Raw genomic sequence first — 56,366 nt, 5'->3', positions numbered from 1 at the left:
TACCACGGAACACATTGCTTGTAAATGCGTTTTTATCGTTTTTCAATATAACGACGGGGCTTGTAACGTTTTGCGGAGCAAAAACGTGTATCCTATAGGAACAGAGAAAGGAGAGTGGGCTATGGATCGGGAGGAAGCCGCCCGGCTGGTGGAGCAGTACAGCCCGGCGGTATACCGGCTGGCCTACGCCCGGACGGGCAGCCGTGAGGATGCGGAGGACATCACCCAGGAGACCTTCCTGCGATTGGTGCGGACGGCCCCGGTTTTTCGGGATGGGGAGCATTGCAAGGCCTGGCTGCTGCGGGTAGCCGCCAACTGCGCGGGGGATCTGCACCGCTCCCTCTGGCGCAGGCGTGCGGTGCCATTGGAGGAGGCGGGGCAGATGGCCGCGCCGGAGCCGCCGGAGGACTACCGGGTGGTGGTCCATCTCTATTACTACGAGGAGCTGAGTACCGCGGAGATCGCCCGGCTGCTGGGCAAGCGGGAGGGGACCATCCGCACCCGCCTGAGCCGGGCACGGGCCATGCTGCGGGAGGACTTACAGAAGGGGGAAACGCCATGCTGAAGCAGGATTATCAGACCTGGATGGACCAGGTAGAGCCGGATCAGGACTTTCAGGCCCGGCTGACGGAGACCATGACATCAGAGCCGGTAAAAACCCCTAGACATACGTTCCGGGTGCTTGTGGCGGCGGCGGTGATGTGCGGTGCGCTTGTGGTGTCGGCGTTGGCGCTGTCCCCCGACCTGCGGCAGACCCTCAGCGGGATACTGGAGGGATACACCCCCCACAGCCAGACAGTGGAGGGGGTATCGGTTACTGACCAAGGGGTGAAGGTGGAAATAGTGGCCGCCCTCACCGACGCCGCCGGTGGCACCGCCTATCTGGAGGTCACCGACCTGGAGGGAGACCGGATCGGACCGGATACCACCCTGGCCGGCGGGGAAGAACCCCTGGCCTACGACAGCGAGAGCAGCACTGCCCTGTATGCCTGGGAACTGGACCGGGGGGGCCTTTGGGAGGACGGCACGGTGGAGGTGTCGCTGTCTGGGTTCTGGCCGGGCCAGGTGCGGCAGGGCGGCATTGAGCTGCCCTGGGAGGAATTTACCTCCTTTGAGACGCTGGCTTCCACCGCTGTGACTGGCGCAGACGGGACCGCCCTTACCGCTCTGGTACCAGAGCAGACCCATATGGCCCTGGAGGGCACCGACGATGTGTGGATCTCCTCAGTGGGCTATGATCGGGGCGGGCACTTCCACATCCAGTTCGGCCTGTCGGAGGCTGTGACCCATCTGGAGGAGGCGGAAATCCTGCCCGCCGACCTAACGGACATCCACTATGTGGTGCTGGAGGGTGGACGGTATATCGATTGGTACTGGAAGGAGAGCGGGGAGCTGGCCCTGGAGGAACTGCCGGAGATGATTTCTGCCTCCTACTGGACCGGGACGGCCATCTAGGATGACTGGACCCTTCGCTTTGAGCCGGAGTTGCTGCCCCAGCGCACGGTGGCCCTGAACCAAAGTCAGGAGGGCCTGCGCCTGGAGCAGGTGGAGCTGACCGCCATGTCCCTCAGCCTGCGGGTGGGCTTTGAGCACCCGGAGCTGGGCGTGGACGGCGGGGCCTGCCTGGGTACCCGTTCCATGCTGCTCCAGCTAAAGAACGGCGAACAGGTGGCCCTGGCCTTTGACCAGCGGTATCAGCTGTTCCAGAGCGAGGATGGCAGCCTGCACACCATTCTGGATCAGACCAGCCCCGGTGGGGAGCGGTATGGCGCCCTCTATGTCTGGATCTTACCGGAGGCTATCGAACCTGATCTGGTGGAGGGCTTGTGGTTGGGCGAGACGTATCTCCCGCTGCGTGAGGCTTGATTGGGACGTAAAAACCATCAGGCCCCGCCGTATTTTACGGCGGGGCCTGATGGTTTTTCTTGCATTGATGTTGTATTTCTAGTATAATATGCTGGATTATGGAGGCGGTGGATGCCGCCAGGATATGATACGAGGAAGTGCAGTCAATGAAGTACGATTTTGCTGCCATCGAGCCCAAGTGGCAGAAAAAATGGGCAGAGGAAAAAACCTTCCACTGTGAAAACCACAGTGATAAACCCAAGTTTTACGGCCTGGTGGAGTTCCCCTATCCCTCCGGACAGGGTCTGCACGTAGGCCACACCCGCCCCTATACCGCCATGGACGTGGTGGCCCGCAAGCGCCGTATGGACGGCTACAATGTGCTGTTCCCCATGGGCTATGACGCCTTCGGCCTGCCCACCGAGAACTACGCCATCAAGAACCACATTCACCCCGCCAAGGTGACCCACGACAACATCGAGAACTTCACCAAGCAGCTGCATATGCTGGGCTACTCCTTCGACTGGGACCGGGTCATCAACACCACTGATCCCAGCTATTACAAGTGGACTCAGTGGATCTTCCTGCAGCTCTGGAAGCACGGTCTGGCCTACAAGACCACCATGCCTGTGAACTGGTGCACCTCCTGCAAGTGCGTGCTGGCCAACGAGGAGGTTGTGGACGGCGTGTGTGAGCGCTGCGGCGCCCCCGTGGTCCGCAAGGAGAAGAGCCAGTGGATGCTCAAGATCACCGAGTACGCCCAGCGCCTCATCGATGACCTGGACGACCTGGACTTCATCGAGCGGGTCAAGACCCAGCAGAAGAACTGGATCGGCCGCTCCACCGGTGCCGAGGTCACCTTTAAGGCCACCACCGGCGAGGACATCGTGGTGTTCACCACCCGACCCGACACTCTGTTCGGCGCCACTTATATGGTCCTCTCTCCCGAGCACGCCCTTGTGAAGGGCTGGCTGGAGAGCGGCAAGCTGGCCAACGCCGACGATGTGCGTGCCTATCAGGCCGCCGCCGCCTCCAAGTCCGATCTGGAGCGCACCGAGCTGAACAAGGAAAAGACCGGCGTGTGTCTGGACGGCGTGAAGGGCATCAACCCGGTCAATGGCAAGGAGATCCCCATCTTTATCTCCGACTATGTGCTCTCCACCTACGGCACCGGCGCCATCATGGCCGTGCCCGCCCACGACGACCGCGACTGGGAGTTTGCCAAGAAGTTCGGCTGCGAGATCATCGAGGTGGTCTCCGGCGGCGAGGACGTGCAGAAGGCTGCCTTCACCGCCAAGGACGAGACCGGTATCCTGGTCAACTCCGAGTTCCTCAACGGTCTGACCGTAAAGGACGCCATCCCTGTCATCACCAAGTGGCTGGAGGAGAAGGGCATCGGCGAGGCCAAGGTCAACTACAAGCTGCGTGACTGGGTGTTCTCCCGTCAGCGTTACTGGGGCGAGCCCATCCCCATGGTGTACTGTGAGAAGTGCGGCTGGCAGCCCATTTCCGAGGATCAGCTGCCCCTGCTGCTTCCCGATGTGGACTCCTACGAGCCCACCGACGACGGCGAGTCCCCCATCTCCAAGATGACCGACTGGGTCAACACCACCTGCCCCCACTGTGGCGGCCCCGCCAAGCGGGAGACCGACACCATGCCCCAGTGGGCAGGCTCCTCCTGGTATTTCCTGCGCTATATGGACCCCCACAACGACAAGGCCCTGGCCTCCAAGGAGGCTCTGGAGTACTGGAGCCCTGTGGACTGGTACAACGGCGGCATGGAGCACACCACCCTGCACCTGCTGTACAGCCGGTTCTGGCACAAGTTCCTCTACGACATCGGCGTGGTGCCCACCAAGGAGCCCTACCAGAAGCGCACCTCCCACGGCATGATCCTGGGGGAGGGCGGCGAGAAGATGTCCAAGAGCCGGGGCAACGTGGTCAACCCCAACGACGTGGTGGCCCAGTACGGCGCCGACACTATGCGCACCTATATCATGTTCATCGGCGACTTTGAGAAGGCCGCCTCCTGGTCCGACAACGCCGTCAAGGGCTGCAAACGGTTCCTGGACCGGGTGTGGAACCTGTCGGAGAACCTGACCGACTCCATGGAGTACTCTGCCGCCAACGAGAGCGCCATCCACAAGGCCATCAAGAAGGTGGCCGACGACATCGAGGCCATGAAGTTCAATACCGCCATTGCCGCCCTGATGGCTCTGGTCAACGACTTCTATGCCAACGGTTGCTCCAAGGGCGAGTACAAGACTCTGCTGCTGCTGCTCTCCCCCTTCGCTCCCCACATGGTGGAGGAGCTGTGGGAGACCCTGGGCTTCAATGCCGACGGTATGGCCTGCCAGCAGGCCTGGCCCTCCTACGACGAGAGCAAGACCGTGGCCGCCGAGGTGCAGATGGCCGTGCAGGTGTGCGGCAAGCTGCGCGCCACCGTCACCGTCCCCATGGACAGCGACGAGGCTACCGTGGTGGCTGCCGCTCTGGCCGATCCCAAGGTACAGAAGTTTACCGAGGGCAAGAACCTGGTTAAGACCATCCTGGTACCCAACAAGCTGGTCAACCTGATTGCCAAATGAGCATCAAAGGGGTCCATCATGTCTCCCTGAAGGCCCAGGGAGCGGAAGAATTCCAGCGGGTTCTGGATTTCTATCAGCAGGTGCTGGACTGCTCCCTGATCCGCCATTGGGGGCAGGGGGACAGCCAGGGCGCCATGCTGGATCTGGGTAATACCATTCTGGAAGTTACCTCCAATGGTACGGAGCGCGGCAAGGGTTTCTTTGCCCACCTGGCTTTTGCCACAGACGATGTGGACGGTATGGTGGAGCGGCTTCAGGCCGCCGGATGCCCGGTGCTGGTCCAGCCGGTGGATAAAAATCTGGGCGGGAACTACCCCATCCGCATCGCTTTTTGTGCCGGTCCCATTGGGGAAGAGCTGGAATTTTTCCAGGAACTGACCCAGGAAAAAAGAAAGAAATAAATCTGCACTTGACATTTGCTTGCGGATAGCATACAATGATTCTGTTAAAGCCATATCTATGTGTGGCCCTTTGGCGGTGGAACCCCGCCGCTTCGGAGGGAGGGGAAGTCAATGTCGGAAGTCCATGTGAAGGACGGCGAGTCCTTGGAGAATGCGCTGAAGCGTTTCAAGCGCAGCTGTGCCAAGTCTGGCGTTCTGGCCGAGGTTCGCAAGCGTGAGCACTACGAGAGCCCGAGCGTTAAGCGGCGCAAGAAGTCTGAGGCCGCCCGCAAGAACCGCAAGAAGTATTACTAATACTACGAATCACAGGACCCCGCGCCGTCGGCGCGGGGTCCTGTTCCGTTTCAGGGAGCCGCCAGAATGTCCTCCATCAGGTCCTCCACCTGGGGGTAGGACAGCACCGCCTGCCGGATGCCCAGCCCCCGGGCCACCTGCAATTTTTTGCGGATGGACCCGGCGTCGTCAAAGAGAACGAAATGAGCGCCGTTCTCCCGGGACATATAAGTAAAGTAGTGGGCGCACAGCTCGGTAGAGAAAAAGATGGAGGGACTGCGTTCGTCCATCAGCCGGCGCAGCTCCTCCTGGCTGAGAGGTTGCCCCTGACCGGAGGGGGAGGGGAGGTAGAAGTCCTCTGCCACCCGCTCTATGGCCAGGGCCACCCGGCCCTGGCCGTACCGCTGCGCCGCCTCCGCCAGCCGCTGGGCCAGAGAGCCGCCGGACAGGGCGGAGGAGATGAGCACTTTGGCGCTGTCGGCATAGCCGCCGTAGGTCTCGGTCACATAGAGAGGCCAGCCCCGCTTTTGGGTGAGACCGGCCAGGGTACGGACGATTTCCGTCAGCAGGGGCATGGGACGGCCCTCAAAGTCGCATAAGATGCCGTCATACCCCCGGGCGGAGCACTCCCGCAGAACCTCTTGACAGAAGGGCCCGGCCTCACCCCGGCCGTCAAAGCCCACGCAGTCCAGCGCCATCAGGCCGCCCCGGACGGATATGGGCATATTGGCCCGGAAGAGATGGGGGCCGCCCCCCACCCGATAGGCCGCATGGGCCACGGGAAGGCCAAACCGCAGAGCCGCCCGGCTGTGGGCGGGGGGTGCGGTGAGAATCAATGTGGAATTCAGCTGCATATCAGCTACCCCCTTGTCCAAGTTGTAAGAAGCGTGTATAATCAGCTTGTCGAAAAGGCTTTCCGACAAGCTGAAGCACGTTTTGAAACTTGAGCCAAGTTTCAAAACGTGTTTGATCGAACGCGAAAGACAACCCTGACGGTTTTCTTTCACACTATCTTTCCCTCCGAATCCTTTGCTCTGGAGGTTCTTTTCGATAGCCTGTACCATCCTATGCTGACCAGACTGCAAATAGACGAGGTGAAACCATGCTGACGGCCCACTGGTCAGGAAAAACCATTTACGACATCGATCCCGCCGCGCTGGCCGGGCGGGGTATCCGCCTGCTGCTGGCCGACCTGGACAACACCCTGGTGCCCTACGGGGTGCCGGAACCTACCCAGGCGGTGCGGGACTGGACGGCGGAACTGCAAAAGCATGGGATCACCCTGTTCGTGCTGTCCAATAACCGGCATCCCCAGCGGCCCGAGCGGTTCTGCAAGGCGCTGGGCGTTCCCTACATCGGCCACGCCGGGAAGCCCAAGCCGGGCTCCTTTATCAAGGCCATGGAGCAGATGGGCCGCACCCCGGCACAGACCGCCATTGTGGGGGATCAGATTTTTACCGATATTCTGGGCGGCAGCCGGGCTGGTGTGACCACGCTGCTGGTGGAGCCTATCCGGCTGGCGGGCAATCCGGGGCGCTACCTGCGGTACGCCGCCGAGTGGCCCTTCCGCGCCCTGACAAAAAGGAGAGCAAAACCATTATGAGCGCTATCTTCGGACCGGCAGGTAATGCCGAGTCCTTTCCCTATAAATCCTCGGTGGACGCTCCCCGCTGGCTGGCGGGGCTGGGACTGGACTGCTACGAGTACCAGTGCGGCAAGGGCGTCAACGTAGGGGAAGCCACGGCCAGAAAGGTGGGGGAGGCGGCCAGGGAGGCGGGCATTGCCCTATCCCTCCACGCTCCCTATTTCATCAATCTGGCCAATCCCGATCCCGACAGCCTGCAAAAGACCATCGGCTATATCACAGCGGCCTGCCAGGCGGCAGACTGGATGGGTGCCACCCGGGTAGTTATTCACTCGGGTGCACTGATGAAGCGCACCCGGCGGGAGGCCCAGGACATCGCCCTGCACTCCCTGAAAGAGGTGGTGACTGCCTGCGACGCCGCCGGATTTGGACACATCACCCTCTGCCCCGAGACCATGGGCAAGATCAACCAGCTGGGGGACCTGGACGAGGTGCTGGAGCTGTGTACTCTGGATGAGCGGCTTACCCCCTGCGTGGATTTCGGCCACCTGTACGCCCGTACTCTGGGAGAGCTGGAGGGCCATGAGGCCTGCGTGAAAATGCTGGACCGCATCAAAGAGGTGCTGGGAGAGGAACGGGCCTCCCGTTTCCACAGCCACTTCTCCAAGATCCAGTTCACCCCCAACGGGGGAGAGAAGATGCACCTGACCTTCGATCAGGCGGACTTCGGGCCCGACCCGGAGCCTCTGATGACCGAGGTGGCCCGCCGGGGCTGGAGCCCTACTTTTATCTGCGAGTCGGCCGGGACACAGGCCGAGGACGCTCTAACCATGAAAAAGCTGTACCAAAGCGCCCTTTAGGGCTGCTGCGGCGCGAGATAGAAAGGAAGTCTTTATCATGAATCATCTCAATCAGATCGCGGCCAAGCTGGACGAATACAAGCTGGACGCCATGCTCATCACCAGCGATCCCGGCGAGTACTATGCCATCGGGTTCCACGGCGAGGGCATGGTCATCGTGACCAAGAATGAAAGCCGCTATTTCACCGACTCCCGGTACATTGAGGCCGCCGGCAACCTGGTGACCGGCGCCCACATCACCATGACCGACCGGAACAAGAACTTCATGGTGCTGGCCGAGCAGGCCGTTCAGGAGCTGGGCATTCAGAAGATGGGCTTTGAGGACGGCTATGTGACTGTGGCCTCCTACAACCAGTATTCCAAGCTGCCCTGCGAGCTGGTGCCTGCCCAGAGCCTGGTGAACAACCTGCGGGCGGCCAAGGATGAGGAAGAGATCGCCCTGATGAAGAAGGCCCAGGAGATCACCGACCAGGCCTTTGATGCCATTCTGAAGTTTATCCGGCCCGGCATGACCGAGCAGGAGATCGCTGCCCGCCTTCAGTACGAGATGCTGTGCCGGGGCGCTGAAAAGATGAGCTTTGATCCCATTGTGGTGTCCGGCCCCAACGGCTCCCTGCCCCACGGCATCCCCAGCGAGAAGAAGGTGCAGAAGGGCGAGTTTATCACCATGGATTTCGGCTGCAAATACGGCGGCTACTGCTCCGACATGACCCGCACCATTGCCCTGGGCGAGCCCACCGAGGAGATGCGCAAGGTGTACGACACCGTGCTGAAGGCCCAGCTGGCCGGTATTGCCGCCGCCAAGGCGGGCGTGCCCGGCAAGGAGATCCACAACACCGCTGCCAAGGTGATTGAGGACGCCGGTTACGGGGCATACTTTGGTCATGGCTTCGGCCACAGCGTAGGCATCGAGATCCATGAGTCCCCCAATGCCAACGGCCGTGACGAGACCCCCATGCCTGTGGGTGCCGCTGTTTCTGCTGAGCCCGGTATCTACCTGCCCGGCAAGTTCGGTGTGCGGATTGAGGATGTGCTCATCTACACCGAGGAGGGCACTGTGAACCTCACCAAATCTCCCAAAGAGCTGATTATTCTGTAAAAAGCCTTGCAATGAGGGGAATAATAAGGTAAAATGACTTAGCTGATGATTCAAAAAACCTTTTGGAGGATGAATTTCAATGCCTACGATTTCTGCCAGTGATTTCCGCAACGGCGTGACCTTTGAGATGGACGGCCAGGTCATGCAGGTCGTCGAGTTCCAGCACGTCAAGCCCGGTAAGGGCGCCGCTTTCGTCCGCACCAAGATGAAGAACGTCATCACCGGCGGCGTGACCGAGACCTCTTTCAACCCCACCGCCAAGTTTGAGCAGGCCTATGTGGAGCGCAAGGACATGGAGTACAGCTACAACGACGGCGATCTGTACTACTTCATGGACCCCGAGACCTACGATCTGGTGCCCATCGGCTCCGAGCTGCTGGGTGACAACTTCCGCTTCGTGAAGGAGAACATGGTGTGCAAGATCAACTCCTACAAGGGCAAGATCTTCGCCGTGGAGCCCCCCACCTTCGTGGAGTTGGAGGTCAGCGAGACCGATCCCGGCTTCAAGGGCGACACCGCCACCAACGTGACCAAGCCCGCCACCCTGGAGACCGGCGCCGAGATCAAGGTGCCCCTGTTCATCAACCCCGGCGACAAGATCAAGATCGACACCCGTACCGGCGAGTACCTGGAGCGCTGCAAGGGTTAAAAAATGTCCAGGGGGTATCCAAAGAAGCTAAATGTGGCTTCGCATGGATTTTCATCGGATGCGCCCCCGGCGCTTCCGACCCCCTAGATACAAATGGGCCGCGCCGTATGGCGGCACAGCCCATTTGATACCCCCGGTTTCGCGCCCCGTGGCGCGGGTCGAGGTGTTTTCGGGTGAAGTGAATCCACCCGAAAACAGATTCCTATTCTATTGGCCCTTCGTGGCTGACTGATGAAGAAAAGGAGACGCATTATGACGATTTCTGAGAAGGTCGCGTACCTGAAGGGCCTGGCTGAGGGCCTGAATATCGACACCGAGAAGTCCAAGGAGGGCAAGCTCCTCAACGTGATCATCGGCATCCTGGAGGAGATCGGGATGTCCATTGAGGATTTGGAGGAGAACACCGTGGCTCTGGGCGAGGAGATCGACGCCATCTCCGACGATCTGGCCGACGTGGAGAAGGCCGTCTATGAGGACGAGGACGACGAGGATGACGACGACGATTGCTGCTGCGATGACGACGACTTCTTCGAGACCGAGTGCCCCAACTGCGGCGAGACTCTGGTGATCGACGAGTCCGTTCTGGACGAGGGCGTAATCCAGTGCCCCAGCTGCAAGCAGAAGTTCGCTCTGGACCTGTCTGACGACTGCTGCTGCGGCGATGAGGACGAGGACGACTGCGGCTGTGGCTGCGGCTGTGAGGACCACGACCACGAGGACTAAGTTCCAAGGTATATCGGGAGCGCTGCGGAGATTCCGCGGCGCTCCTTTTTTGCCTTTGTTCGATGTTTTCTCTTATGGCCACAAAACCAGTGGGATTTTGGTGAAAATGGCGGGGGAAGTCTCTTGCGTCTGCCGCTGCCAGCGTAGTATAATGGGCACGGAATTAGATTAGATTAACTCTGAGAACTGCGGATGGGATAAGATGAAACTACAAGAGACACAGACACATAAGACTCTGGAGGAAGTCCAGCCCGGGGAAAAGGGCATCATTCTCCAGGTAGGCAATGACCGGGGGCCGGTGAAGCGCCGCCTGGTTGACATGGGCCTGACCCCCGGTACCCAGGTCATGGTGCGCAAGGTGGCCCCCTTCGGCGACCCGGTGGAGCTCAACCTGCGGGGCTACGAGCTGTCCCTGCGGAAGGCCGACGCCGCCCAGATCCTCATCGCCACCGGCGAGGAGGGGGAGCGGCGGGCCCAGGCCAGAAAAAAGCGCATGGGTATGGTGCAGCACTTGCCCGACGAGGAGACCATCCGGCGGATGGATGCCGACCACGCCCATGAGGCTGCGGCCCACGGTGGTGTGCCGGATTACGCCAGCCACGATACCCGGGAGATGAAGCTGGCTCTGGTTGGCAACCCCAACTGCGGCAAGACCACCCTCTTTAATGCCCTTACCGGCTCCAACCAGTATGTGGGCAACTGGCCCGGCGTGACGGTGGAGAAGAAGGAGGGCAGGGCGGAGGTAGATGGGAAATCCGTCACCGTGGTGGATCTGCCCGGCATTTACTCCCTCTCCCCCTACTCCATGGAGGAGATCGTGGCCCGGGATTTTATCGTGGGAGAGCGGCCCGACGCCATCATCGACATCATTGACGCCACCAACATTGAGCGCAACCTCTATCTGACTGCTCAGCTGTTGGAGCTGGAGAGGCCTATGGTCATTGCCCTCAATTTTATGGACGAGGTGGAAAAGCACGGGGACAAGATCGACGTGGACCGGCTGTCCGAGGAACTGGGCGTACCGGTGATCCCCATCACCGCCCGGTCGGGCAAAAACATCCAGAAGCTGCTGGAGGTGGCCCACCACCAGATGCACGTTGGGGTCACCGTGGAGCCGGACGACCTGTATGACGACTTCACCCACCAGATCCACCACAAGATGGGCGAGCTCATCCACGACAAGGCCTATGCCGCCCACATTCCCGCCCACTGGGCTTCCATCAAGCTCATTGAGGGGGACGATCTGGTGGAGAAGGCCCTGGGCCTGAATGGGGTGGAGAAGGCCGCCCTGGAACGGGTCTGTCAGGAGTATGAGAGCGCCTATGAGCTGGGCGACCGGGAGACCCTCATCGCCGACGCCCGGTATCAGTTTATCCAGAAGGTGGTGGACAGCTGTGTGCACCGGGGCCGTCCCCTGGGTACACCTACCCTGTCCGATCGGATCGACGCCATCGTCACCCACAAGGTGTTTGCCATTCCTGTGTTCCTGCTGATGATGCTGGCTATGTTCGCCCTCACCTTTGGCCCCGGCCAAATGCTGGCTGACGGGGTGGATACCCTCATCGGCGGCTACTTTGCCGACTGGGTGCGGGGTGTGCTGGCTGCCGCCGGTACTGCTCCCTGGGTGGAGGCTTTGCTGGTGGACGGTGTCATTGCCGGTGTAGGCGGCGTGTTGACGTTCCTGCCCCAGATCGCCATTCTGTTCCTCTTCCTGTCCTTCCTGGAGGACTCGGGCTATATGGCCCGGGCCGCCTTCATCATGGACCGGCTGCTGCGGCGCTTCGGCCTCAGCGGCAAAGCCTTTATCCCCATGCTGATGGGCTTTGGCTGTACGGTGCCCGCCGTTATGGGCGCCCGCACCATGGAGAATGAGAAGGACCGCCGCATGACCATCATGCTGGTGCCCTTCATGTCCTGCTCTGCCCGGCTGCCGGTGTACGGCCTGCTCACCGCCGCCTTCTTCCCCCGGTATGGCGGCCTGGTGGTGTTTTCCCTCTACTTCCTGGGCCTGATCTTCGCCATTCTCTCCGGCATCCTGCTGAAGAAGCTGGTGTTCAAGGGGGAGCCTGCCGCCTTTGTGCTGGAGCTGCCCCCCTACCGCCTGCCCACCCTGAAGAACATCGCCCTCCATGTGTGGGAGAAGGTGAAGGGCTTCCTCATCAAGGCGGGCACTCTGATCCTGGCCATGAGCGTGCTGCTGTGGTTCCTCCAGACCTTCGGCTTTGAGGGCGGCGCCTTCGGTATGGTGTCCAACGAGGAATATTCCATCCTGGGCGCCATCGGGTCCTTCCTGGCCCCCCTCTTCGCGCCGCTGGGCTTCGGTACCTGGCAGGCGGCGGTGGCCCTCCTCTCCGGCTTGGTCGCCAAGGAGATGGTGGTGTCCTCCATGAGTATGTTCTACGGCTTCTCCGTCACCGCCAGCGGCACCGCCATTGCCGCGGCCCTGGGCGGCACGTTCCAGAGCCCCCTGGCGGCCTACTCCTTCCTGGTGTTCGTACTGCTCTATGTGCCCTGTGTGGCCGCGGTGTCCACCATCCGCAAGGAGATGAACTCCGCCAAGTGGACTCTGGCCTCCATCTGCTGGCAGCTGGGGGCGGCCTGGCTGGGTTCCTTCCTGGTCTACCAGATCGGCTCTCTGTTTTTGAGGTAACGCTATGTTGAAATACCTGATCTACGCCGGGGTGGCCGTCCTCATTATTTGGGCGGCGGTCTACCTGATCTATCGCTTCCATCAGAATCTGAAGGGCAAGCGGGGGTGCGACTGCGGCGGCTGCTCCAGCTGCCCCCACACCTACTGCCGCCATCGGAAAGCGCCGTAAGGAGGGGCTTGGTATGGATCAAAAACTGGAACAGCTCCAGAAATGGATCGACGAGAGTGAGAATATCGTCTTTTTCGGCGGGGCGGGCGTGTCCACCGAGAGCGGCATCCCTGATTTCCGCAGCGTGGACGGCCTGTACAACCAGCAATACCAGTATCCCCCGGAGACCATTTTGAGCCACACCTTCTTTCAGAAGAATCCGGAGGAGTTTTACCGCTTCTACCACAACAAGATGCTCTTTCCCGAAGCCAAGCCCAACGCCGCCCATTTGAAGCTGGCGGAGCTGGAGCGGGCGGGCAAGCTGAAAGCGGTGGTGACCCAGAACATCGATGGGCTCCACCAGGCTGCGGGCAGCGTCAACGTCTACGAACTCCACGGCTCGGTCCACCGCAACTACTGCATGAAGTGCCGTCAGTTCTACGACTTGGACTTCATGATGGAGCAGGGGGGAGTGCCCCACTGTCCGGTGTGCGGCGGCATGATCAAGCCCGATGTGGTGCTCTATGAGGAGTCCCTGGACCAGGAGACCATCGAGGCCGCTGTGCTGGCCATCTCCCGGGCGGATATGCTCATCATCGGCGGCACCTCTCTGGCGGTGTATCCGGCGGCGGGTCTCATCCGCTACTACCGGGGGAACAAGCTGACCCTCATCAACAAGAGCCCCACCCCCTACGACAAGGAGGCCGACCTGGTGATTGCCGGACCTATCGGGGAGATCCTGGGCGGCGTGCGGGTATAGAGGAGCGAAACCATGTTTGATTTTACCCAGATCAGCCATTACCGGGAAAACAATCGCCTGGAGGCCAAGCTGGCCACCGTCGGCCTGCCCCACAGCATCTGGGAGACCTACTCCGCCTTTGCCAATAGCTACGGCGGGGTGATCCTGCTGGGGGTGGAGGAGCTGCCCGACCACAGCCTGCGGGTACAGGGCCTGCTGGACCCCCAGGGCATGGTGGAGGAGTTCATTGCCGGGCTGGACGACCCGTCGGTGGTGAGCATCAACATCCTGCGGGAGGAGGACATCCAGATCCTCCATGTGGACGGCGGGGACATTGTGGCCATTACCGTGCCTATGGCGGAACAGGATCAGCGGCCGGTGTATATCGGGGGCAACCTCCGCCGGGGGTCCTACCGCCGCAGCGGAGACGGGGATTATCACTGTACCCAGGCGGAGTTGAACGCCATGCTGGGCGGCCGGTCCCACTGAGCATTTTTTGAGGGCAAAAAGCCTGATGCAACCGGAAGTTTACAGGAAAAAACCCAAACGCAACTGCAAATTGGTTTCAGTTGCGCTTGGGTTTTGATATGTTTTAGCCACCTTGAGAGGAGGCAGAGACCATGAGTTTTGGGACGAATCTACAATTTCTCCGGGACCGGGCCGGGATGACCCAGGAGGGACTGGCCGAGGCCCTTCAGGTGTCCCGGCAGTCGGTGAGCAAGTGGGAGTCGGATACCAGTTTTCCAGAAATGGAAAAATTACTGGTGCTGTGTGAGCTGTTCCACACCGACCTGGACACCCTGCTGCGGGGGGATGTGCGGGCCAATTATCAGACCGACGCCGTTGGATACGACCGTTTTATGAACTGGTTCTCCAATTGGATCGCCATGGCGACAGGGCTTATCATCCTGTCGGTGGGGGGCGCGCTGGGGCTCTACGGTGCGGTGGGTATGCCAGAGAATTTGGTGGCTGCGGTTCTCATCTCGGGGATCGCGGTGGCGGTGGCCATCCTGGTGATTGTCGGTATGCGCTATGATCGCTTTGAGAAGGAACACCCGGTCCTTCAGGATTTCTATACCAAAGAGCAGCGGGAGCGGTTCCTGAATCGCTATCCCTTCCTCATCGCTCTGCCTATCGTGGGCTTTTTCCTTGCGGTGGTGTGGCTGATCCTGCTGGGGGACAGTGCGGAGCTGATGGGTGATCGGGCGGAGGCTAAGGTAGCGGCGGTGTTCCTGATCATCATCGCGATTGGCGTGGCGGTGCTGGTATGGGCTGTCCTGCGGAAGGGCAAATATGAGATTGACCAGTGGAACAAGGAGCACGACCCCAGCCCGGAGGCGGTAGCTCAACGGAAGAAGGTGGGCAAGGTGTGCGGGGCCATCATGCTGGCCGCCACCGTGATTTACATGATTCTGGGGTTTGGCTCTATGGCCCTGGAAGGGGACTACGGTGGAAACTGGGGCTGGGCCTGGGGATGGATCGTCTATCCCATTGCCGGTGTGATCTGTGAGCTGGCTTCCCATCTGCTGGGAGAAGAGGAGGAATGACAAAAAGCGTCTGCCGCTGATGGCAGGCGCTTTTTCGTTGGGATAAAAATTGCTGTTGACAGATGACCATCTATGGAGTATGATCTACACATCGAAAAAATTCGATTGATTGGAGGGGAGACCATGGACCGCCATGCTGAGGACGCCAGAATATTTAAAGCCTTTTGCGACCCCAACCGGCTGAAAATTCTGGAGCTGCTCCGTGGAGGAGAGAAGTGCGCCTGTGTGCTGCTGGAGGACCTGGAGATCAGCCAATCGACCCTGTCCTACCACATGAAGATCCTGTGTGATTCCGGTGTGGTGGTAGGGCATCCAGAGGGAAAGTGGATGCACTATGCCATCAGTGAGGAGGGCGCCCAGCGGGCCCGGGAGCGGCTTCAGGCCCTTACCAACGGAGGGGGCGCTGCTGATACGGGTTGTGCTTGCCGAAAATAAAGCCATCGTTCGGACGATGGCTTTTCTTATGAGCATTATATCGATATATTTAGAACTATAAATGTGATGATGGAGAGGGGATAGTTAGATGGATTTTTTAAGCGCTTTTGGCCGGTTTCTCCAGGACCAAGTCCTGGGTATGCAGTGGCTCAGCGGGTGGATCGGCGCCATACTGGAGGCGCTGGGCCTGAAGCTGGACAGCACTCTGGGCGGCAGTCTGCACTTTTTCATTTACGATACCATCAAAATTTTCATTCTGCTGTCGGTGCTGATTTTTGGCATATCTTATCTGCAAAGCTACTTCCCGCCTGAACGGACCAAGCGCATCCTGGGACGGTTTCACGGGCTTGGGGCCAATACGGCGGCCGCCCTTCTGGGCACGGTGACCCCCTTTTGTTCCTGCTCTTCCATTCCGATTTTTATGGGATTTACCAGTGCCGGACTGCCTGTAGGGGTGACCTTTTCCTTCCTCATCTCCTCGCCCATGGTGGATCTGGGCTCCCTGGTGCTGCTGATGAGCATTTTCGGCGCCCGTGTGGCGGTAGTCTATGTGGTGCTGGGCCTGGTGGTGGCGGTCATCGGCGGCACGCTGCTGGAAAAACTGGGCATGGACCGGTATGTGGAGGACTTCATCAAAAATGCGCCCAATATTGATTTGGAGAGGGAGCAGCTGACCTGCCGCGACCGGGCGGCCTACGCCAAAGAACAGCTGCTTAGTACCATCCGAAAGGTGACGCCCTATATTTTGATCGGGGTGGCCATCGGCGCAGTGATCCACAATATGATCCCCCAGACCTGGGTGGAAACGGCATTGGGCAGCCGTAATCCAGCGGCGGTAATTCTGGCTACCCTGGTGGGGGTACCCATGTACGCCGATATATTTGGTACCATCCCGGTGGCGGAAAGCCTGCTGTTCAAAGGCGCCAGCCTGGGGACCATCCTGTCCTTCATGATGGCGGTGACCACCCTGAGCCTGCCCTCGCTCATCATACTGAAGAAGGCGGTGAAGCCCCGGTTGCTGGCGGCTTTTATCGGGATCTGCACGGCAGGCATTATTCTGGTGGGTTATTTCTTCAATTTCTTTCAGTATTTTTTTGTAATCTGAGAACCATATCAAATCATTTATGGAGGTAACTTGTAATGGGACTGTTTGGATTTGGCAAAAAGGAAAAGAACAGCTGCTGCTGTGCCTGCGGCTGCGGCGGCAGCGCCGCGCCTGAGCAGGCGGAGGCATCCATTCTCATCCTGGGTTCCGGCTGCCAGAACTGCCGGACTTTGGAGGCCAACACCCGGGCGGCGCTGGAGCGGATGGGAGACACACAGTCTACCATCGGCCATGTCACCGACTTCACCCAGATCGCTCAGTACGGGATCATGACTACGCCCGGCCTGGTGGTGGATGGAAAAGTGGTGTCCTATGGTAAGGTGCTCAAGCCGGAGGAAATTGAGGCTCTGCTGAAAAAGGTGCGGGGCTGATCGGCACAACAAAAGGGCTGCCGCCAGATTTGGCGGCAGCCCTTTTTGCTGCACGAATGAGATTACAGGTTGGCATCCAGCACGGCGGTGTAGGCCTGGGGAGGCATGACGCCCACCTTGCGGTCAAACTCCTTGCCGTCCTTCAGGAAAATGACGGTGGGGATGCTCATGACACCGAAGCGCATGGCCAGGTCGGGCTCGTCGTCCACGTTGACCTTACCCACCAGGGCTTTGCCCTCGTACTTGCCCGCCAGATCCTCCATCACAGGGGCCAGCATCTTGCAGGGACCGCACCAGGAAGCCCAGAAATCCACCATGGAGATACCGTTGGAAACCGCCTTGTCGAAGGCATCGTTGGTCAGATGAATGATAGACATAGATAACATCCTTTCTCTGTATCAAATCAATTTGAATTGCTCATGTGGTCTACGTATTCCGCAGCCCGCAGGCCGGCCACCAGGCCTTCCCCCACGGCTTTGGATACCTGGAGCGGGAGACCGGTACAGTCGCCGGCGGCAAAGACGCCAGGGACATTGGTAGCCATATCCCGGTCTACCTGGATATATCCGCCCTCCAGTGCCAGGCCGGGGAGCAGATCGGCGGGAGCCACCGAGGGCCGGAGGATGAACACACCCTCACAGGGAATGGTGGTGCTGCCGGCCCGAATGGATTCCACCTTGCCGTTGCCGATGATCTCCACCTTGGGGACCTTCACATAGGGAATGTCGGGCCGCAGGCCGTCGGGGGCCTTGTCGCTGACGTAGGTGACCTTACATCCCAGCTCCTGGAGGTAGTTGGCCTCCTGAGGTGCGTCGGCGGCTTTACCCACCACAACGACTTCCTTGCCCCGGTAGAGCATTCCGTCGCAGGTGGCGCAGTAGCTGACGCCCCGGCCCAGATACTCTGCCTCGCCGGGATACTTGTTGGCCCACACCACGCCGGTAGCCAGAATGATGGCCCGGGCCTGTTCCATCTCAGAACCGATGCTGAGATAGAATGTGTCGCCCATGGGCATGATATTCAGAACACGGCCCTCTTTTCGTTCGGCCCCCATTTCCCGGGCGTGGGCGTGGAACCGATCCAGCAGTTCCTGTCCGCTGGCTTGGGGAAAGCCCAGGTAGTTTTCGATGCGTGGAGTTTTATAGAGGGGATTATCCCGGTCGTCACCGCCCACCACCAGCACCGATTTATTTCGAACCCGTGCCTGGACGGCGGCCGACAGGCCGGCAGGGCCGCTGCCGATTACTGCGATGTCGTACAATGGTATTCCTCCTCACACTCTCCGAACAGAGCGGCAATCACAGCCGCAGTCTGGGGATCGGAGACCTCGTAATAGACCTCGTTGCCTGACCGGGCCGCTTTTACAATACCGGCGGCCTTCAGGCGCATCAGGTGCTGGGAGATGCAGGACTGGGACTGACCGGTGTTGGCTTCCATGCAGCCCACGTTGCGGCAGCCGCAGTGGAGCAGGCCCCGGACGATCCGCAGTCGGACGGGATGGGACAGGGCCTTCAGCAGCTCCGCCTTCTCCAGATAGATGGAATCCGTACCTTCCATGGGATCACCTCCCTGTCTTGATCTGTATATTATTATATTCAAATATTCTAATATGTCAACACCTTTTTTCCTACTTTTTTTCCGGGACTTTTCGACAGGGGAGGTTGACACGACTAACTGATGATGCTATACTACACCCCAGGGGGGTGTCTGATATGATGGCAGACCAGAAAACAGTCCTCCGGCTGCTGCGTACCGCCCGGGGACAGATTGACGGAATTATAAAAATGGTGGAAGAGAATCGATATTGTATCGATATCTCCCAGCAGCTTATGGCTACGGAAGCTATTTTGAACCGTACCAATAAAGAGATCCTGGCGGCCCATCTCAAGCACTGCGTTCAGGAGGCGGAAACGCCGGAGGAGCGCAGCCAGAAGGTGGATGAGTTTATCGGCACGCTGGGCAAGATTTTAAAGTAGAAAGACGATATGGTGAGACCATGAAGCAAAAGTTCGATGTACAAGGCATGACCTGCGCGGCGTGTTCGGCTCATGTGGAAAAGGCTGTGTGCAAAGTGGCCGGCGTGGACGGGGTCAATGTGAATCTGCTGGGCAACTCCATGGTGGTGGACTACGACGAGGGTGTCACCGACGCCGGGCAGATCATCCACGCGGTGGAGGAGGCGGGCTACGGAGCCTCCCTCCCGGCAGTCAAAGGAGTGACGGCCCAGCCTAAGCAGGTCAATAGGATGGAGGAAGAGGCCGCCGGTATGAAGCGGCGGTTTTTGACCTCTCTCATTTTCCTGGTGCCTCTCTTCTATATCGCCATGGGCCACATGATGGGCTGGCCTCTGCCCGCCTTTTTCCACGATCCGGGCAACGTGTTTGTGGTGGCGCTGATCCAGTTCCTGCTTACCCTGCCCATTATGTATATCAACGACAAATACTATAAGGTGGGCTTTAAAACCCTGTGGCACCGCTCGCCTAACATGGATTCCCTGATTGCCCTGGGATCCTCCGCTGCCGTGATCTACGGCGTGGCCGCCCTGTTCCAGATCGCTTGGGGCCTGGGCCACGGAGATCAGGCCCGGGTGGACAAGTGGTCCATGGATCTGTACTTTGAGTCAGCCGGTATGATCCTTACCCTCATTACCCTGGGCAAGTGGCTGGAGACCCGGTCCAAGGGCAAGACCAGTCAGGCCATTACCCGGCTGATGGATCTGGCCCCTAAAACTGCCGCGGTTCTGCGGAATGGGGCAGAGGTGGAGATCCCGGTGGAAGAGGTAACGATGGGCGACCTGGTGGTGGTGCGTCCCGGCGGCCGCATCCCGGTGGACGGGATCGTGGTGGAAGGGAACTCCTCGGTGGACGAGTCCGCCCTCACCGGCGAGTCCCTGCCGGTGGAGAAAGGGGTCGGCGACCAGGTAGCCGCCGCTACCATCAATAAATCCGGTTACTTTGTGTTCCGAGCCACCCGGGTAGGGGAGGACACCACCCTGGCCCAGATGATCAAATTGGTGGAGGAGGCCTCTGCCTCCAAGGCACCCATTGCCAAACTGGCCGACAAGGTGGCCGGGGTCTTTGTGCCGGTGGTGATTGGCATCGCCCTGGTGACGGCGGTGGTGTGGTTTGTCCTCACCCGGTCCATCGAGTCTGCCCTCACCGCCGGAGTGGCGGTGCTGGTGATCTCCTGCCCCTGCGCCCTGGGCCTGGCCACTCCGGTGGCTATCATGGTGGGTACCGGCAAGGGAGCAGAAAACGGCATCCTCATCAAATCCGCCGAGGCCCTGGAAACCCTCCACACGGTCCGTACTGTGGTGGTGGACAAGACGGGTACACTAACCCAAGGAAAACCGGCGGTCACCGACTGTATCCCGGCGGAAGGGGTGACGGAGGAGGAACTTCTATGCGTAGCGGCCTCTTTGGAGAAGCCCTCCGAGCATCCGCTGGCCGATGCCATCCTGACCGAGGCGGAGAAGCGAAACATTCCTCTGGCTCCCATCCAGGACTTTCAGGCCCTGTCCGGCCGGGGGGTCCGGGGTACCCTCCACGGCGCTTCTGTGCTGGCGGGCAACCGGGCCATGCTGGAGGAGGCGGGCATTTCCCTGGAGGGCTTTGGCGACAGGGGAGAGGCCCTGGCCCAAAACGGCAAGACCCCGCTGTACTTTGCCGAACATGGCAAGATGTTGGGTGTGGTGGCGGTGGCCGATCCCCCCAAGCCCACCAGCGCCGCCGCCGTCCGGGGCTTCCGGGAACTGGGCATCGACGTGGTCATGCTCACCGGCGACAACCGGCGTACCGCCGAGGCGGTGGGCCGGGAACTGGGGGTCACCCGGGTCATTGCCGAGGTGCTGCCTCAGGATAAGGAAAAGGTAGTGGCCGAGCTCCAGTCCCAAGGGAAGCGGGTGGCCATGATCGGCGACGGCATCAACGACGCCCCCGCCCTGGCCCGGGCCGACGTGGGTATGGCCATCGGGGCGGGCACCGACGTGGCCATTGAGTCGGCCGACGTGGTGCTGATGAAGAGCGACCTGCTGGACGCGGTCACCGCCGTGCGCCTGTCCAAAAAGGTGATTCGCAACATCAAGGAGAACCTGTTCTGGGCCTTTATTTATAACATCATCGGCATCCCGCTGGCCGCCGGGGTATGGTTCCCCATCACCGGCTGGCAACTCTCTCCCATGTTCGGCGCCGCTGCTATGAGCCTCAGCTCGGTGTGTGTGGTGTCCAACGCCCTGCGTCTGAAGTTTTTCCGGCCCCTCCATCAGGAGGTGCCGGCGGAGCAAATTGAAACACAGAAAGGAACGAGTACCATGACCAAGACTATGACCATCAACGGAATGATGTGCGCCCACTGCCAGGCCCATGTGGAGAAGGCCCTTAACGCCATCGACGGTGTGACCGCCACTGTGGATCTGGCCGCCAAGACCGCCACCGTTATTCTGAGTAAGGATGTGGCAGACGAGGTATTGAAGAACGCTGTTACGGAAGCAGGCTACGAAGTGGTCTCCATTTAGTGACAAATTATGGCAAAGGTGCGGCGGAAGGCCGCTCCTTTGCCGTTTTTACTGGGAGAGGTAGGAAAACAACGTTGAGAATTTGTAAAAATTGAATGGTTTGTGTAAATTGTAGGTTGCCCTTTTTTCGGGAACAGAGTATAATAAGACCAAGCTCAGGGAGGAGAAACAACGCCGTTGCAGACCGACCTGGGCGATTTGTGTGATATGAAAGGAAGGTAGATCACATTGAAGAAGTCTAAGAAGCTCCTTGCGCTGCTGCTCTCTCTTGCGATGATCGTGGGCCTGGCAGCCTGTGGCGGTGGTGGCGGTACCACCGAGACCCCCAGCGGCAACAGTGAGACTCCCGGCAACGTGGAGACTACCCCCGGCAACAGCGAGACCCCCGGCGGCGAGGCTGCCACCGATCCCGACTCCATTTCCGACACCATGACCTCTGAGGACGGCAAGTTCCAGGTGGCCTTCGTCACTGACGTGGGCCAGCTGAAGGACAAGTCCTTCAACCAGGGCACCTTCGACGGCGTGAAGCTGTATGCCGCCGCCAACGGCCTGTCCTACAAGTACTATCAGCCCGCCAACGCCAACGAGGCTACCGACGATGACCGCTACGACGCCATGAAGGCTGCCGTGGACGGCGGCGCCGAAGTGGTCGTGTGCGCCGGCTTCCTGCAGGAGGCCGCCCTGCGCAAGGCCGCCATTGACTTCCCCGAAGTTCCCTTCGTGTTCATCGACGGCTATCCTCTGACCGAGGATCCCGAGAATCCCGACAGCCCCATCCTGACCAACGTGGCCGCTATTGCCTTTAAGGAAGAGCAGGCTGGTTACCTGGCCGGCTACGCCGCTGTGAAGGACGGCTTCACCAAGCTGGGCTTCTCCGGCGGCGGCGGCGGCACCAACCCTGCCTGCTGCCGTTTCGGCTACGGCTATGTCCAGGGCGCCAATGACGCCGCCAAGGAACTGGGCACCACTGTTGAGATGAACTACTCCTGGCAGTACGGCGCTACCTTCTCCGGCTCCACTGAGCTGCAGACCATGATCAGCGGTTGGTATGCCAACGGTACTGAGATCGTCTTTGCCTGCGGCGGTTCTATGTTCCAGTCCATCGCCGCTGCCGCCTCCGCTAATGACAAGTACGTCATCGGCGTGGACGTGGATCAGTCCGGCGAGTCTGATTACGTTGTTACCTCCGCCATGAAGGGCCTGTCCGACGCTGTGCAGTGGGCCGTGGGCCACGTCTATGACGGCACCTTCAGCGAGATCGGCGGCGTTGCCACTTCTCTGGGCGTGGAGAACAACTCTGTGGCTCTGCCCACCGCTGACAGCTCCTGGCGGTTCGAGACCTTCACCGTTGAGGAGTACGAGGCTCTGTATCAGCAGATGCTGGACGGCTCCCTGGTGGTGGATGCCGACTATGAGAAGCTGGAGTCTACCGATTGGAGCAACCTGACTCTGAACGTCATCTGATTATCAGTCCATCCGGAGGGCGCCCTGCGGAATTCCGCAGGGCGCTCTTTCTTTTTCCGCAGAAGGAGACTCAGAAATTGGAGAATAGAACAAATTTCTTGAGTTTCTCCTACCGATATTGTATAATAAAAACAACCAACTCACGGAGGAGGGCGGGATAAGGATTATGGAGACTGAGAACATCATTGAGATGCTCCACATTACCAAGGAATTTCCTGGTATCATCGCCAACGACGACATCACCCTCCAGCTGCGCAGAGGAGAGATCCATGCGCTGCTGGGCGAAAACGGCGCGGGAAAATCGACTCTGATGAGCGTGCTTTTCGGCCTGTATCAGCCGGAGGCAGGCGAGATCCGCAAAAATGGCGAGAAAGTAAAGATCAATAACCCCAACGACGCTACGGCGTTGGGCATCGGCATGGTGCACCAGCACTTCAAGCTGATCGACGTATTTACGGTGCTGGACAATATCATTCTGGGCGCGGAGACCACCAAACTGGGCTTCCTGCAGAAGAAAGAGGCCCGGAAAAAGGTGGAGGAGATCTCCAAGAAATACGGCCTGAGCGTGGATCTGGACGCCAAGGTGGAGGATATCACGGTCGGTATGCAGCAGCGGGTAGAGATTCTGAAAATGCTCTACCGGGACAATGAGATCCTCATTTTTGACGAGCCTACCGCCGTGCTGACTCCCCAGGAGATCGACGAGCTGATGGCCACCATGCGTGAGTTTGCCAAGGAGGGGAAGAGCATCCTCTTCATCTCCCACAAGCTCAACGAGATCATGGCGGTGGCCGATCGGGTCACCGTACTGCGCAAGGGCAAATATGTGGGCACGGTGGATACCAAAGACACCGACAAGCAGTCCCTGTCCAATATGATGGTGGGCCGGCCGGTTCAGCTTCAGGTGGAAAAGACGCCTGCCACGCCCGGCGAGGTGGTGCTTTCTGTCGAGGGGATGACAGTGCCCTCTCATACCCATAAGCGCAATGCGGTCAATGACGTATCTTTCCAGGTCCGCAAGGGTGAAATTGTATGTATTGCGGGCATCGACGGCAACGGCCAGAGCGAACTGGTATACGGCCTTGCCGGTTTGGAGAAGTGCAGCGGCGGTTCCATCCAGCTGTGCGGAAAGGAAATCAGTCACTGCTCCATTCATCAGCGCGGGGAGAACATGAGCCACATTCCTGAGGACCGGCATAAGCACGGCCTGGTTCTGGACTTTACCCTGGAGCAGAACATGGTACTTCAGCGGTTCCGGGAGCCCAGATTCCAGCACCTGGGATTTACCAAGAGAGGCGAGGTACGCAAGTATGCCGAGGCCCTGATCGAGCAATATGACGTGCGTTCCGGCCAGGGACCGGTGACCATTGCACGGTCTATGTCGGGCGGTAACCAGCAGAAGGCCATCATTGCCCGGGAAGTGGATCGGGACAAGCCCCTGCTGATTGCGGTGCAGCCCACCCGCGGCCTGGACGTGGGCGCCATCGAGTATATCCACAAGCAGCTGGTGGCTGAGCGGGACAAGGGCCGTGCTGTGTTGTTGGTCTCCCTGGAGCTGGACGAGGTTATGAGTCTTTCCGACCGCATCCTGGTTATGTACGAGGGTGAGATCGTGGGTGAGCTTGACCCGAAGACCATCACCGTCCAGGAGCTGGGCCTCTATATGGCCGGCGCCAAGCGGACAGAGAAGGAGGGGAAAGGCGCGTGAAAGAAAGAGGTTCCACCTTACTACAAAAAGAGGGTACCAAATCGGTGCTGGCTTCGCTGATCGCCATCCTCATCGGCCTGGCAGTGGGCGCCATCATCATCCTGATCGTCGGTATCTTCAACCCCAGCTTGGGGATTAAGGGTGCGCTGGAGGGCGTTCAGCTGGTATTCGGCGGCCTGTTCAGCACCGGACGCAGCGCGGCTGGTGCCCTTACGTTCGGATTTAACTCCACCAACATGGGCAATATGCTCTTCCGGGCTACGCCTCTGATCCTCACCGGTCTCTCGGTGGCAGTGGCCTTCAAGACCGGCCTGTTCAACATCGGTGCACCCGGTCAGTATCTGATGGGTACGGCGGCCACTTTGATCCTGGCCCTGTCTATCCCCACCAGCGTGGTGCCTGCTCCCTTGGTGTGGGTGATCGCCTTTGTGGGCGGTTGCCTGGCTGGTGCCATCTGGGGTTGTATCCCCGGCTTGGTCAAGGCCTTCCTCAACATCAATGAGGTGCTGGCCTGTATCATGACCAACTGGATCGCCGCCAACCTGGTAACCTGGCTGTTTGACAACGGCAGCCTGTTTGCCAACCTCCAGAACCATGTGGAGAACACCAAGACGGCCTATATCTATAAGACTTCGTTTAACGGTGTGCAGACGGCCAAGTTGGGGCTGGACAAGATCTTCCCCGGCTCCCAGGTCAACGGCGGTATTGTGGTGGCGATCATCATTGCCATCCTGATCTTTATCCTGATGACCAAGACCACCCTGGGCTATCAGCTGAAGGCCTGTGGCGCCAACCGCCATGCCGCCCGGTATGCAGGTATTGCGGACAAGCGCAACATCGTGCTGTCTATGGCTATTGCCGGTGCCCTGTCCGGTGCTGCTGCCTCCCTGTACTACCTGTCCGGCAACACCGAGTTCTACTGGACCTCTGCTTACCAGACGCTGCCCGCCACCGGCTTTAACGGTATCCCCGTGGCCCTGCTGGCGGCCAGCCATCCCATCGGCGTTATTTTTGCCGGCTGCTTCATGTCCATGCTGGATATTGTGGGCCTGCAGCTGACCAACCTGACCGCCTACAACGAGTATATCACCGACGTAATCATTGCCATCATCGTCTACCTCAGCGCTTTCTCTCTGGTGATCCGGATGCTCATCAGCGGCCATAAGAAGCGTAAGAATGCCAAGGTGCAGACGGTGGCCGCAACCACAGAGCCGCTTCCGGCGGATACACCGCCAGATACGCCGCCGGACACGCCCCCGGACAGCGCCGCTGTGGAGGAAGGAGGCGGTGAAGCATGACGTTCCTCATTCAGCAGACTTTGATCTATGCCGTGCCTCTGATGATCGTGGCACTGGCCGGCGTGTTCGCCGAGCGCAGCGGTATCATCAACCTGGCCCTTGAAGGTATTATGATCTTCGGTGCCTTTGCTGGCGTACTGTTTGTGCGGCTGATGCAGCAGGCTGGCTTCTATGTAGATGCCAAGGCTGCCGGTGACTGGGTAGCCCTCCAGGGCTTTATGATCCTGGCTATGGTAGTTGCCGCGGTGCTGGGCGCCATTTTCTCCCTGCTGCTCTCCTTCGCATCTGTGAATCTGAAGGCAGACCAGACCATCGGCGGTACCGCTCTGAACCTGCTGGCTCCCGCCCTGGTGCTCTTCTTCATCCGCATCGTGGCCAACCAGAACACCCTGCAGATGGCGGAGGGCGACGCGGCCAGCTACTTCATGATCAAAAAGAGCTTCTTTGGATACGGACGCAGCGAGGAGATGGGCTTCTTCGGCTCCACCTTCATTGATAAGACCTATCTGGCCACTTATATCTGCATCATCCTGTTTGTCATCCTGTCCATTCTGCTCTACAAGACCCGCTTTGGTCTGCGGCTGCGCTCCTGCGGTGAAAATCCCCAGGCTGCCGACTCTCTGGGCATCAATGTGTACAAGATGCGCTATGCCGGTACCACCATCTCCGGTGCCCTGGCCGGTATGGGCGGCTTTGTGTACGCCCTTACCACCGCCAACTGTGCCTCCACCGGCGAGGTGGCAGGCTTCGGCTTCCTGGCCCTGGCGGTTATGATCTTCGGTAACTGGAAGCCCCTGAACATCGCCGGTGCAGCCCTGCTGTTCGGCTTGTTCAAATGTATCGCCGCCTCTTACACCAGCATCGATATCAACGGTGACGGTGTGTTTATGCTGGCGGAGATCGGTGTCAGCCCCCATTTGTACCGGATGCTGCCCTACCTGATCACCCTGATCGTACTGGCCTTTACTTCCAAGAAGTCCAGAGCGCCCAAGGCAGAGGGTATTCCCTACGACAAGGGACAGCGGTAAATCACACACAGACGAAAGGGGCCATCCGGCCCCTTTCGTTTTGCATATTGGAAAAAGGAGAGATAAAACATGGTTACGATGGCACAACGGATCGAGGCCCTGCGGGACGAGGCGGGCCTGTCCCGCCCCGCCCTAGCGGCAGCCTTGGGTTTTCCCAAAAACGCCATTGAAAAGTTTGAGACTGGCCGTGCTACCCCAACCAAAGACCAGCAGGAGAAGATGGCGGCCTATTTTGGCGTGTCACTGTTCTACCTGCGGGGGGAGAGCGGGGATCGTACTCGCCAGGAGGACTGGATGAGCGGCGGCCTGACCGCCGCGGAGGAGGAGCCGGTATATCGCCCCGCGCCGGTCAAGCGGCCCAAGGCGGAGTCGGCATCCAGCGGCGGGGGAGCCACTATGTTGGATGCCCTCTTCTCCACCAAGCAGGCCAAGGACCAGTTCAAGGCCATGGTGCTGGAGGTTCTTCGGTCTCCGGAGGGACAGGAGGTCATTGCCCAGGCGGTGTGGAAAGAGCTGGCCAAACGCCGCTGACAGGTTTCCACAGGCTGGAGAATGTGATATAATGTCAAAAAGCGCCGCCGCCGGCCGCGCATAGAACAGGGAGGTACTGCAATGAAGCAGGACATGATTCTGATCCTGGACCTTGGCAGCAAGGAGAACGCCAAAATTGCCCGTGAGGTTCGGGCGCTGGGTGTTTACAGTGAGATTCATCCCCATGACATTACCCTGGCAGAGGTTCAAGCTTTGCCCAATGTGAAGGGCATCATTCTCAACGGCGGTCCCAACCGGGTGGTGGACGGCGTGGAGATTGACATTTCCAAGGAGATTTATAACTGTGAGCTGCCGGTATTGATGGTCGACCACAAGGGGGATGCCCCCTGGCCTGAGGATGACGAGGCCCGGAAACAGGCCCTGTCCAACTTCGTCTTTGGCGTGTGCGATGCCGAGGCCAACTGGAATATGGACAACTTTATTGCCGACCAAATCGAGCTGATCCGCCGGCAGGTGGGAGATAAAAAGGTTTTGCTGGCCTTGTCCGGCGGTGTAGACTCCTCGGAGGTGGCCGCCCTGCTTATCAAGGCCATCGGCAAGCAGCTCACTTGCGTTCATGTCAACCACGGCTTGCTCCGCAAGGGCGAGCCGGAGCAGGTGATCCAGGTGTTCCGCCATGAGATGGATGCCAATCTGATCTATGTGGATGCTGTGGACCGGTTCCTGGACAAGCTGGCCGGGGTGGCTGACCCGGAGCAGAAGCGTAAGATCATCGGCGGTGAGTTTATCCGGGTGTTTGAGGAAGAGGCCCGGAAGCTGGAAGGCATCTCCTTCCTGGGCCAGGGCACCATCTATCCCGATATCATTGAGTCGGGTACCAAGACGGTGAAGGCGGTGAAGAGCCACCACAACGTGGGCGGCCTGCCGGAGGACCTGGACTTTGAGCTGGTGGAGCCTTTGAAGATGCTCTTTAAGGACGAGGTGCGTGCCTGCGGCAAGGCTCTGGGCCTGCCCGACAACATGGTCTACCGCCAGCCCTTCCCCGGCCCCGGCCTTGGGGTGCGGTGCCTGGGCGCCATCACCCGGGATCGTCTGGAGGCGGTGCGGGAGTCTGACGCTATCCTGCGGGAGGAGTTCGCCAAAAACGGTCTGGAGGGCAAGGTGTGGCAGTACTTCACTGCCATTCCCGATATCAAGAGCGTTGGTGTCCGGGATGGCAAGCGGGCTGACGAGTGGCCGGTTATCATCCGTGCGGTGAATACGGTGGATGCTATGACCGCCACGGTGGAGGATGTGCCTTTTGCCCTGCTGCAGCACATCACCCACCGGATCACCCATGAGGTGCCGGGCGTCAACCGTGTACTCTATGATCTGACGCCGAAGCCCCCGGCAACCATTGAGTGGGAATGACGCTCGAAACGGCGAAAACCCGCATGAATACAGGCTTTTTTGCCCGTCCATACTGCTCTTGATACTGGATTGATACTATTTGTGTCCGCCCGGTATTCTCAAGAGAAAAATCCCAAAAGGACAAGCAAAACCGCCCTGCTGAACGACAAATTCAGCAGGGCGGTTTTTTTGCTTGTCTTATTTATTTTTCCGCCAAGGGATATAATATTCGCTTTCCAGGCCATCGTCGCAGGTATGGGGCCAGTTGAGTTTCCATTCAAAATACTCTTCCCTGGTGATCTCCCCGGCGTGTAACTCCTGCTGACGAAAAAGCCATTCCCGCATGAACTCGTCCACAAGGCCATACTGGAAGTACATACCCACGGGAGGGTGTGCGGGCCAGTCATCGCTATCATTGTACCGTACAGCGGTATCATCAGCGGCCCCTGCTCTGCCCGGATTGCGGACAAGTTGGAACAGGCGGATAGCGCCAGGGCTGTCCTCGTCCAGCCAGAAGAATGTCCGCATGAAGTCCTCGGCAGAGCCGGGGGCGATGGTGTAGAAGTTCTGGCGGTCTACCCGCAGCGCCTCGGCCATCTTGTCCAGCAGTTCCCGTTTCGGAACACGGTAATTCGTCTCATACTGGGCGATCCGGTTGTCCGCTCCCTTTTCCTCAAAGCCGATAGCAAGCCCCAATTCCTTTTGTGTCATGCCTCGAAAGGTGCGGATTTTCTTTATCTTGTCTCCGACTGTCATAATATCCCACCGCCTTTGCCAATAGTATAGCGCAAAAAAGCGAAAGATGCAAGATAATCTTTAACAAAAATGCGAAATAAATTCTTGACATTAACACTTATGTTAATGTATAATGAAGATGGTGACATTAACATATTTGCGAAACTAAAATAAGGAGGTGCTGACCATGGAAAAGGAGCTGTTTGTGAGAGCAGAGGAGGTCGCCAGGGAGCTGGGCATTTCCAAGCCCTACGCCTACAAGCTGGTGCGGGAGATGAACGAGGAGCTGAAGAAAAAAGGCTTTCTCACCATTCCCGGACGGGTAAGCAGGCGCTACTTCGAGGAAAAATTCTATGGGCTGCGGGACAGACAATAAGGAGGGAACCACAATGCCGGCATACAAAGACAAGGCAAAGGGCACATGGTATGCGTCCTTTTACTACGAGGACTGGACGGGCAAGAAAGTAAAGAAAATGAAACGGGGCTTTCCCACCAAGCGGGAGGCTCTGGAGTGGGAGCGGACATTCCTGCAACAACAGACCGCCGACCTGGAAATGACCTTTGAAAACTTCGTGGCTGTCTATGTGGCGGACATGAAAGGCCGTATCAAGGAAAACACCTGGGGGACGAAAGAGCATATCCTCTACAAGAAGTTGGTGCCGTACTTCGGCAAGCGGAAGATGTGCGACATTCACTCCAAGGAGGTCATCGCCTGGCAGAATGAAATGCTGGGTTACCGGGACAAGAACGGCAAGCCCTACTCTCCGGTGTACTTAAAAACGCTGCACAATCAGTTGAGCGCCGTGTTCAACCATGCGGTACGGCACTACAATCTAAAGGTCAATCCCGCTGCCCAGGCGGGCAATATGGGAAAGCCAAAGGGACGGGAAATGCTGTTCTGGACAAAGGCGGAGTATCTGAAATTCGCCGAGGCCATGATGGACAAGCCCCTTTCCTATTACGCCTTTGAAATGCTCTACTGGTGCGGCGTCCGGGAGGGGGAGCTGCTGGCCCTCACTCCTGGCGACTTCGACTTTGAGAAACAGACCGTCACCATCTCCAAGTCCTACCAGCGGATTAAGGGCAAGGATGTGATTACCGACCCCAAGACCCCTAAGAGCAACCGGGTCATTCAAATGCCCGCTTTCCTCTGTGAAGAAATGCGAGACTATATCAAGAGCCTGTATGGGGTGAAGCCCACCGACCGCATTTTCACGGTGACAAAATCCTACCTCCACCGGGAGATGGACAGGGGTGCGAAAGAGGCCGGGGTAAAGCGGATCAGAATACACGACCTGAGGCACTCCCACATTTCGCTGCTCATTGACATGGGCTTTACGGCCCTGGCAATCGCTGACCGGGTGGGACATGAAAGCATTGATATTACCTACCGCTACGCCCACCTGTTCCCCACCCGGCAGGCGGAGATGGCGGACAAACTGGACATGGAGCGAAAGGGGGCCTAAATCATGTCAGTGAAAAATCTTGACCGACACAACCGCTGGAGAAACAAAACTGTGGCTTTCCGGGTGTCCCCGGATGAGGACAGGGAAATTGAAACCGCTGTGCGGCTCTCCGGCCTTACCAAACAGGACTACATCACCCGACGGCTGCTGTGCCGGGATGTGGTGGTACAGGGCAACCCCAGGGTGTATAAGGCCCTGCGGAACGAGCTGGCCGCCGTTCTGGAAGAACTGGAGCGTATCGAGGCCGGGAATGGCGTGGATGGGGAGTTGCTGGACACCATCCGGCTGATCGCCGCCATCATGGACGGCATGAGGGAGGATTGATAGATGGATAGATTGCAAGAGAAAACGACTGCCCCATATCCGCCTGTTGGCGCAGACGGGGGACAGTCGCTCTCACAAAAACCTAACCAAAGTATAGCAGAGGGCGTGACAGAACACAAGCCCCCGGAAAGAGATTTGGAGGAAATCCTGCGGCAGATAAGCCGGGTCAATGACCCGGCCTATCTGCCTACCGTGTCTATGAATGACCTCTACGAACAGGTGTACCCCGGCAGACCTCCTGTGGTAGACGGTCTGCTCTATGCGGGGACATATCTCTTTGTGGGCGCTCCCAAGGTGGGCAAGTCCTTTCTCATGGCCCAGCTTGCCTATCATGTGAGTATGGGCCTTTCCCTGTGGGGGTATGAGGTGCGCCAGGGGACAGTCCTCTATCTGGCCCTGGAGGACAACCACCGTCGCTTACAGGAGCGGTTGTACCGGATGTTTGGAGTAGAGAGTACCGGAAACCTGTTCTTTGCCATCGGAGCTAAGCAGCTCGGCGGTGGCCTGGAGGAGCAGCTAAAGGGCTTTGTCCGGGAACACACGGACACCCGGCTTATTATCATCGACACCCTGCAAAAAATCCGGGAGGCCGGGGCAGAGAAGTACAGCTATGCCAACGACTATGAGGTAATCACCAAACTGAAACGGTTTGCCGATATAAGCGGGGTTTGCCTCCTGGTTGTACATCACACCCGCAAGCAGCAGGCCGATGATAAGTTTGATATGATCTCCGGCACCAACGGCTTATTGGGTGCGGCAGACGGGGCCTTTCTGCTCCAAAAGGAGCGGCGGGCAGACAACGCCGCCACCCTGGACATTTCTGGGCGGGATCAGCAAGACCAGCGCCTCTACCTCAAGCGGGACGAGGAACGGCTTGTGTGGGAGCTGGAGCGGCGGGAAACGGAGCTGCGGCAGGAGCCGCCTGACCCGGTGTTGGAGGCTGTTGCCGCCCTGGTAACGGCGGAACGGCCAGAGTGGAGAGGGACGGCCACGGAACTTGTCGCCGCCCTGGGGCTGGATATGAAACCCAATGCCCTGGCTATGCGGCTGAATGTCCGGGCGTGGCGGCTGTCCTATGAGTACCACATCCACTATGAAAGCGCCCGAACCCATGCCGGGCGGAGTATCAAGCTCACGTTGGAGGAACCCCAGGCGTGACGACCGTGACAGCTGTGACAGCTTTTCGGAGTGCGGAGGCGGTGTGTAAAACATCGTCACGGTCGTCACGGCTGTCACGGGGAGCGGGGGCGAAAGTCAAGGGGGGCATACCTGCGGGTGGAGATTGCCGCAAGTCAATACAACCCGTACCCCTTGACTTTCGGCCCACGGAAAACACTTGCCGGGCGGTGGAAAGGCCCCTGGCCTTTCCACCCTGCCCAACGGCGAGTGACAAAGTTTAGGCGGGGTGCAGGGTGCCCTTTTCAAAGGGCGGCCCTGCTGGGGGAGGCAACCGCAGTTGCCGGGGGCAAAGCCCCCACACCACCCCGTAGGGCGCAAATGCGCTTTTGATGGCCGTCAGGCTGTCAAAAGTGCTTTTGCGTTACTTTCGCAGAAAGTAACAAAGGCTCGCCGCTTGCGCGGCGGAAAAGGGAGGAGGGATTGATTTGAAAAGGACAATCAGCGCCATGGTGGGCCAAGGATCGGTGAACCATAACAGTAGAAAATTCCACGCCAAGAACACTGACCCGGAACGCTCCCACTTGAATATAACCTACTGCCAGGAGAATATCAAGGCGGTGTACCATGAACTCTTTGACGAGGCTCTGGAACGGTACAACGCTAAACAAACCAGGGCCGACAGAAGGATAGAGGATTACTATGAGAAGATCCGCTCCGGCAAGCAGGAAAAGCCGTTCCATGAAATCATCCTGCAAGTGGGCAATCGAGATGATATGAGCGCCGACAGCGAGGAGGGACAGCTTGCGGCAGCGGTTTTGGACGAGTACATGAAGGGCTTTCAAGAGCGCAACCCCCAACTCCGGGTGTTCTCTGCCCACCTCCACATGGACGAGGCTACGCCCCATCTGCACATTGACTTTGTACCATTCACCACCGGGAGCAAGCGAGGGCTGGACACGAGGGTATCTTTGAAACAGGCGTTAGCGGCCCAGGGTTTCCAGGGCGGCACCAGAGGGGACACAGAGTGGAGCCAGTGGGTGCGCTCGGAAAAGGAGCAGCTTTCCCTGGTCATGGAGCGCCACGGGATTGAGTGGGAGGACAAAGGCACCCACGACAAGCACTTGTCTGTGCTGGACTACAAGAAAGAGCAGCGGGCAAAGGAGATCGCCGTTCTGGAGACGGTCAAGGCGGAGAAAGAAAACCAGGTGGAGAGCCAGGAACGGCGGCTCAAAGAACTTGCCCCGGCGGTGAAAAATATGGAGCGGTTGGCAGCGGATTTCTCCGCCAATCCGGAGGAGATTTTGCCGGAGCCGGGAACGCTGGAAACAGGCCGGGCCTACCGAGAGAAAAAGGCAAAGCCCCTGCTGGCCCAAATCGTCAAGGTGCTGCGCTCCCTGTATCTGGCCTATGTGGAGCTGCGGGGGAAATTTGAGCGTCTGCAAGGGGACTATGGCCGGGTGAGGGAGAGCAACATCCGCCTGTCTGATCGATTGCAGGAGGTCAAGTTGGAAAACAAGGCCATGCGGCAAGTCTCCGCTGACTATGAGCGGGTCAAAAGGGCCTTTGGCCCAGAACAAGTGGACAGAATATTAGAGGCAGCTTACCAGCAGGAACATGCCGAAAAGGAACGGAAACGGGCCGCAAAGTCAAAAATTCGGATAGACGCACGATAATCACCAAAACCGGAGGGTATTCCAGTGAATACCCTCCGATTTTATTTGTGGAATCGGTAAAATGATTTCTTGTTTTTTAGAGCGTACTATGATATACTGCTATTATCCTGATTTGAGGAGTCTATCAAATATGCGGCAAGGTATTCTTAAATAAAATTTGATAATGGGCGCAAAAATGATTGCCCCTTGCAGGGGCTTGGTTTTTGTACCCAATTTTAAGAATACTTTTGCCTTTTTAGTAAATATCGTGACGGACCGCGGCTTATGTAAGTCGTGTATGTTTCTGTGTGTCCGAAGTCATGATCCCCAGCGGTAAAAGTATTAGCCGCTGGGGATTTTTGCGCCCATTCGGGCCTTGTATGGAGGATAGACATGAACATTATCAATATCGGGATTCTTGCCCATGTAGACGCTGGAAAGACGACCTTGACGGAGAGTCTGCTATATGCCAGTGGAGCCATTTCAGAACCAGGGAGCGTCGAAAAAGGGACAACGAGGACGGACACCTTGTTTTTGGAGCGGCAGCGTGGGATTACCATTCAAGCGGCAGTCACTTCCTTCCAGTGGCACAGATGTAAAGTTAACATTGTGGATACGCCCGGCCACATGGATTTTTTGGCGGAGGTGTACCGCTCTTTGGCTGTTTTAGATGGGGCCATCTTGGTGATCTCCGCGAAAGATGGCGTGCAGGCCCAGACCCGTATTCTGTTCCATGCCCTGCGGAAAATGAACATTCCCACCGTTATCTTTATCAACAAGATCGACCAGGCTGGCGTTGATTTGCAGAGCGTGGTTCAGTCTGTTCGGGATAAGCTCTCCGCCGATATTATCATCAAGCAGACGGTGTCGCTGTCCCCGGAAATAGTCCTGGAGGAAAATACCGACATAGAAGCATGGGATGCGGTCATCGAAAATAACGATGCATTATTGGAAAAGTATATCGCAGGAGAACCAATCAGCCAGGAAAAACTTGCGCGGGAGGAACAGCGGCGGGTTCAAGAAGCCTCCCTGTTTCCGGTCTATCATGGCAGCGCCAAAAAGGGCCTTGGCATTCAACCGTTGATGGATGCGGTGACAGGACTGTTCCAACCGATTGGGGAACAGGGGAGCGCCACCCTATGCGGCAGCGTTTTCAAGGTTGAGTACACCGATTGCGGCCAGCGGCGTGTCTATCTGCGGCTATACAGCGGAACGCTGCGCCTGCGGGATACGGTGGCCCTGGCCGGGAGAGAAAAGCTGAAAATCACAGAGATGCGTATTCCATCCAAAGGGGAAATTGTTCGGACAGACACCGCTTATCCGGGCGAAATTGTTATCCTTCCCAGCGACAGCGTGAGGTTAAACGATGTATTAGGGGATCAAACCCGGCTCCCTCGTAAAAGGTGGCGCGAGGCCCCCCTCCCCATGCTGCGGACGACGATTGCGCCGAAAACGGCAGCGCAAAGAGAACGGCTGCTGGACGCTCTTACGCAACTTGCGGATACTGACCCGCTTTTGCGCTGCGAAGTGGATTCCATCACCCATGAGATCATTCTTTCTTTTTTGGGCCGGGTGCAGTTGGAGGTCGTTTCCGCTTTGCTGTCGGAAAAATACAAGATTGAAACAGTGGTAAAGGAACCCACCGTCATTTATATGGAGCGGCCGCTCAAAGCAGCCAGCCACACCATCCATATCGAGGTGCCGCCCAACCCGTTTTGGGCATCTATCGGACTGTCTGTTACACCACTCCCGCTTGGCTCCGGCGTACAATACGAGAGCCGGGTTTCGCTGGGATACTTGAACCAGAGTTTTCAAAACGCTGTCAGGGATGGTATCCGTTACGGGCTGGAGCAGGGCTTGTTCGGCTGGAACGTAACGGACTGTAAGATTTGCTTTGAATACGGGCTTTATTACAGTCCAGTCAGCACGCCGGCGGACTTCCGCTCATTGGCCCCGATTGTATTGGAACAGGCATTGAAGGAATCGGGGACGCAGCTGCTGGAACCTTATCTCTCCTTCACCCTCTATGCGCCCCAGGAATACCTTTCCAGGGCTTATCATGATGCACCGAAATACTGTGCCACCATCGAAACGGCCCAGGTAAAAAAGGATGAAGTTGTCTTTACTGGCGAGATTCCCGCCCGCTGTATACAGGCATACCGTACTGATCTGGCCTTTTACACCAACGGGCAGAGCGTATGCCTTACAGAGCTAAAAGGGTATCAGGCCGCTGTCGGCCAGCCGGTCATCCAGCCCCGCCGTCCAAACAACCGCCTGGACAAGGTGCGCCATATGTTTCAGAAGGTAATGTAAAGATACATAATCGTCAAGACGGCAACAATCAGAAGTTATGGAGGGTAACAATGGAATATCGTAAGGAAGATTTAATGGAAGCAAAAAAGCAAATTTTGGGAGTGGGAGAGAACATGGGAACAGAGGAAAGTAAAAAAATCTGGGAGGAGAACGCACAATTTTGGGATAATGCAATGGGTGACGAATCTAATGAATTTCACAGAGAGGTAGTGCGTCCCAAAGTAACGGAACTTCTATCTCCTAATCCTGCGGATTATATTTTGGATATTGCGTGTGGCAATGGAAATTATTCTTCGTATCTTGCACAAAGAGGCGCTTCGGTTGTCGCTTTTGATTACAGCAAAAAAATGATAGAATTGGCTAAAAGACGGCAATCACAATATGCAAAACAAATTGAATTTTGTGTGGCGGATGCGACCAATAGAAAAAGTATATTAGAATTAAAAAGAAATCGAGCCTTTACGAAAGCAGTTTCTAATATGGCAATTATGGATATTACGGATATTGAACCACTTCTTATGGCTGTTTATGAACTGTTGCAGGAAAGCGGAATTTTTGTCTTTGCAACGCAACACCCTTGTTTTGTCACGTTGACTGAAAAATATATGACACCGCACAGTTACTATGATATAGCGATTGAAGGGCAACCGAAAGAGCAGATTTATTATCATCGTTCCATACAAGATATTTTTAACCTTTGTTTTAGAGCTGGATTTGTCATTGATGGATTTTATGAAGAATGTTTCAAAACCAACAAAGAAATTCCTATGGTAATGATAGTAAGGCTTAAGAAGGTAAAACGTGATACCTTACAATAAATTCAAGTTTGTCGGGTAAATAGCAAAGCCAGCCGAGCCAGCGGGCGGTCAAGATGAACGGGCTTCGCCCACCGTTGACAGCCCCGCCCGGTTTCGCAGTTAGGCAGTCAAGGAGCGACAGCAAGGAGTGCTGCCGCCCCGCACTATTATTCAGAGAGGGGGAATTTCCATGACAGACCAGAAAGCCTATCAAGAATATATCCAGCGCAGGTACAACGCCTCTTGCAAGGCTGTTATCCGCTGTGCCTGACAGCGTCCGTCCGTGCCGGAATTATGTAGAGCTCCACATAATTCTGTTGTATTTCCCAGCCTTTTGTGATACTATTTTGATACTAATAAACTTTACAGCCGAAAATAGCAGGTGGAATATTAACATATTTGCGAAAGTTTTTCCTGCGAAATCACCTCAAATACACCCTACTATATCTGAATTTGCCGAGTGGGAATGATTTCAGAGGCCCGAAAAAGCCTGATATGACTGGGCTTTTGAGAGGTTAAAGCCCTCCGTGGCAACGATTTGGCAACATTTTTTTCATTATTCATAAAAAGAGAGCTAACTGATTTTGATTAGTCAGTTAGCTCTCTTTTTATTTTGGTTTCTATATGAGTTTAGCCGTTTAGTTTTTTCTCAAGCTTTTGAAGCCTTGCAGGGTATCCCCCTTTAGTTGAATCGGTTAATCCATATTTTATTGCCAAATTGCAAATTTCAATGGCCTCTTTATACTGCCCGGCTTTTTCGTAAAGAATTGCAAGCCGCTGAAAGGTTGTGATTCGTGGAATACAACCGAACTCTTTTTGCATTGGCTTTACATATTTAGGGAACATCTGGATATCTTTCAAGCAAAATTCGATTGTTAAATCAATCGCATCTGGTCTGCAATCTCTCTGCTTGTAATAACATTCGGCGGCTTCCTGCCAAAAATAGTGAGCGTCCAGAAGCTCCGCTTCGCTAACTGCTAGGTCTTTACCTGCACTAATTATTTTATCGGCAAGAGAGTAGTTCTTCTCAGAAACTGCCCAGCCAATCATTGCGGAAAAGTACTTCAGTTTTGTGCTGGAAGAATAAGATACATCACCTTTTATAGGAGAAGAACCCGGAGATGCACCAAGCCCACCTTGATGGTATCTGGTAAGAGCATCTTGCTCTTGAGGTGTGCATGATAGTCAAAAAGATTCCAAGCCCAAATAACCGATGATGCCTTTAATTTTAGGTTTCTGAGAAAATAGGGACTTAAACATACAATGTCACCTCTAACTTCAAGTGAACTCCAAATTTTTCTTTTCTACGCAACAAACGGCCTCTCCCGTGGCCTACAAGTGAGGGGGTCAAAAGAGGTCTTGGGGCGGCACTTTCACATAGCTCTGGGCTTTGTCAAACTCCGGATAGTGGTAGCGCCACTTGTCGTAATCCTCTTTGGAGATTTCGCCCGCCTCCAGCATGGCAGCGGCCTGCTGCCAGGAACAGAGCATCTCATGCAGTCGAGCGGCGTCCTTGTTCTTCCGCACATCAACCTTCAAGCAGACTTCTCCATCTATCTCGCTGATCTTGAGTCCGTAGTTATCCTCCAGGGTAAACAGGGTGTGCATGAGCCCCACATAGGAGTCTATGTCCGGGACGGAGAGGGCATGGGGAGAGACATCCAGTACCTGGGCTAAGGCGGCGGTAAGGTCTGCCTTTGGGGTTCTTGATCCTGTTTCATACTGTGCCAAGCGCACATCGGCAGACTTCTCCGGGAAGCCCAGCGCCATGCCCAGATATTTCTGTGTCATCCCCCGCAGGAGACGGAAAAAGTGAATCCGTTCGCCAATCGCCATATCATCCACTCCAATCGTTGGTTGTCTTTAGGAAAAGCGTAGCAGAAATGCTTAGTAAAGTCAAGAGAATCCTAAACAATTTTATTTAATTTATTTTGCGTACTCTGATTGACACAAGCTATTTTGCTTAGTATAATGACAATATACTAAGCATAATAGCTTAGAACCAATAAATAGAAAAGAACTGCCGCAATCCTTGATTATACATCCGGGAAAAAAGTGGCGGACGAAAGTGAGGAGGCATTTATGGAACACAATATCCAGCTGCAGCAGCCATCAATGAGGAAAGGAAGGTATTTTCAATGCAGGCACAAAACTTTATGCGCGTGGAGGAAGTGGCCCAGGAGCTGGGCATCTCCAAGTCCCACGCCTACAAGGTGATCCACAAGCTCAACGCCGAACTCCGGGACAAGGGCTATCTGACCATCTCCGGGCGGGTCAATCGGAACTTTTTCATGGAGAAGTTTTGCTATGGCAAGACGGGAAAGGAGGGCTAATCATGGCAGTCTATAAGGAAGAAAAGACAAACACCTGGCGGGCGGTCTACCGCTACACTGACTGGAACGGCGAGCGCAAGCAGACCCAGAAGCGGGGCTTCAAGACCAAACGGGAGGCACAAGCCTGGGAGCGCGAACAGCTCAACAAGACCAGCGCTGATCTGGACATGACCTTTAAGAGCTTCGTGGATCTCTACACGGCGGATATGAAGACCCGGCTCAAGGAAAACACCTGGGCTACCAAGGATCACATCATCCGCACCAAGCTGCTACCCTACTTCGGCAAGCTGAAAATGTGTAACATCACTGCCCAGCAGATTATCACCTGGCAGAACGAGATGCTGAACCACAAGGACGAGAATGGCAAGCCCTACTCTCCGGTGTACCTGAAAACGGTCCACAACCAGCTCAGCGCCATCTTCAACCACGCGGTTCGGTACTACAACCTCCGGGGGAATCCCTGCAAGAAGGCGGGTAGCATGGGCAAAAAGAAAAACCGGGAGATGATGTTCTGGACCAAGGAGCAGTACCTGAAATTTGCCGAAGTAATGATGGACAAGCCGCTATCCTTCTACGCCTTTGAGATGCTCTACTGGTGCGGTATCCGGGAGGGGGAGCTGCTGGCCCTGACCCCGGCGGACTTTGACTTTGAGAAGCGCACCGTGTCTATCAACAAGTCCTATCAGCGTCTGAACGGCGAGGACCTGATTACCACCCCCAAGACGGAAAAGAGCAATCGGGTCATTACCATGCCGCAGTTTTTAGCCGAGGAAATCCAGGATTACATCAAGATGCTTTACGGCATCGGGCCAGGCGACCGGATGTTCACCGTCACCAAGAGCTATCTTCACCGGGAAATGGACCGGGGAGCCAAAGAAGCGGGAGTGCCGCGTATCAGAATCCATGATATTCGTCACAGCGCAGTGTCACTTCTGATCGACATGGGGTTCTCTGCCACGGCTATCGCGGACCGGGTAGGACATGAGAGCATCGACATCACTTACAACTACGCGCATCTGTTTCCGTCCAAACAGGCGGAAATGGCGGATAAACTGAACATGGAAAGGGGCAATTAAAAATGTCAGCAAAGAATTTGGATAAGCACAACCGTTGGAGGAACAAGACCGTGGCTTTTCGGGTCTCCCCGGAGGAGGACGCCCAGATCGAGACGGCGGTGAAGCTCACCGGCCTGACCAAGCAGGATTACATCATCCGGCGGCTACTTTGCCGGGATGTGGTGGTCCAGGGAAACCCCAGGGTCTATAAGGCGCTGAGGGACCAGCTGGCCGCTGTGTTGGACGAGCTGCGCCGGATCGAGGCCGGACAGGGCGTGAGCGACGAGCTGCTGGACACCATCCGTATGATCGCTACCATTATGGACGGGATGCAGGAGGATTTTGCCTATGAGCGATGAGAAAAAGAAAATGACCGCCCATGGCTCATCTGTTGGCGCAGATGATGGGCAGTCAATCTCTCATAATTCCAAGACCACTATACCAGACCCGGACGAAAAAAGCAATTCCCCGGAAAGAGATTTGGAGGAACTTTTCCGGAAGATGCGCCGCATGAGCGACCCGGCCTACCTCCATACTGTGACCCTGGACGAGCTGATGGACAATGTGTTCGAGGGCAAGTCCGCGGTGATTGATAACCTGCTCTACACGGGAGCGTACATCCTTGCCGGAGCACCGAAAATCGGCAAGTCCTTCTTGGTGGCGCAAATCGCCTACCATGTCAGTACCGGACAAGACCTGTGGGGCTACAAGGTCCATCAGGGGACGGTCCTCTATCTGGCTTTGGAAGATGACGAGAGCCGCCTGCAGCGCCGGATGTTTCGGATGTTCGGAGTGGAGGGGACAAGCTCCCTCCACTTTACCACCAGTGCGAAGATGATTGGCAACGGTCTGGATGAGCAGCTGGAAAAGTTCGTCCGGGAACACAGTGATACCAAGCTGATTATTGTGGACACCCTGCAAAAAGTTCGGGAAGCGGTGAGCGACAGCTACAGCTATTCCAGCGACTATGAGGTGATCGGTAAGCTGAAACAATTTGCTGATAGATATAAAGTCTGTATCCTAATTGTCCACCATACCAGAAAGCAGCCAGCGGGAGACAGCTTTGAGATGATTTCCGGCACTACGGGCCTGCTGGGTTGTGCGGATGGGGCGCTCCTGATGCAAAAGGAGATGCGGACAGATAGCAAGGCTACTCTGGAGGTGGTAGGCAGAGACCAGCCGGATCAGCGGCTGTATTTGAGAAAGAACCAGGAGAGTCTGGTTTGGAGTCTTGACCATGTTGAGAATGAGCTATGGAAGCAGCCCCCGGACCCGGTGCTGGAAGCCGTGGCGAAGATCGTATCCTCCGAGAACCGTGAATGGGAAGGCAGTCCCACAGAGCTGGCCCAGGCGATTCAAACGGATATGGCAGTAAACCGGCTCACCAAGCATTTAAATGTGAATGCCAGCCGCCTGCTGGAAGAACATCAGGTAAAGTACGAGAACAAAACTAAGCACGCCGGACGGCGTATCCGGCTGACTTACATGGTGGTGGAATCACCTGCGTTTGAAGTAATCGAGTAAAGCGCGACGCTCGCAACGGTCGCGACGGTGTTTTGAGGGGTACTCCCAGCACCGTTGCGACCGTCGCCACCGTCGCGGAAAGGAATAACTGGGGTGGCATTTTACCACCCCATCTTCCAAGGGAGCCCTGTTTTAGGGAGTACCATATTAGCAAAAGGGGTGAGCGATTCACGCACCCCTATGCTCCGAAACGGGGCATTGGGCACAAACGAAAAAGCGTTCGGAGAACGCGCAGCCACAGAATGAAATTCTGTGTTCAAAGGGGGTTGGGGGCGCTGCCCTCAACAAGCAGACGGCAGGAAATGTGAGTGTGTATTAACACTCGCATTGCTTGCCGGATTTGTGTGTGGCTATCCACACGCATTGCTTGCCTGTATCTAAACAACCGCAACGGCCCTTGTGCCGTTGCGGAAAATCAACTGAAATTCAAGTATTGGGAGGTAACGACTATGAGAAAGATTTTGAACTGTGAGTTTAACCTGGATACCGCCTGTGTGGAGCTGCGCCTGGATGATGGGACGCTGCTCTCCATCGACTGCACGGCCGTGGAGAACGAGGCGGCGAATAGTATGTACCAGCGGTCGGAATTGGACTGGCTGATCTACAACGATCCGCTGGCCTATGCCGAACTGATTTTGAATGGGGACCCTGAATTATATCTAAAAGCAGTAACAAAGAAAACTCCGTTAGATTGATGGCAAAGAAAATCCGCCAGAAGCAGCACTCTAAAGGGTGCGCCTCTGACGGATTTTTTACATCTTATCAATCAAAGCAAATACAACGGCCTGCTGTTCTTCGCTCAATCTTGACCAGCGCTCCAGAAGCTTTTTCTGTGCCTCGGTCAAGGAAACAGGTGCATCTTCTTCGGCAAACAGCTGAGACAGCGTAATGCCAAAAGCTGTGCAGATTTTCTCCAGGGATGGAATGGTCGGAACCATGTTCTTACGATACCATGAGGAGATCGTGGATTGTGGTAAACCGGAGCGTTCTGCAAGCTGATACTCTGTCCAGCCCCGTTCCTCCCGATACGCGGTTATAACCGAGAGAATATCCTTCACCTGCATCACTCCTTTGCTTGTGTTCTTCGTAAATTATACTTTGATAAATCGTAGTGATTTAATCATTTATATCGTATAATTTTAACGATAAAAACAACTATAAAGGAGGAAAAACTTTGGGTGGAAAAAGCTGTTTCTTTATCGGACACCGGGAGGCATCAGAAGAGATTTATCCGGCATTGTATGCGGCTGTGGAGCAGCACATTTTGGAATATGGCGTTACAGAATTTATCGTTGGCCACTACGGCGGATTTGACCGTCTTGCAGCGTCAGTAGTCAAAGAAGCAAAGCGTTTCTACCCACAGGTGAGACTTACTTTGCTATTGCCATACCATCCAGCAGAGCGGCCCATCCCAACACCCGATGGATTTGACGGAACATTCTATCCACCGGGGATGGAAAGCGTTCCTCGCAAGATTGCAATCGTGAGAGCAAACCGCTATGTTGTGGATCATGTAGACTACCTCATCGCCTATGCGTGGCACCCTGCCAGTAATGCACGGGAGCTGGTGGAGTATGCAAAAAGGCGAGTAAAGAAAGGCTCTCTTTTCATAACAGTGATAAAGCATAATGATACGACATGAAGTTGAGTTTTTCACGAAAATGTGATAAAATAAATCCAAGCATTTTTTGCTTTGGAGGGACTAAAATGGCGATTTGTTATGACCGCTTATTCCATCTGATGATTGATAAAAAGATAAGCAACGCACAGCTAAAAGAGAAGGCCGGTTTTAGTGCCAATATTATCACCCGCTTAAAGCGCAATGAGTATGTTTCTATCGAAAGTATCGAGAAGATTTGCCGCGTGATGGAGTGCGGCGTGGACGATATTCTGGAGTTTGTTCCGGAAGAAAAATAAGCAAGAATTTTGACAAAGTGGCTTGATTTTGAAGGTGACTTTCAGGATACAAGATTCTCGCAGGCTGAGAAGCTGTGAAGATCGGATAGGAGTGTGGCTGTGATGGCAGCAGCAAACAAAACGGTTTGGGGAATCCATACCATGGACGATCCCCTTTTTTTGAATCAGAATCTAATTGCAATCGGCTGGGAAGAGATGGGCGACTTATCGGCTATAAGTACATCCCGTGATGCCTACAAAGAAAAATATATTGCGGCCTATCCGGACGCTAAAAAAGGTTCGATTGCCACAAGTGCCGGAATGCTGTACCGATTCGTTCATGAGGTACAGGAAGGGGACTATGTGGTGTTCCCGTCCAAAATTGACCGTAAGATCAACATTGGGGTCGTGGAGAGTGCCTATTTCTATGAGGCTACCGCAGCACTGTATCCCAATCGCCGGAAAGTAAAGTGGCTTAAACATCTGCCGCGCACAGCTTTTTCCCAAGGTGCTCTGCATGAAGTTGGCTCGGCGCTGAGCTTTTTCCAGGTGAAAAACTACGCAGATGAGTATTTTAAGGCTCTGGATAAAGATTTCAAAGGCAATATTCTGGAGCCGGATACCGATGAGACAGTGGCACAAACAGCGGATGAAATCATCGAGGCTACCCGCGACTTTATCTTGAAAGAGCTGAGCAAGAATCTGAAAGGTTATGATCTGGAGCCGTTTGTCGCAAATCTTTTGCAGGCCATGGGCTACCGCACGATTCTATCTCCGCATGGTGGGGATAGTGGCATCGACATTACCGCCTATAAAGACGAGCTGCCGCCCCGCATTGTTGTCCAGGTCAAAAGCCAGGATGGAGACATCAAAGAGACTACCATCCAGTCTCTGAAAGGCGCTATGCGCGAAGGAGATTATGGCCTGTTTGTGACACTGTCCAATTATACCAAAAATGCTCAGAAATACCTGGATAACACCCAGATTATTCGCGGTATTAACGGCACAGAACTTGTGGATCTGGTCTTGAAATATTACGACCAGCTCAGTGTCAAATACCGTAAAATGATTCCTCTGAAAATGGTGTACATCCCCGTTCCGCCAGAGGAATAAAACTGGAATTTAACAAAACGACGAGTGCATCTACTGACAATCTTACTTATGACATGAAAATGTGCAGAACTTGCAAGGGTGGTGAGCCGTGATGAAAAGTAATTTTGAATTTCTTGATAAAGAGTTTCCTGTGTTATCCCAGTTCGGGAAAAAAGCAGAAGCATATCTTTATTCAGATTCAAACGCCTGCTTGATGAAGTTAGGGATGATCGGCGAAACAGTTGTGAACTTGATGTTTACTTATGATCGGATCATGCCTCCTTCCGAAAATACGGCGGTCAATCGGATCGGCGTACTGTTCCGAGAGGGCCTCCTTACGCAGGATCTTGTGGATATTCTTCATGCGCTACGCAAGGTGCGCAATAAGGCGGTACATGAGAACTACTCCTCCGTTGAAGAGGGAAAAGTGCTGCTTCAAATGGCGCACAGCCTATGCGAATGGTTCATGCAGACCTACGGTGACTGGAACTATCAATCTATTCCTTTTGTGATGCCGACTGACTCGCAGAAGCAAGATATTGCAGATACTGACGATGCACAGGAGGAAAGTCTGGTCAAAGAAGCGGAAGAAAAGGCTGCCGCTTCTGGTTCTGTCACAAAAGAAAAACGCCGCCAGCAGGCAGCCAGGGCGGCCAGTCAGCGGCAAAAGACAGAAGCAGAAACGCGCTACATCATTGACCAGCAACTCCGTCAAGTGGGCTGGGAGGCTGATACTGAGAATCTGCGCTTTTCTAACGGAACTCGCCCAACCAAAGATCGGAATCTTGCCATAGCTGAGTGGCCCACTGACTCAACTGTGGGAAATCACGGCCGCGCTGATTATGCCCTTTTTATTGGTCTGCAATTTGTCGGTATCATTGAGGCAAAAGCAGAACACAAGGACATTCCCTCCGTGATCGACTATCAGGGGAAAGACTATCCCAGGAATATTTGTGTTGACGATGCCCAATACCAGGTGGGAAGCTGGGGCAGCTATAAAGTGCCGTTCACTTTCGCAACCAATGGTAGGCCGTATCTGGAGCAGTACAAAACAAAGTCCGGTATTTGGTTTCTAGATCTTCGTAAACCCTCTAATGTGCCAAAGGCTCTGCGGGGGTGGATGAGCCCAGAAAATCTTCTGGACCTGTTGGGGAAGGACATCGACGCCGGCAATCGGGCGCTGGAGCAGATGCCCTTCGATCTGCTGCGGGATAAGGATGGACTGAACCTCCGCGATTATCAGCTGCGGGCTATTCAGGCAGTGGAGCAGACCATCATGGATGGGAAAAATACAGCTCTGTTGGCCATGGCCACCGGTACCGGTAAGACCCGGACGGTGCTGGGCATGATCTACCGTTTCTTGAAAACAGGCCGTTTCAAGCGCATTCTGTTTCTGGTGGACCGCACCGCTCTGGGAGAGCAGGCATTGGATGTATTCAAAGAGGTCAAGCTGGAGGATTTGATGCCCCTGGCGGATATCTATAACATTAAGGGACTGGAAGACAAAGAAATTGAGAGGGAGACTCGTATCCAGGTTGCCACCGTACAGGGAATGGTAAAGCGTATTCTCTACAATGATGGAGAAACCATGCCCGCGGTCAACGACTATGACCTGATTATCATAGACGAGGCCCACCGGGGCTACCTTTTGGACAAGGAGATGGGGGATACTGAACTTCTTTACCGGGACCAGCGAGACTACCAGAGTAAATATCGCAGCGTAATTGAGTATTTTGATGCGGTGAAAATCGCGCTGACCGCTACCCCTGCCCTCCAAACCACCGAGATTTTCGGCCAACCGATTTTCAAGTATACCTATCGGGAAGCAGTTATCGAGGGCTATCTGGTGGATCACGACGCCCCTCACGACCTCCATACCAAACTGCGGGATGAGGGCATCCACTATCAATCTGGCGATACCGTGACTGTCTACGACCCGGTGACCGGAGAAATTACCAACAGCGAGTTGTTGAACGATGAGCTCAACTTCGATGTGGAGCAGTTTAATAAGAAAGTCATCACTCGCCCATTTAACGAGGCAGTTTTGGCCGAGATCGCCAAAGACATCGACCCGGAAAATCCTGAGGAACAGGGCAAAACCCTTATTTATGCCGTGGATGACCAACATGCCGACATGATCGTGGACATCCTCAAGAATATCTACTCGGAATACGGCGTGGACAACGACGCCATTATGAAGATCACCGGCAGCGTGGGCGGCGGCAACCCCAAAAAAGTACAGGAAGCCATCAAGCGGTTCAAGAATGAACGTTATCCCAGTGTTGCTGTCACTGTGGATCTGCTGACTACCGGTATCGATGTGCCGGAGATCACCAATCTGGTGTTCCTGCGCCGGGTAAAATCCCGCATTCTGTTTGAACAGATGTTGGGCCGTGCCACCCGTCTGTGTCCCAAGATTCATAAGACTCACTTTGAGATTTATGACCCTGTCGGTGTCTATGAATCGTTGGATGCCGTCAATACCATGAAACCGGTGGTAGCCAACCCTTCTGCTTCCTTTGGACAACTGTTGGACGGTCTCGAGGTGCTGGAAGACGAAAAGCAGATCGAGTACCAGATTGACCAGATCATCGCCAAACTCCAGCGGAAAAAGAGAAAGCTGGACGGTAAGACCATGGAGCATTTTGTCAGCATGACCGGCGGCATGGACCCCACCCAGTTTATTCAGCAACTGGAGCAGGAGCCGCCCCATCAGGCCCGCGACCATATTTTGGCCCATCGGGATCTCTTTGAACTGCTTGGGGAGACCCGGTCCAACGGCGGCCACTCGGTGGTCATCTCTGACGCGCCGGATGAACTGATCAGCCATACCCGTGGCTATGGTACCGGCAGCCGCCCGGAGGACTACCTGGATGCTTTTGCCGACTATGTAAAGACCCATATCAATGAAATTGCGGCGTTGAACATTGTCTGCACCCGGCCAAAGGAGCTGACCCGGGCGAGCTTGAAGGATCTGCGCCTGACGCTGGATCGAGAGGGCTTTACCACCCAGCAGCTCAACACCGCCATATCGGAACTGACCAACGAGGAGATTGCAGCGGACATCATCAGTCTGATTCGCCGGTATGCCATCGGTTCCACCCTTATCAGCCACGAAGCCCGTATTCGCCGGGCGGTGGACAAGCTGAAAAAGGCTCACAAATTCACTGCCATTGAGCAGAAATGGATCGGTCGCATGGAAAAATATCTTATGGAGGAATCTGTCCTCAATATAGGCGTGTTTGATGAAGATACCCGTTTCAGAAGTGAGGGCGGATTTAAGAAGATCGATCGGATTTTCCAGAACAAGTTAGAGAGCATCGTGCTGGAACTCAACGAATATCTGTACGATGATGGAGGAAGAAGCGCATGAACTATAACACCTATCCGTATGGGATTTTTAACCCACAGTATTTAAGCCAGTTCCAGGCACAACAGATGGAAGCGCAAAGAAACCTGGAGCAGCAGAAAAATATCTGTGACATGGTCAAGGCGATTTCTGATTTTTGCGAGGCAGCCCGAAAAGTGGATGCCGATTACCAACAGACAGCTATGAACTGTTGCCTTGCCGAAGTATTGCGTCAGGCCGCTATCGATAACGGAGGGAACCGCACATGACCACACAGGAAATCGTATCCAAGCTCTGGAACCTCTGCAATGTACTGCGGGATGACGGCATTACCTATCACCAGTATGTCACCGAGCTTACTTACATTTTGTTTTTGAAGATGGCCAAGGAGACCGGCACGGAAAGTCAGATTCCTGCCGCCTACCGCTGGGATCAACTCACCGCAAAAAGCGGCATTGAGCTGAAGAAGTTCTATAAAGAGCTGCTGACCTATTTGGGCGAGAACTGCACCGGCCGGGTGCGGGAGATCTACCAGGGCTCCGCCACCAACATTGACGAGCCCAAGAACTTGGAAAAGATCATCACCACTATCGACGGCCTGGACTGGTACTCTGCCCGGGAAGAGGGGTTGGGCAACCTGTACGAAGGGCTATTGGAAAAGAATGCCAACGAGAAAAAGTCCGGCGCGGGCCAGTACTTTACCCCTCGCGTCCTCATTGATGTGATGACCCGGTTGATGAAGCCCCAGCCCGGCGAGCGGTGCAACGACCCTGCCTGCGGCACCTTCGGCTTTATGATTGCCGCCCACCGTTATGTCAAGGAGCACACCGACGATTTTTACGATCTGGATTCTGGCATGGCCAAATTTGAGCGGGAAGAGGCCTTCACTGGCTGCGAGTTGGTTCACGACACACACCGTCTGGCTCTGATGAACGCCATGCTCCACGACATCGACGGCCAAATTTTGCTGGCCGATACGCTCTCCAATCAAGGCAAGGCACTCCACGACTTTGATCTGGTGCTTACCAATCCGCCTTTCGGCACCAAGAAGGGCGGCGAGCGTGCCACCCGAGATGACTTCACTTTTCCAACAAGCAACAAGCAGCTGAACTTCCTCCAGCACATCTACCGCAGCCTGAAGACCAACGGCAAAGCCCGGGCCGCTGTGGTGCTGCCTGACAATGTGCTTTTTGCCGACGGCGACGGCGAGAAAATCCGATGCGACCTGATGGACAAGTGTGATCTGCATACCATTCTCCGCCTGCCCACCGGCATTTTCTACGCTCAGGGGGTCAAGACCAATGTGCTGTTCTTCACCCGAGGCAAGAGCGACAAGGGCAACACCAAAGAGGTCTGGTTCTATGATCTGCGCACCAATATGCCCAGCTTCGGCAAGACCACTCCGCTGAAAACCGAGCATTTTGCGGATTTTGAGAAGGCTTATGAAGCCGAAGACCGCCATGCCGTGCAGGATGAGCGATGGAGTGTCTTTACCCGGGAACAGATCGCGGAAAAGGGCAACAGCCTGGATCTTGGTCTTATCCGGGATGACTCGGTGCTGGACTATGACGACCTGCCCGACCCGGTGGAGAGTGCCGAGGAGGCCGCCGCCAATCTGGAGGAGGCCGTGGATCTGCTGATGAGCGTGGTGAAGGAGCTGCGTGCGCTGGAGGTACAGGACTGATGGCGAGAGTAAAGAAAAAAGAAACCCTGACACCCGAAGAGCGCTTACAGGCGGCCTTGGTGCCGGAGAGCGAGCAGCCGTATCCAGTACCAAGAAATTGGTGTTGGACACAACTTGGAACATACATTGATTTTGCTACAGATTATGTGGCAAATGGAAGCTTTGCGAGTTTAAAGCAAAATGTAGCTTATTATAAAGAGGAAAACTACGCAATCCTTGTAAAAACACAAGATTTTTCAAATAGTTTTACAGAGGACATTACATATACAGACAAGCGTGGCTATGATTTTCTCAAAAAATCGGTATTATATGGTGGTGAATTAATTTTAAGCAACATTGGTTCCATCGGAAAAGTTTTTAGAGTGCCCCACTTAAATAAACCGATGACATTGGCACCTAATTCGATTATGATAAAGTGCTATCGTGAAACTGACTATGATTTACTATACTATTACTTTTTATCTCCGTTTGGTACAGAACAGCTATACTCAATTACAACCGGTACGGCAGTTAAAAAGTTTAATAAAACAGACTTAAAGACGATTTGTTTGCCTCTTCCTCCACTCTCTGAACAACAGCGCATTGTTGACCGCATTGAAAGCCTGTTTGCAAAGCTGGACGAGGCTAAGCAAAAGGCTCAGGATGCGCTGGACAGTTTTGAAACCCGCAAAGTCGCCATCCTCCACAAAGCCTTCACTGGTGAGCTCACTGCTCAGTGGAGAAAAGAACGCGGCGTGGGGATGGAGACTTGGAGTTCCTGTAAACTAATTGATATTCTTGTTGAGAAGCCGAGGAATGGTTATTCCCCTAAACCAGTTGACTATGTGACTGCGTGTAAAAGTATGACTCTTTCGGCAACGACAACTGGCGTATTTAAGCCGGAATTTTTCAAATATATTGATGAGGAAATCCCAGAAGATTCGCATTTGTGGTTAACACCTGGCGATATATTGATTCAGCGCGCAAACTCATTGGAAAAAGTAGGAATGAGTGCAATCTATACAGGTGCAGAGTATGAGTTTATATATCCCGATCTGATGATGAAATTGACTGTCAAGGAACCTAACAATAAACATTACATTGACTACTATTTGAAAACTGACGAAATTCTTAATTATTTCCGTTCAAATGCCACAGGAACGGCTGGGAATATGCCTAAGATTAATCAAAAGGTAGTTTCAGAGACTCCTCTTATTCTGCCAGAAGCACAAGAGCAAGCTGAAATCGTCCGCCTCCTTGACGACCTTCTTGCCAAAGAGCAGCAGGCCAAAGAAGCCGCCGAAGGGGTGCTAGAGCAGATCGACCTCATCAAAAAAGCTATCCTCGCCCGCGCTTTCCGCGGCGAGCTGGGCACCAATGACCCCAGTGAGGAGAGCGCAGTAGAACTGCTTTCCTTTAAAATTTAATAAGACACTACAATTTTTGTAGTGTCTTGACAAAAGCGACATTTTGGTGTATAATGCGGAGCATGAGGTGAACGCCCATGAACAACTTAAAACAGATCCGAGAACTGTATGGGGCCACACAGGAACAGATCGCTCAGGCCATCAATGTCAATCGTGTCACCGTGGCAAACTGGGAAAACGGAACCTCTGTTGCCTCCAGCAGTAACCAGGAAAAACTTTCAATCTACTACGGTATAGGTCCGGAGTATTTTTACGAGAAAGAATTGGATGAAGTCGCCAAGAAGATTGTAACTGATACCAGCACAAGGGCTCAGGAACTCACTCAAAATTCGCAAGGGAAACGAGTCAAAGAACAAGACTTCCATAAGATTTTTGAGTCCGTTACATTCAAGCAGGCAATGGCTCAATACATGTTTTCCATGAAGATGCTTTTGGCAACTGCTGATAGTGGTGAACTGGACAAGCTGAAAACAGCGGCCCTTATCAACAGAAAAATGGGTGCTAGGTTAGACGCAATCATTGATCTCCGTGAACAGGAAGAAAGTTCCGGAGAGCCATCACTGTTTGACCTTATCGAGGAGGTCGAAAACGGCGAGTGAGCACAATATATAGTGTTTAATATAAAAATAAAAACTATATGTTGTTGACGAATTTCCCCTGTCCTGCTATAATAGTTCTAGCTTCCAGGCAAAAGAAAACAGCGCTCCGGCTGGTACCCGTTGCGCTGCATCTTGCGTCTACACAGAATACGATGCTCAGAAGCATGATATAGACTGTGTTTCCCTTAGACACATTTACTATATCACGTTTCTGGGCTCGGTTCAATATGGGATATTTCACGAAGTTGACTTGTTCCATGTAGCCGAGCTTTTCTTTTGGCTGTTTTGAATAGATGTTCCTAACAACCAAGCCGTCCGCAAACTGTGCGGAGAAAGGAAACGTGATACTTATGCATGCGACAAAAATTAAGATGATGCCGGGATGTGACAGCTCCAGTAAGCTTCTGGAAATCGATTCAATCTACATCGAGGGCTGTGAGAATCCTGGCTTTTTTAAGAAGGCGGTCCTTCACGACTTTTTGAAAGAGAATCCTGGCACTATCCAGGTCAAGATTTGGCCTTACCCCAATGTGATTCCCGCCACCAGTAGCGCGGATGAGAAGTATGTGCGCTCCAGCCCTAACGACTACACGCACGACAATCTTCTCGACCTGCCGCGCGAGTGAAGGAGGAATTACTGATGGGAAAAAATCAGCATGTGACGCCGCATCCGGATGGAGGCTGGCAGGTGAAGGGCGCAGGAAACTCCAAAGCTACAATTCGCACTGAGACTCAGGCGGAAGCTATTGCCGTAGCCAGAGAAATCGCACGCAATCAGGAAGCAGAATTGTTTATTCATGGAGTGGATGGGCGCATTCGGGAGAGAGACTCCTACGGAAACGATCCGTATCCTCCGGAAGGCTGAACAGACGGGGTGGGTTTATGGGTACCAGGCATAAACCCGCCCCATGGATAATCTGCATAAATTTGTATAACTTTGGGCTATATCATCGATGAAATTAAGAGGTTTACAAATTATGAGTATGTATGACCTATCATCTAAATTTGCTTCTTTCTATAATGATTCTGTTGTTTTATCCCAGGCAAAACAGACTAATTTACATAGCAAAAAAGACCTAAATATACAGCGTCTTAAGGATGGATTAAAAGAGTATAACGAAGAGAATAATACGTTTTATTCCATTGCGGAGACATGTGTGCAGGGTAGTGTTGCTATGTCAACTGTTGTCCAAAATGAAGATGGTGATTACGACATCGATGTTGCTGTTGTTTTCGATAAGTCTACACTTGGCGATAAAGGGGCTCAAGCTACTAGAAATATGGTAGCAAATGCACTTCAGAGGAAAACAAAGCAATTTAATGCAGAACCAGAAGTTAAAACTAGCTGTGTTCGGATTAAATACTCAGACGGTTATCATATTGATTTTGCTATTTACAGGCGGCATTATGATACTGAGAATAAGCGCTGGATATATGAACACGCCGGAACTACTTGGACGGAGCGCGAACTTAAAGACTTAACTAAGTGGTTCACAGAGCAGAATAAAGCTTCTAATGGAAAACTTAGAAAAGTGGTTCGTCTTTCAAAAATGTTCTGCAAATCCAGAGACACATGGAAGAATATGCCCAGCGGATTGCTACAAACTGTCTTGTGTGATGAAAAATTACAGGATTCCTATGATCGTATAGATGAGCTGTTCTATTATACGATGAAAGAGATTGTAGTCCGACTTGAGACAGATGTGTCTGTTGCTGCTCCTGTAGATAACGGCAGAAACTTGACCCCAAGGCAAATTGATACACAGAAAATGACTAACTGGAAGAATCGGCTTAAAAGTAAACTAGAAGACTTGGATGTTTTATTCAAAGGTGATTGCACGAAAGAAGATGCACTTCAAGCTTGGTATGGTTTTTTTAATCATGATTTTTGGAATGAGCAGCTCTCCGAGTCTTCTAACTATTCACAATTTTCAACGCTAATTATTAAATCTGTACGGTCTTTTTCTGACACAGAGCAATTTATTGAGGATTTGTACCCAGTTAATCTTTCATATAGTTGCAAAATTTCTTGCTATGTAAGCGGAGACGGATGGAGACCTAAGCTATTATCCGAATTCCTATCACTGCTGAGGCGTTACTTGCCGCATAATTTTGAAATTCGTTGTGTGATGGAATATACCAATTGCCCACCGCCGTATAAGATTTTTTGGAAGGTCAAAAATGTTGGACCTGAAGCCGAAAGACGAAATCAACTCAGAGGTCAAATTGTTGAAAAGGGAAAGACCTTAGTTGAGCACAGCCGTTTTTTTGGGAACCACTATATAGAATGTTATATTATCAAGAATGGAGTGTGTGTTGCAAAATCAAGGATTGATATTCCGATTGGTAGGTGATAACTTCATGAAAATTGTGAGGCTGATAGGAATTGGTTTTCTATCCATTATTTCCATCGCAGTCATATTTGTTTTTGAAATAAAAAATTTGCCTGCCGGGAGCAGTTTATCAGGAATTGTGCTAGGCTTTTCTCTTCCGGGACTTTGGCACTCAATTCAAGATCTTATGGATACAACAAATTGGAAGGTATCCCAAAGAAAACTAAAGCGTGGCGGTTTCATTAAGGATGACACTCTTATTCGTATTTCATTTGCTTATCTCTATCGGATCAAAATAAGTGACAAATATCTCTTGATTAAAAATGAACGTGGAACAGGAAAGTTTCAACCGGTAGGTGGCGTTTATAAACTGAAAGGCAATGAAAAAATTGAGCTGAAAAATCTTTTCTTCGTAAAAGATGATGATAAGGTGCCAATTGATGAGTCCTCTCGTGATGATTATCGGCTCAGAATGGAGAACAAATACCTGCGAAAATTCGTTAAGCGCTTTAATAAGAAAGCAGAGCGTGAGCGGATCGAGAATTTGAGTCGCGAATTTGAAGAAGAGCTTATAAAAACAGGGATTGTCAACTGGGATCATATCACATATCGATTTTGCGGTAGACACATGACAGAGCTCAAATTCGGAGAACACTTTCAGATTTATGAACTTCTTCTTGCTGATGTGGTTGAGTTAATGCCTTCACCTGATCAAGAGGCGGACTTACGAAGAATGATGGAAGAACCGTCTGATATATATCGTTTTGTTACAGCCCAGGAGATTATTTCGCTTGGAATTAATACATCTACTGGAAATCTTATGGAGTCCATTGGTGACCATACCAAGAAAACTATTCAAGAAAATGAAGGGGAACTGCTAAAAATCCCAGGTGTCGGAAAAGTATATACTGTACCACTCAATAATTGTTAAGATAGCAACTTGGGCTTTATATCGTTTCAACTTGGCAACACCATGGCAACAAAAAATCAGATAACCTCTACTATCTGAATAATGAAAATAATGCCAATACCCTGAGCTAAATCCCATAAGCAAATCTGTTTAGAAAACTTCTGGCAGGAGCGAGTGGGAATAAGCAAAAAGTGAATATGAGGGCCCGCAAACCCTTGAAAATACTGACTTTTTGATTTTTTAAATCCCCATTTGATAGCAGATTGATAGCACCCATCAAAAACCGATTTGTTTTGGAATTTTGGGTGGCTTGCGAATACGCAGGATTTTTATTCTAAGAGAAAAGGTCTAACTGATTTTTGCTGATCAGTTAGACCTTTTTTATTTTGCTCTCATTTATCTGAATTTTCTGATTTTGCGCAACAAATGGCCTCTCCCGTGGCCTACAAGTGAGAGAGTCAGATCAGACTCTCCGGCGGAACCTTGGCGTGAATCTGGCTGCTGTCGTGCTCCGGGTAGTGGTAACGCCAGCGGTCATAGTCCTCCTGGGAAATCTCTCCGGTCTCCAGCTTGGCGGCCTGTTCCCGCCAGGCCCAGAGCATCTCGTGCAGCCGGGCAGCATCTTTGTTTTTACGGAAATCTACCTGCAAGGCAAGCTCACCATCTTGCTCCGTGATCTTCAAACCGTAGTTGTCCTCCAGGGTAAACAGGGTGTGCATGAGCCCCACATAGGAGTCTATATCCGGGACGGTGTCAACGCCGGACGGTAAAAAATCTAAAACGCCGGCCAGAAAATGACCCAAACGCCGGAAACATAGCGCCGGTTATTTACGCCGGAACTCTGTCAGCCGGTCAGTTGTCCGCCGGAA

Annotated in this window: 59 protein-coding genes and 2 pseudogenes; 52 read left to right on the top strand and 9 right to left on the bottom strand. The window is 54.5% G+C overall.

Features of this window, described 5'->3' with window-relative positions; all coding sequences use genetic code 11:
- Positions 1-121: 121 nt before the first annotated feature.
- From B5G06_RS08040 to rpsU, 6 genes are all read left to right on the top strand, one after another.
- On the top strand, positions 122-565 hold the full coding sequence (locus B5G06_RS08040; RefSeq protein ID WP_087188562.1) for an RNA polymerase sigma factor: 444 nt from the start codon (positions 122-124) through the stop codon (positions 563-565).
- Positions 559-1,455 (top strand): DUF4179 domain-containing protein, encoded by an 897-nt coding sequence (locus tag B5G06_RS08035; RefSeq protein WP_087188561.1) that lies wholly within the window; start codon positions 559-561, stop codon positions 1,453-1,455. The genes B5G06_RS08040 and B5G06_RS08035 overlap by 7 nt, the downstream gene beginning before the upstream one ends.
- Positions 1,456-1,485: 30 nt before the next feature.
- Positions 1,486-1,866 (top strand): hypothetical protein, encoded by a 381-nt coding sequence (locus B5G06_RS08030; protein ID WP_087188560.1) that lies wholly within the window; start codon positions 1,486-1,488, stop codon positions 1,864-1,866.
- Positions 1,867-2,012: 146 nt separating this feature from the next.
- The gene (leuS, locus tag B5G06_RS08025; RefSeq protein WP_087188559.1) at positions 2,013-4,433 is read left to right on the top strand and encodes a leucine--tRNA ligase; all 2,421 of its coding nucleotides are present in this window, start codon (positions 2,013-2,015) and stop codon (positions 4,431-4,433) included.
- Positions 4,430-4,834 carry a VOC family protein gene (locus B5G06_RS08020; RefSeq protein ID WP_087188558.1) on the top strand — a complete coding sequence of 135 codons (405 nt, stop codon included), beginning with the start codon at positions 4,430-4,432 and terminating at the stop codon, positions 4,832-4,834. Before leuS ends, B5G06_RS08020 begins: the two co-directional genes overlap by 4 nt.
- A gap of 111 nt (positions 4,835-4,945) precedes the next feature.
- A complete protein-coding gene (gene rpsU, locus B5G06_RS08015; RefSeq protein ID WP_009259223.1) occupies positions 4,946-5,128 on the top strand; it encodes a 30S ribosomal protein S21 in 183 nt (60 codons plus the stop codon).
- Between the two features lie 50 nt (positions 5,129-5,178).
- Here the strand turns inward: rpsU and B5G06_RS08010 are convergent, their stop codons facing one another.
- On the bottom strand, positions 5,179-5,961 hold the full coding sequence (locus B5G06_RS08010) for a hypothetical protein (RefSeq protein ID WP_087188557.1): 783 nt from the start codon (positions 5,959-5,961) through the stop codon (positions 5,179-5,181).
- Between the two features lie 248 nt (positions 5,962-6,209).
- Here B5G06_RS08010 and B5G06_RS08005 point away from each other — a divergent pair, with 248 nt between their 5' ends.
- The 13 genes from B5G06_RS08005 (at position 6,210) to B5G06_RS07945 (ending at position 17,018) form a co-directional block, all read left to right on the top strand.
- Positions 6,210-6,710, top strand: coding sequence for a YqeG family HAD IIIA-type phosphatase (locus B5G06_RS08005; RefSeq protein WP_087188556.1), 501 nt, complete (start codon positions 6,210-6,212; stop codon positions 6,708-6,710).
- Entirely contained in the window at positions 6,707-7,552 is an 846-nt protein-coding gene (locus tag B5G06_RS08000) for a TIM barrel protein (RefSeq protein WP_087188555.1), read from the top strand. Before B5G06_RS08005 ends, B5G06_RS08000 begins: the two co-directional genes overlap by 4 nt.
- A 37-nt stretch (positions 7,553-7,589) precedes the next feature.
- Complete coding sequence (locus B5G06_RS07995) at positions 7,590-8,651, top strand: M24 family metallopeptidase (protein ID WP_087188554.1); 1,062 nt, start codon at positions 7,590-7,592, stop codon at positions 8,649-8,651.
- 79 nt (positions 8,652-8,730) lie between these two features.
- Positions 8,731-9,300 (top strand): elongation factor P, encoded by a 570-nt coding sequence (gene efp, locus B5G06_RS07990; RefSeq protein ID WP_087188553.1) that lies wholly within the window; start codon positions 8,731-8,733, stop codon positions 9,298-9,300.
- 252 nt (positions 9,301-9,552) lie between these two features.
- A complete protein-coding gene (locus tag B5G06_RS07985; protein WP_087188552.1) occupies positions 9,553-10,023 on the top strand; it encodes a CD1247 N-terminal domain-containing protein in 471 nt (156 codons plus the stop codon).
- A 202-nt stretch (positions 10,024-10,225) separates the two neighbouring features.
- On the top strand, positions 10,226-12,673 hold the full coding sequence (gene feoB / locus B5G06_RS07980; RefSeq protein WP_087188551.1) for a ferrous iron transport protein B: 2,448 nt from the start codon (positions 10,226-10,228) through the stop codon (positions 12,671-12,673).
- A gap of 4 nt (positions 12,674-12,677) precedes the next feature.
- The gene (locus tag B5G06_RS07975; protein WP_087188550.1) at positions 12,678-12,842 is read left to right on the top strand and encodes a FeoB-associated Cys-rich membrane protein; all 165 of its coding nucleotides are present in this window, start codon (positions 12,678-12,680) and stop codon (positions 12,840-12,842) included.
- A gap of 13 nt (positions 12,843-12,855) precedes the next feature.
- Entirely contained in the window at positions 12,856-13,581 is a 726-nt protein-coding gene (locus B5G06_RS07970) for an NAD-dependent protein deacylase (protein ID WP_087188549.1), read from the top strand.
- Positions 13,582-13,593: 12 nt separating this feature from the next.
- Positions 13,594-14,049: an AlbA family DNA-binding domain-containing protein gene (locus tag B5G06_RS07965; protein ID WP_087188548.1), complete on the top strand. Its 456-nt coding sequence runs from the start codon at positions 13,594-13,596 to the stop codon at positions 14,047-14,049.
- 131 nt (positions 14,050-14,180) lie between these two features.
- Entirely contained in the window at positions 14,181-15,107 is a 927-nt protein-coding gene (locus B5G06_RS07960) for a helix-turn-helix domain-containing protein (protein WP_087188547.1), read from the top strand.
- 123 nt (positions 15,108-15,230) lie between these two features.
- On the top strand, positions 15,231-15,542 hold the full coding sequence (locus B5G06_RS07955; RefSeq protein WP_087188546.1) for an ArsR/SmtB family transcription factor: 312 nt from the start codon (positions 15,231-15,233) through the stop codon (positions 15,540-15,542).
- An 88-nt stretch (positions 15,543-15,630) separates the two neighbouring features.
- Positions 15,631-16,647, top strand: coding sequence for a permease (locus tag B5G06_RS07950; protein WP_087188545.1), 1,017 nt, complete (start codon positions 15,631-15,633; stop codon positions 16,645-16,647).
- Positions 16,648-16,682: 35 nt separating this feature from the next.
- Positions 16,683-17,018, top strand: a complete 336-nt coding sequence (locus tag B5G06_RS07945) for a thioredoxin family protein (protein ID WP_087188544.1) — start codon at positions 16,683-16,685, stop codon at positions 17,016-17,018.
- A gap of 62 nt (positions 17,019-17,080) precedes the next feature.
- Here the strand turns inward: B5G06_RS07945 and trxA are convergent, their stop codons facing one another.
- From trxA to B5G06_RS07930, 3 genes are read right to left on the bottom strand one after another with little or no spacing between them, the layout of a single operon-like run.
- The gene (gene trxA / locus B5G06_RS07940) at positions 17,081-17,395 is read right to left on the bottom strand and encodes a thioredoxin (RefSeq protein WP_087188543.1); all 315 of its coding nucleotides are present in this window, start codon (positions 17,393-17,395) and stop codon (positions 17,081-17,083) included.
- 26 nt (positions 17,396-17,421) lie between these two features.
- Positions 17,422-18,279, bottom strand: coding sequence for an NAD(P)/FAD-dependent oxidoreductase (locus tag B5G06_RS07935; RefSeq protein WP_087188542.1), 858 nt, complete (start codon positions 18,277-18,279; stop codon positions 17,422-17,424).
- On the bottom strand, positions 18,261-18,575 hold the full coding sequence (locus tag B5G06_RS07930) for an ArsR/SmtB family transcription factor (RefSeq protein ID WP_087188541.1): 315 nt from the start codon (positions 18,573-18,575) through the stop codon (positions 18,261-18,263). Before B5G06_RS07930 ends, B5G06_RS07935 begins: the two co-directional genes overlap by 19 nt.
- Before the next feature lie 155 nt (positions 18,576-18,730).
- On the opposite strand from B5G06_RS07930, the gene B5G06_RS07925 reads away from it, so the two are divergent.
- The 8 genes from B5G06_RS07925 (at position 18,731) to guaA (ending at position 28,931) form a co-directional block, all read left to right on the top strand.
- Positions 18,731-18,994, top strand: a complete 264-nt coding sequence (locus tag B5G06_RS07925; RefSeq protein ID WP_087188540.1) for a metal-sensing transcriptional repressor — start codon at positions 18,731-18,733, stop codon at positions 18,992-18,994.
- Between the two features lie 20 nt (positions 18,995-19,014).
- Positions 19,015-21,531 (top strand): heavy metal translocating P-type ATPase, encoded by a 2,517-nt coding sequence (locus B5G06_RS07920; RefSeq protein ID WP_087188539.1) that lies wholly within the window; start codon positions 19,015-19,017, stop codon positions 21,529-21,531.
- Between the two features lie 228 nt (positions 21,532-21,759).
- The gene (locus tag B5G06_RS07915; RefSeq protein ID WP_087188538.1) at positions 21,760-22,995 is read left to right on the top strand and encodes a BMP family lipoprotein; all 1,236 of its coding nucleotides are present in this window, start codon (positions 21,760-21,762) and stop codon (positions 22,993-22,995) included.
- A gap of 166 nt (positions 22,996-23,161) precedes the next feature.
- Positions 23,162-24,703, top strand: a complete 1,542-nt coding sequence (locus tag B5G06_RS07910) for an ABC transporter ATP-binding protein (protein WP_087188537.1) — start codon at positions 23,162-23,164, stop codon at positions 24,701-24,703.
- Complete coding sequence (locus B5G06_RS07905; protein WP_087188536.1) at positions 24,700-26,001, top strand: ABC transporter permease; 1,302 nt, start codon at positions 24,700-24,702, stop codon at positions 25,999-26,001. Before B5G06_RS07910 ends, B5G06_RS07905 begins: the two co-directional genes overlap by 4 nt.
- The gene (locus tag B5G06_RS07900) at positions 25,998-27,029 is read left to right on the top strand and encodes an ABC transporter permease (RefSeq protein ID WP_087188535.1); all 1,032 of its coding nucleotides are present in this window, start codon (positions 25,998-26,000) and stop codon (positions 27,027-27,029) included. Before B5G06_RS07905 ends, B5G06_RS07900 begins: the two co-directional genes overlap by 4 nt.
- Positions 27,030-27,098: 69 nt before the next feature.
- On the top strand, positions 27,099-27,560 hold the full coding sequence (locus B5G06_RS07895; protein WP_087188534.1) for a helix-turn-helix domain-containing protein: 462 nt from the start codon (positions 27,099-27,101) through the stop codon (positions 27,558-27,560).
- An 81-nt stretch (positions 27,561-27,641) separates the two neighbouring features.
- Complete coding sequence (guaA, locus tag B5G06_RS07890) at positions 27,642-28,931, top strand: glutamine-hydrolyzing GMP synthase (protein ID WP_087188533.1); 1,290 nt, start codon at positions 27,642-27,644, stop codon at positions 28,929-28,931.
- A 177-nt stretch (positions 28,932-29,108) separates the two neighbouring features.
- Here guaA and B5G06_RS07885 read toward each other — a convergent pair whose 3' ends face one another.
- Positions 29,109-29,666 carry a helix-turn-helix domain-containing protein gene (locus B5G06_RS07885; protein ID WP_004010378.1) on the bottom strand — a complete coding sequence of 186 codons (558 nt, stop codon included), beginning with the start codon at positions 29,664-29,666 and terminating at the stop codon, positions 29,109-29,111.
- A 166-nt stretch (positions 29,667-29,832) separates the two neighbouring features.
- Here B5G06_RS07885 and B5G06_RS07880 point away from each other — a divergent pair, with 166 nt between their 5' ends.
- From B5G06_RS07880 to B5G06_RS14380, 8 genes and pseudogenes are all read left to right on the top strand, one after another.
- Positions 29,833-30,021: a hypothetical protein gene (locus B5G06_RS07880; RefSeq protein ID WP_004010379.1), complete on the top strand. Its 189-nt coding sequence runs from the start codon at positions 29,833-29,835 to the stop codon at positions 30,019-30,021.
- 13 nt (positions 30,022-30,034) lie between these two features.
- Entirely contained in the window at positions 30,035-31,111 is a 1,077-nt protein-coding gene (locus B5G06_RS07875) for a site-specific integrase (RefSeq protein ID WP_004010380.1), read from the top strand.
- A 3-nt stretch (positions 31,112-31,114) separates the two neighbouring features.
- Positions 31,115-31,435 (top strand): plasmid mobilization protein, encoded by a 321-nt coding sequence (locus tag B5G06_RS07870; RefSeq protein ID WP_004010381.1) that lies wholly within the window; start codon positions 31,115-31,117, stop codon positions 31,433-31,435.
- Between the two features lie 3 nt (positions 31,436-31,438).
- On the top strand, positions 31,439-32,593 hold the full coding sequence (locus B5G06_RS07865; RefSeq protein ID WP_031474225.1) for a helicase RepA family protein: 1,155 nt from the start codon (positions 31,439-31,441) through the stop codon (positions 32,591-32,593).
- Between the two features lie 446 nt (positions 32,594-33,039).
- Positions 33,040-34,227, top strand: coding sequence for a plasmid recombination protein (locus B5G06_RS07860; protein WP_228275371.1), 1,188 nt, complete (start codon positions 33,040-33,042; stop codon positions 34,225-34,227).
- 372 nt (positions 34,228-34,599) lie between these two features.
- Entirely contained in the window at positions 34,600-36,519 is a 1,920-nt protein-coding gene (gene tet(W), locus B5G06_RS07855) for a tetracycline resistance ribosomal protection protein Tet(W) (protein ID WP_031474227.1), read from the top strand.
- Between the two features lie 50 nt (positions 36,520-36,569).
- Complete coding sequence (locus B5G06_RS07850; RefSeq protein ID WP_004010385.1) at positions 36,570-37,337, top strand: class I SAM-dependent methyltransferase; 768 nt, start codon at positions 36,570-36,572, stop codon at positions 37,335-37,337.
- Positions 37,338-37,506: 169 nt separating this feature from the next.
- Positions 37,507-37,584, top strand: a pseudogene (locus B5G06_RS14380) (sigma-70 family RNA polymerase sigma factor); the annotation flags it as partial.
- Between the two features lie 362 nt (positions 37,585-37,946).
- Here the strand turns inward: B5G06_RS14380 and B5G06_RS07840 are convergent.
- On the bottom strand, positions 37,947-38,366 hold the full coding sequence (locus tag B5G06_RS07840) for a hypothetical protein (RefSeq protein ID WP_087188532.1): 420 nt from the start codon (positions 38,364-38,366) through the stop codon (positions 37,947-37,949).
- Between the two features lie 297 nt (positions 38,367-38,663).
- Positions 38,664-39,152: a helix-turn-helix domain-containing protein gene (locus tag B5G06_RS07835; RefSeq protein WP_087188531.1), complete on the bottom strand. Its 489-nt coding sequence runs from the start codon at positions 39,150-39,152 to the stop codon at positions 38,664-38,666.
- A 302-nt stretch (positions 39,153-39,454) separates the two neighbouring features.
- On the opposite strand from B5G06_RS07835, the gene B5G06_RS07830 reads away from it, so the two are divergent.
- The 5 genes from B5G06_RS07830 (at position 39,455) to B5G06_RS07805 (ending at position 42,923) form a co-directional block, all read left to right on the top strand.
- Complete coding sequence (locus tag B5G06_RS07830) at positions 39,455-39,649, top strand: helix-turn-helix domain-containing protein (RefSeq protein WP_080907812.1); 195 nt, start codon at positions 39,455-39,457, stop codon at positions 39,647-39,649.
- A 2-nt stretch (positions 39,650-39,651) separates the two neighbouring features.
- Positions 39,652-40,725 (top strand): site-specific integrase, encoded by a 1,074-nt coding sequence (locus B5G06_RS07825; protein ID WP_143382720.1) that lies wholly within the window; start codon positions 39,652-39,654, stop codon positions 40,723-40,725.
- A gap of 2 nt (positions 40,726-40,727) precedes the next feature.
- Positions 40,728-41,063, top strand: coding sequence for a plasmid mobilization protein (locus B5G06_RS07820; protein ID WP_087188530.1), 336 nt, complete (start codon positions 40,728-40,730; stop codon positions 41,061-41,063).
- Positions 41,053-42,228 carry an AAA family ATPase gene (locus B5G06_RS07815; RefSeq protein WP_087188529.1) on the top strand — a complete coding sequence of 392 codons (1,176 nt, stop codon included), beginning with the start codon at positions 41,053-41,055 and terminating at the stop codon, positions 42,226-42,228. The genes B5G06_RS07820 and B5G06_RS07815 overlap by 11 nt, the downstream gene beginning before the upstream one ends.
- A gap of 449 nt (positions 42,229-42,677) precedes the next feature.
- Positions 42,678-42,923 carry a DUF6061 family protein gene (locus B5G06_RS07805; protein ID WP_087188527.1) on the top strand — a complete coding sequence of 82 codons (246 nt, stop codon included), beginning with the start codon at positions 42,678-42,680 and terminating at the stop codon, positions 42,921-42,923.
- A 57-nt stretch (positions 42,924-42,980) separates the two neighbouring features.
- On the opposite strand, the gene B5G06_RS07800 is transcribed toward B5G06_RS07805, so the two are convergent.
- Complete coding sequence (locus tag B5G06_RS07800; protein WP_050624078.1) at positions 42,981-43,292, bottom strand: helix-turn-helix domain-containing protein; 312 nt, start codon at positions 43,290-43,292, stop codon at positions 42,981-42,983.
- A 110-nt stretch (positions 43,293-43,402) separates the two neighbouring features.
- On the opposite strand from B5G06_RS07800, the gene B5G06_RS07795 reads away from it, so the two are divergent.
- The 12 genes from B5G06_RS07795 to B5G06_RS07740 all read left to right on the top strand — a co-directional run bounded on the left by B5G06_RS07795 (position 43,403) and on the right by B5G06_RS07740 (position 55,518).
- Positions 43,403-43,870 (top strand): hypothetical protein, encoded by a 468-nt coding sequence (locus B5G06_RS07795; RefSeq protein ID WP_087188526.1) that lies wholly within the window; start codon positions 43,403-43,405, stop codon positions 43,868-43,870.
- Positions 43,871-43,935: 65 nt separating this feature from the next.
- Complete coding sequence (locus B5G06_RS07790; protein WP_054338619.1) at positions 43,936-44,145, top strand: helix-turn-helix domain-containing protein; 210 nt, start codon at positions 43,936-43,938, stop codon at positions 44,143-44,145.
- Between the two features lie 102 nt (positions 44,146-44,247).
- Positions 44,248-45,237, top strand: coding sequence for a restriction endonuclease (locus tag B5G06_RS07785; protein WP_087188525.1), 990 nt, complete (start codon positions 44,248-44,250; stop codon positions 45,235-45,237).
- Between the two features lie 91 nt (positions 45,238-45,328).
- On the top strand, positions 45,329-48,589 hold the full coding sequence (gene hsdR, locus B5G06_RS07780) for a type I restriction-modification system endonuclease (RefSeq protein ID WP_087188524.1): 3,261 nt from the start codon (positions 45,329-45,331) through the stop codon (positions 48,587-48,589).
- A complete protein-coding gene (locus B5G06_RS07775) occupies positions 48,586-48,834 on the top strand; it encodes a hypothetical protein (protein ID WP_087188523.1) in 249 nt (82 codons plus the stop codon). Before hsdR ends, B5G06_RS07775 begins: the two co-directional genes overlap by 4 nt.
- Positions 48,831-50,249, top strand: coding sequence for an N-6 DNA methylase (locus B5G06_RS07770; RefSeq protein WP_087188522.1), 1,419 nt, complete (start codon positions 48,831-48,833; stop codon positions 50,247-50,249). The genes B5G06_RS07775 and B5G06_RS07770 overlap by 4 nt, the downstream gene beginning before the upstream one ends.
- Positions 50,249-51,655, top strand: a complete 1,407-nt coding sequence (locus B5G06_RS07765) for a restriction endonuclease subunit S (protein WP_087188521.1) — start codon at positions 50,249-50,251, stop codon at positions 51,653-51,655. Before B5G06_RS07770 ends, B5G06_RS07765 begins: the two co-directional genes overlap by 1 nt.
- 77 nt (positions 51,656-51,732) lie before the next feature.
- Positions 51,733-52,254 carry a helix-turn-helix transcriptional regulator gene (locus B5G06_RS07760; RefSeq protein ID WP_087188520.1) on the top strand — a complete coding sequence of 174 codons (522 nt, stop codon included), beginning with the start codon at positions 51,733-51,735 and terminating at the stop codon, positions 52,252-52,254.
- Positions 52,255-52,604: 350 nt separating this feature from the next.
- Complete coding sequence (locus B5G06_RS07755) at positions 52,605-52,880, top strand: DUF3892 domain-containing protein (RefSeq protein WP_087188519.1); 276 nt, start codon at positions 52,605-52,607, stop codon at positions 52,878-52,880.
- 14 nt (positions 52,881-52,894) lie between these two features.
- Positions 52,895-53,119: a DUF2188 domain-containing protein gene (locus B5G06_RS07750; protein WP_087188518.1), complete on the top strand. Its 225-nt coding sequence runs from the start codon at positions 52,895-52,897 to the stop codon at positions 53,117-53,119.
- Between the two features lie 112 nt (positions 53,120-53,231).
- Positions 53,232-54,608 carry a nucleotidyltransferase gene (locus B5G06_RS07745; RefSeq protein ID WP_242955402.1) on the top strand — a complete coding sequence of 459 codons (1,377 nt, stop codon included), beginning with the start codon at positions 53,232-53,234 and terminating at the stop codon, positions 54,606-54,608.
- 7 nt (positions 54,609-54,615) lie between these two features.
- On the top strand, positions 54,616-55,518 hold the full coding sequence (locus tag B5G06_RS07740) for an HU-CCDC81 and SPOR domain-containing protein (RefSeq protein ID WP_087188517.1): 903 nt from the start codon (positions 54,616-54,618) through the stop codon (positions 55,516-55,518).
- A gap of 437 nt (positions 55,519-55,955) precedes the next feature.
- On the opposite strand, the pseudogene B5G06_RS07735 reads toward B5G06_RS07740, so the two are convergent.
- Positions 55,956-56,249, bottom strand: a pseudogene (locus B5G06_RS07735) (transcriptional regulator); the annotation flags it as partial.
- Between the last annotated feature and the right edge of the window lie 117 nt (positions 56,250-56,366).

The sequence above is a fragment of the Flavonifractor sp. An52 genome (assembly GCF_002159385.1).
In the GTDB taxonomy this organism is placed as follows: Bacteria; Bacillota; Clostridia; order Oscillospirales; family Oscillospiraceae; genus Flavonifractor; species Flavonifractor avicola.
The sequence above is the reverse complement of the archived record's forward strand: the minus strand, read 5'-3'. Positions and strand labels throughout refer to the sequence as shown.

Bases quoted from the DNA above. Each gene is read 5' to 3' on its own strand.
- B5G06_RS08040 (WP_087188562.1), top strand. From the start codon at position 122: ATGGATCGGGAGGAAGCCGCCCGGCTGGTGGAGCAGTACAGCCCGGCG.
- B5G06_RS08035 (WP_087188561.1), top strand. From the start codon at position 559: ATGCTGAAGCAGGATTATCAGACCTGGATGGACCAGGTAGAGCCGGAT.
- leuS (WP_087188559.1), top strand. From the start codon at position 2,013: ATGAAGTACGATTTTGCTGCCATCGAGCCCAAGTGGCAGAAAAAATGG.
- B5G06_RS08020 (WP_087188558.1), top strand. From the start codon at position 4,430: ATGAGCATCAAAGGGGTCCATCATGTCTCCCTGAAGGCCCAGGGAGCG.
- rpsU (WP_009259223.1), top strand. From the start codon at position 4,946: ATGTCGGAAGTCCATGTGAAGGACGGCGAGTCCTTGGAGAATGCGCTG.
- B5G06_RS08010 (WP_087188557.1), bottom strand. From the start codon at position 5,961: ATGCAGCTGAATTCCACATTGATTCTCACCGCACCCCCCGCCCACAGC.
- B5G06_RS08005 (WP_087188556.1), top strand. From the start codon at position 6,210: ATGCTGACGGCCCACTGGTCAGGAAAAACCATTTACGACATCGATCCC.
- B5G06_RS08000 (WP_087188555.1), top strand. From the start codon at position 6,707: ATGAGCGCTATCTTCGGACCGGCAGGTAATGCCGAGTCCTTTCCCTAT.
- B5G06_RS07995 (WP_087188554.1), top strand. From the start codon at position 7,590: ATGAATCATCTCAATCAGATCGCGGCCAAGCTGGACGAATACAAGCTG.
- efp (WP_087188553.1), top strand. From the start codon at position 8,731: ATGCCTACGATTTCTGCCAGTGATTTCCGCAACGGCGTGACCTTTGAG.
- B5G06_RS07985 (WP_087188552.1), top strand. From the start codon at position 9,553: ATGACGATTTCTGAGAAGGTCGCGTACCTGAAGGGCCTGGCTGAGGGC.
- feoB (WP_087188551.1), top strand. From the start codon at position 10,226: ATGAAACTACAAGAGACACAGACACATAAGACTCTGGAGGAAGTCCAG.
- B5G06_RS07975 (WP_087188550.1), top strand. From the start codon at position 12,678: ATGTTGAAATACCTGATCTACGCCGGGGTGGCCGTCCTCATTATTTGG.
- B5G06_RS07970 (WP_087188549.1), top strand. From the start codon at position 12,856: ATGGATCAAAAACTGGAACAGCTCCAGAAATGGATCGACGAGAGTGAG.
- B5G06_RS07965 (WP_087188548.1), top strand. From the start codon at position 13,594: ATGTTTGATTTTACCCAGATCAGCCATTACCGGGAAAACAATCGCCTG.
- B5G06_RS07960 (WP_087188547.1), top strand. From the start codon at position 14,181: ATGAGTTTTGGGACGAATCTACAATTTCTCCGGGACCGGGCCGGGATG.
- B5G06_RS07955 (WP_087188546.1), top strand. From the start codon at position 15,231: ATGGACCGCCATGCTGAGGACGCCAGAATATTTAAAGCCTTTTGCGAC.
- B5G06_RS07950 (WP_087188545.1), top strand. From the start codon at position 15,631: ATGGATTTTTTAAGCGCTTTTGGCCGGTTTCTCCAGGACCAAGTCCTG.
- B5G06_RS07945 (WP_087188544.1), top strand. From the start codon at position 16,683: ATGGGACTGTTTGGATTTGGCAAAAAGGAAAAGAACAGCTGCTGCTGT.
- trxA (WP_087188543.1), bottom strand. From the start codon at position 17,395: ATGTCTATCATTCATCTGACCAACGATGCCTTCGACAAGGCGGTTTCC.
- B5G06_RS07930 (WP_087188541.1), bottom strand. From the start codon at position 18,575: ATGGAAGGTACGGATTCCATCTATCTGGAGAAGGCGGAGCTGCTGAAG.
- B5G06_RS07925 (WP_087188540.1), top strand. From the start codon at position 18,731: ATGATGGCAGACCAGAAAACAGTCCTCCGGCTGCTGCGTACCGCCCGG.
- B5G06_RS07920 (WP_087188539.1), top strand. From the start codon at position 19,015: ATGAAGCAAAAGTTCGATGTACAAGGCATGACCTGCGCGGCGTGTTCG.
- B5G06_RS07910 (WP_087188537.1), top strand. From the start codon at position 23,162: ATGGAGACTGAGAACATCATTGAGATGCTCCACATTACCAAGGAATTT.
- B5G06_RS07900 (WP_087188535.1), top strand. From the start codon at position 25,998: ATGACGTTCCTCATTCAGCAGACTTTGATCTATGCCGTGCCTCTGATG.
- B5G06_RS07895 (WP_087188534.1), top strand. From the start codon at position 27,099: ATGGTTACGATGGCACAACGGATCGAGGCCCTGCGGGACGAGGCGGGC.
- guaA (WP_087188533.1), top strand. From the start codon at position 27,642: ATGAAGCAGGACATGATTCTGATCCTGGACCTTGGCAGCAAGGAGAAC.
- B5G06_RS07885 (WP_004010378.1), bottom strand. From the start codon at position 29,666: ATGACAGTCGGAGACAAGATAAAGAAAATCCGCACCTTTCGAGGCATG.
- B5G06_RS07880 (WP_004010379.1), top strand. From the start codon at position 29,833: ATGGAAAAGGAGCTGTTTGTGAGAGCAGAGGAGGTCGCCAGGGAGCTG.
- B5G06_RS07875 (WP_004010380.1), top strand. From the start codon at position 30,035: ATGCCGGCATACAAAGACAAGGCAAAGGGCACATGGTATGCGTCCTTT.
- B5G06_RS07870 (WP_004010381.1), top strand. From the start codon at position 31,115: ATGTCAGTGAAAAATCTTGACCGACACAACCGCTGGAGAAACAAAACT.
- B5G06_RS07865 (WP_031474225.1), top strand. From the start codon at position 31,439: ATGGATAGATTGCAAGAGAAAACGACTGCCCCATATCCGCCTGTTGGC.
- B5G06_RS07850 (WP_004010385.1), top strand. From the start codon at position 36,570: ATGGAATATCGTAAGGAAGATTTAATGGAAGCAAAAAAGCAAATTTTG.
- B5G06_RS07840 (WP_087188532.1), bottom strand. From the start codon at position 38,366: ATGATTGGCTGGGCAGTTTCTGAGAAGAACTACTCTCTTGCCGATAAA.
- B5G06_RS07835 (WP_087188531.1), bottom strand. From the start codon at position 39,152: ATGGCGATTGGCGAACGGATTCACTTTTTCCGTCTCCTGCGGGGGATG.
- B5G06_RS07830 (WP_080907812.1), top strand. From the start codon at position 39,455: ATGCAGGCACAAAACTTTATGCGCGTGGAGGAAGTGGCCCAGGAGCTG.
- B5G06_RS07825 (WP_143382720.1), top strand. From the start codon at position 39,652: ATGGCAGTCTATAAGGAAGAAAAGACAAACACCTGGCGGGCGGTCTAC.
- B5G06_RS07820 (WP_087188530.1), top strand. From the start codon at position 40,728: ATGTCAGCAAAGAATTTGGATAAGCACAACCGTTGGAGGAACAAGACC.
- B5G06_RS07815 (WP_087188529.1), top strand. From the start codon at position 41,053: ATGAGCGATGAGAAAAAGAAAATGACCGCCCATGGCTCATCTGTTGGC.
- B5G06_RS07805 (WP_087188527.1), top strand. From the start codon at position 42,678: ATGAGAAAGATTTTGAACTGTGAGTTTAACCTGGATACCGCCTGTGTG.
- B5G06_RS07800 (WP_050624078.1), bottom strand. From the start codon at position 43,292: ATGCAGGTGAAGGATATTCTCTCGGTTATAACCGCGTATCGGGAGGAA.
- B5G06_RS07790 (WP_054338619.1), top strand. From the start codon at position 43,936: ATGGCGATTTGTTATGACCGCTTATTCCATCTGATGATTGATAAAAAG.
- B5G06_RS07785 (WP_087188525.1), top strand. From the start codon at position 44,248: ATGGCAGCAGCAAACAAAACGGTTTGGGGAATCCATACCATGGACGAT.
- hsdR (WP_087188524.1), top strand. From the start codon at position 45,329: ATGAAAAGTAATTTTGAATTTCTTGATAAAGAGTTTCCTGTGTTATCC.
- B5G06_RS07775 (WP_087188523.1), top strand. From the start codon at position 48,586: ATGAACTATAACACCTATCCGTATGGGATTTTTAACCCACAGTATTTA.
- B5G06_RS07770 (WP_087188522.1), top strand. From the start codon at position 48,831: ATGACCACACAGGAAATCGTATCCAAGCTCTGGAACCTCTGCAATGTA.
- B5G06_RS07765 (WP_087188521.1), top strand. From the start codon at position 50,249: ATGGCGAGAGTAAAGAAAAAAGAAACCCTGACACCCGAAGAGCGCTTA.
- B5G06_RS07760 (WP_087188520.1), top strand. From the start codon at position 51,733: ATGAACAACTTAAAACAGATCCGAGAACTGTATGGGGCCACACAGGAA.
- B5G06_RS07755 (WP_087188519.1), top strand. From the start codon at position 52,605: ATGCATGCGACAAAAATTAAGATGATGCCGGGATGTGACAGCTCCAGT.
- B5G06_RS07750 (WP_087188518.1), top strand. From the start codon at position 52,895: ATGGGAAAAAATCAGCATGTGACGCCGCATCCGGATGGAGGCTGGCAG.
- B5G06_RS07745 (WP_242955402.1), top strand. From the start codon at position 53,232: ATGAGTATGTATGACCTATCATCTAAATTTGCTTCTTTCTATAATGAT.
- B5G06_RS07740 (WP_087188517.1), top strand. From the start codon at position 54,616: ATGAAAATTGTGAGGCTGATAGGAATTGGTTTTCTATCCATTATTTCC.